Genomic DNA, 57,671 nt, shown 5'->3' with positions numbered 1-57,671 from the left:
GGGTTCACGAAGGAGGCGGCGCTGGACTCGGTGAGCCCGTACCCCTCCAGGATGTGGATGCCGGCGCCGGAGAAGAAGAAGCCGATGTCGGGGGCGAGCGCCGCCGAGCCGGAGACGCAGGCACGCAGCCGGCCGCCGAACGCCTCGCGGATCTTCGCGTACACGAGCTTGTCGGCGACCTTGTGCTTGGCGGTCAGCGCGAAGGGCGCGGAGGCGTTGCCGGTGCGGCGGTAGTTGTCCTGTGTGACCTTGGCGTACTCGCGGGCTACCTCGGCGGCCCACTGGAAGATCTTGTACTTCGCGCCGCCGCCGGCCCGCGCCTTGGCCGCGACGCCGTTGTAGACCTTCTCGAAGATGCGGGGCACGGCGGCCATGTAGGTCGGCTGGACCACCGGCAGGTTCTCGATGATCTTGTCGACCCGGCCGTCCACGGCGGTGACGTGCCCGGCCTCGATCTGCCCGGAGGTCAGCACCTTGCCGAAGACGTGCGCGAGCGGCAGCCAGAGGTACTGCACGTCCGTCGCGCTGATCAGACCGGTCGCCACCGTGGCCTTCGCCATGTACGACCAGCAGTCGTGCGGCAGCCGTACGCCCTTGGGGCGCCCGGTGGTGCCCGAGGTGTAAATGAGCGTCGCGAGCTGGTCGGCGGTGATGGCCTCCACCCGCTCGGTCACGGCTTGCGGGTGCTTGTCCAGGTACGCCGCGCCGCGTGCTTCGAGGTCGGCGAGCGTGAGCACCCAGCCCTCGGGGTCGTCCTCGGCCGGCTCGACACCCGTGGCGTCGATGACGACGACGTGAGCGAGGTTCGGCAGGTCGGCGCGCCGCTCGCGCGCCTTGGCGAGCTGCGACGCGTCCTCCGCGATCAGCACCCGGCTCTCGGAGTCGGCCAGGATGTACGCCGACTCCTCGGCGTTGGTCGAGGGGTAGACCGTCGTTGTGGCGGCGCCGGCGCACATCACGCCGAGGTCCGCGAGGATCCACTCGACACGCGTGTTGGACGCGAGCGCGACGCGCTCCTCCGGCTGTACACCGAGGTCGATCAGGCCGGCCGCGATGGCGTACACGCGCTGGGCCGCCTGTCCCCAGCTCAGCGACTTCCAGGCGTCGGCGCCCTGCCCGGAGGCGGCCGGTACGGGGTACCGGTAGGCCTCCGCATCGGGCGTGGCGGCCACGCGCTCAATGAAGAGTGCCGCCACCGACGGCGGCCGGTTCTCGATCAAGGTCTGTGTGTCGCTCACGACGTCCTCCGGGCCTGCGGCTGCTGCACGACTGGCTGGTATTTAACTGGCGAGTAACCTTCGAGTGGTGATCAGAGTAAAGCGCGAGGGGCCGGGGCGTAAGAGGCTGCGGCGCGCGGCTTCATAACGGAACGGAAGCGCCCTCCACCACAGTTTCCTCACATGCGAAAGCGCCCGTCCGTGAGTACGGAGGGCGCCTTCGCAAGCTTTTTCCGCGCTGCGGCGTGTCGTGGCTACTTCTTCTTGCCGCCGGAGTCGTCGCTGGACAGCACCGCGATGAAGGCCTCCTGCGGCACTTCCACGCTGCCGACCATCTTCATCCGCTTCTTGCCTTCCTTCTGCTTCTCCAGCAGCTTCCGCTTACGGGAGATGTCACCGCCGTAACACTTGGCGAGGACGTCCTTGCGGATGGCGCGGATGGTCTCGCGCGCGATGACGCGGGAGCCGATGGCCGCCTGGATCGGGATCTCGAAGGCCTGGCGCGGGATGAGCTCGCGCAGCTTGGCGACGAGCCGCACGCCGTACGCGTACGCCGCGTCCTTGTGCGTGACGGCCGAGAAGGCGTCGACCCGGTCGCCGTGGAGCAGGATGTCGACCTTGACGAGCGACGCGGACTGCTCGCCGGTGGGCTCGTAGTCGAGGGAGGCGTAACCGCGCGTCTTGGACTTCAGCTGGTCGAAGAAGTCGAAGACGATCTCCGCGAGCGGGAGGGTGTAGCGGATCTCGACGCGGTCCTCGGAGAGGTAGTCCATGCCCAGCAGCGTGCCGCGGCGGGTCTGGCAGAGCTCCATGATCGCGCCGATGAACTCGCTGGGGGCGAGGATCGTGGCCCGTACGACCGGCTCGTACACGTCCGAGATCTTGCCCTCGGGGAACTCGCTCGGGTTGGTGACCGTGTGCTCCTTGCCGTCCTCCATGACGACCCGGTAGACCACGTTGGGCGCGGTGGCGATCAGGTCGAGCCCGAACTCGCGCTCCAGGCGCTCGCGGATCACGTCGAGGTGCAGCAGGCCGAGGAAGCCGACGCGGAAGCCGAAGCCGAGCGCCGCGGAGGTCTCCGGCTCGTACACCAGGGCGGCGTCGTTGAGCTGGAGCTTGTCGAGGGCCTCGCGCAGGTCGGGGTACTCGGAGCCGTCCAGCGGATACAGACCCGAGAAGACCATCGGCTTCGGGTCCTTGTAGCCGCCCAGGGCCTCGGTGGCGCCCTTGTGCAGGGAGGTGATCGTGTCACCGACCTTGGACTGACGGACGTCCTTCACGCCCGTGATGATGTAGCCGACCTCGCCGACGCCGATGCCGTCGGACGGCGTCATCTCGGGAGAGGAGACGCCGATCTCCAGCAGCTCGTGGGTCGCGTTGGTGGACATCATCCGGATGCGCTCGCGCTTGTTGAGCCCGCCGTCGATGACACGTACATAGGTGACGACGCCGCGGTACGAGTCGTAGACCGAGTCGAAGATCATGGCGCGGGCGGGCGCGTCGGCGTCGCCGACCGGGTGCGGGATGTCGCGTACGACGCGGTCGAGGAGCGCGTCCACGCCGAGGCCGGTCTTCGCCGAGACCTTGAGTACGTCCTCGGGCTGGCAGCCGATGAGGTTGGCCAGCTCCTCGGAGAACTTCTCCGGCTGGGCGGCCGGCAGGTCGATCTTGTTCAGTACGGGAACGATCGTGAGGTTGTTCTCCATCGCCAGGTAGAGGTTGGCGAGGGTCTGCGCCTCGATGCCCTGGGCGGCGTCGACGAGGAGCACCGTGCCCTCGCACGCGGCGAGCGACCGCGACACCTCGTATGTGAAGTCCACGTGGCCAGGCGTGTCGATCATGTTCAGGATGTGGGTGTTTCCCACGTCCGGGCCCTCGTTGGGCGCCCAGGGCAGCCGTACCGCCTGGGACTTGATCGTGATACCGCGCTCGCGCTCGATGTCCATACGGTCGAGATACTGAGCACGCATCTGCCGCTGGTCGACCACACCGGTCAGCTGGAGCATCCGGTCGGCGAGCGTGGACTTGCCGTGGTCGATGTGCGCGATGATGCAGAAGTTGCGGATCAGCGCCGGGTCGGTACGGCTCGGCTCGGGCACGTTGGTAGGAGTCGCGGGCACGCAGGGTCTCGTCTCGGGGCGATGTTGGATCGATACGTAGCTTCCATGGTCCCACGGACGGCGGGCGGGCCTCGGTTTGGGCCGTGCGGCGGGCCGCTGGTACGCTGAGCAGCTGTGTCTCACAACCCTCGGAGCAGGTCTCCGGCCGGCGGGACACGAATCGAAGATCCAACGAACCTGTAGAGGCTCTTTCGTGGCGAACATCAAGTCCCAGATCAAGCGGAACAAGACGAACGAGAAGGCGCGCCTGCGCAACAAGGCCGTCAAGTCCTCGCTCAAGACGTCGATCCGCAAGGCCCGTGAGGCTGTCACCGCTGGTGACCTCGAGAAGGCCACCGTGGCCGTCCGCGAGGCTTCCCGCAAGCTCGACAAGGCAGTCTCCAAGGGAGTCATCCACAAGAACGCCGCCGCCAACAAGAAGTCGGCGCTGGCGCACAAGGTTGCCTCCCTCCAGGGCTGAGCACTCACCTGCTCACTTGATTGACCTGCTTGACCGCCGGTAGGGACTCAGCGGGCCCTCTCTTCCGCTCCTGATCCGGCACCTCCGCGCCGCACGCGGCCTGCGTTCGCCACGCGGGTGCGGCGCAGCAAAGCTTTGACAGGCTTCAGGGCTTCACGCGAAGGCCCCGGCCGCCCGTCCTCCCCAGGACGGCGGCCGGGGCCTTCGTCGTTCCTGTCACGCGCGGCTTGGGGGCTACCGGTGGCGGGCGGCGCGGGCGACGGTGACGACCGCCTTCTCCAGCGCGTACTCCGGGTCGTCGCCGCCGCCCTTGACGCCGGCGTCGGCCTCGGCGACGGCCCGCAGCGCGAGCGCCACACCGTCCGGTGTCCAGCCGCGCATCTGCTGCCGTACGCGGTCGATCTTCCACGGGGGCATGCCGAGCTCGCGGGCGAGGTCGGCGGGGCGGCCGCCGCGGGCTGAGGACAGCTTGCCGATGGCCCGGACCCCCTGGGCCAGGGCGCTGGTGATCAGGACAGGAGCGACGCCGGTCGACAGCGACCAGCGCAGGGCCTCCAGGGCCTCGGCCGCCCGGCCCTCCACGGCGCGGTCGGCGACCGTGAAGCTGGAGGCCTCGGCGCGGCCCGTGTAGTACCGCCCTACGACCGCCTCGTCGATGGTCCCCTCGACGTCGGCGACGAGCTGGGCCACGGCACTGGCCAGCTCGCGCAGGTCACTGCCGATGGAGTCGACGAGGGCCTGGCACGCCTCGGGTGTGGCGGAGCGCCCCAGCGCCCGGAATTCCGACCGTACGAACGACAGGCGCTCGGCGGGCTTGGTGGTCTTGGGACAGGCGACCTCGCGGGCCCCGGCCTTGCGCGCCGCGTCGAGCAGCCCCTTGCCCTTGGCACCACCCGCATGGAGCAGTACGAGAGTGATCTCCTCGGCCGGGGCTTCGAGGTAGGCCTTCACGTCCTTGATCGTGTCGGCGGAGAGGTCGTGCGCGCTGCGCACGACGACGACTTTGCGCTCGGCGAAGAGCGAAGGACTGGTCAGCTCGGCGAGGGTGCCGGGCTGCAACTGGTCGGGCGTGAGGTCGCGTACGTCGGTGTCGGCGTCGGCGGCGCGGGCGGCCGCCACCACCTGCTGCACGGCGCGGTCGAGCAGCAGGTCCTCCTGCCCCACGGCGAGGGTGAGGGGGGCGAGCGGATCGTCGGTCGAATTCTTCCTGGTGGCCATCGTGGTCCAGCATCCCATGAGCCACTGACAGCGCCGTCCGTGTTGGAGAATGGGCAGGTGAGCGATGTGAGACACGTACTCGTACTGCCCGACCGGGACGCCGCCGAGGAGGTGGCCGTGGAAGTCTGCGAGCGCTTCGGAGCCGTGGACGAGCCACAGCTCGTACGGGACGCGCTGTCCGGCGAGGACGACGCCGAGGACGCGCAGTGGCTGGTCGTGGTCGAGGACCCGAACCGACGGCTCGACGCCGACGCGCTGCACGCGCTGGCCGGCGAGTACGAGGGCTGGCTCGAACGGCCGTGACCACCGCGGTCCTAGGCCGGTCCTATGCCGGTCCTAGGCCCGTCCTGGGTGGGTCCTAGGCCGGTTGCCCGAGGCCCGCGGGGGTGAGCCGTCGATAGCGTGCGGACATGACGACCACGGAACCGGCGCGCACCCGTGAGCAGCGCAAGCAGGACGTACTCGACCGGCTGGCGAAGGACGACGACCTCTGGGTCGCCACGGCATCGCCCGACGGTGAGCCGTGCCTGGTCCCGCTGTCGTTCGTCTGGGACAGCGACACGCTCCTGGTGTGCACCCGGCGGACCAACCCCACGGCACGGAACCTGACGCCGGCCGGCGAGGCACGGGTCTCCCTCGGCCACACCAGGGACGTAGTGCTCATCGAGGGAGCCGCCGAGCCGGTGGAGGGCACGGAGCTGGCGACGGAGTCGGCCGACGCCTTCACGGCGAAGCTGGGCTGGGACCCGCGCGACCGGAAGCCCTGGGTGTATCTCCGCATCACCCCGCGAACCGTGAAGGCGTGGCGCGAGGAGAACGAACTGGCCGAGCGCGATCTGATGCGGGACGGCGCCTGGCTCGTCTAGGCCGGGTGTGCGCCGGGTCCAGGCCACGCCCAGTCCGTCTGCCTCATACGGCGTCCCGCCCCGCCGGCACCGCGCGCAGACCGGGTCCCGACCCCGTCACCGCGATCGCCCCGTCCGTGTCCGTGCGCAGCACCGTGGCCCCGCCCGTGCGGAGTGCGGTGAGCGTACGGGGCGAAGGGTGGCCGTACGGGTTGTCCCGGCCACAACTGACCAGGGCCAGCCGGGGGCGGGCGCGGGCGAGCAGGGCGGGGTCCTGGTAGGCCGATCCATGGTGGGCGACCTTCAGGACGTCCACGGGCGGAAGTATCGGATGGGCCCTCAGCAGCGCTTGCTGGGCGGGGGGTTCGAGGTCGCCCAGGAGCAACAGGGTCAGGGCACCGGAACGGACGAGGAGCGTGACGCTGGCGTCGTTCGGCCCTTCGGGGACCGTGGACGGTGGCGGTGGCGGTGGCGGCCACAGGGCCCGCCAGGAGAGCGGCCCGATCCGGCGGTGCTCCCCCGGTGCCGTCTCCAGTAACGGCACGCGCGCGGCAGCCGCGGTCCTGCGTACGAACACGCTCTGCTCCAGGGGCTCCTGAAGCGTCGTCGTCCGGATCTCGCCCACTGCCCGGCCACGCAGCACACCCGGCAGACCCGCCACGTGGTCGGCGTGGAAGTGGGTGAGCAGGACGAGCGGCACGCGGGTGACGCCGAGCGCGCGCAGGCAGCGGTCGACGCGCTGCGGGTCCGGCCCCGCGTCCACGACAACGGCCGTCCCCTCGCCCGCGGCGAGGACGGACGCGTCTCCCTGGCCGATGTCACACATGGCGAACTTCCAGCCCGGCGGCGGCCATCCGGTGACCATCCGGGTGAGCGGCGCCGGCCGCAGGATCGCGAGCACCAGGAGCAGCGCGCAGGCGGCGCTCAGCCACGGGTGGCGCAGCAGCGGGCGGGCGGCGCACACGGCCACCGCTGTCACGCCCGCCAGCAACAGTCCGCCACGCCACCCGCCCGGCCAGTCGATCTCCGCGCCGGGCAGCGCGGCCCCGGTGCGGGCAACGGAGGCGATCCATCCGGCCGGCCAACCCGCGCACCGGGCCAGCAGCTCGGCGACGGGCATCGCCACCGGAGCCGCGGCCAGGGCCGCGAACCCGAGCACGGTCGCGGGAGCCACCGCGAACTCGGCGAGCAGGTTGCAGGGGATCGCCACCAGGCTCACCCTGGCCGCCATCATCGCGACAACGGGCGCGCACACCGCCTGGGCGGCGGCCGCCGCGGCCAGCACCTCCGCGAGCCTCGGCGGCACACCGCGCCGCCGCAGCGCGGCGCTCCAGCGCGGCCCGATGGTGAGGAGGGCGCCGGTGGCCAGTACGGAGAGCAGGAAGCCGTAACTGCGGGCCAGCCACGGGTCGTACAGGACCAGCAGCAGGACGGCGGCGGCCAGGGCGGGAATGAGCTGCCTGCGGCGGCCCGTGCCGATGGCGAGCAGCGTGATGAGCCCGCAGGCCGCGGCCCGCAGCACACTCGGCTCCGGTCGGCACACAACGACGAAGGCGAGCGTGAGCGCACCGCCTAGCAGCGCCGTCGCCCGCAGGGAGATGCCGAGACGCGGGGCGAGCCCTCCCCGTTCCGCGCGCAGCGCCGTGCCTGGTGGCCCGATCAGCAGGATCAGGATGATGGTGAGGTTGCTCCCGGATACGGCAAGAAGGTGCGTGAGGTCGGTGGCCTCGAAGGCCTCCTGCAGTTCGGGCGGCACCCTTGAGGTGTCGCCGACGACCAGCCCCGGCAACAGTGCGCGCGCGTCCGGTGGGAGCCCGTCGGTCGCCTCGCGCAGGCCGGCCCTGAGACCACCGGCCGTGCGCTGCACGGCAGTCGGGGCGCGGACGGTTTCCGGGGGTTCACCGTCCGGCACCCGTACCACTGCGGCGACGCGTTCACCGCCACCGCCGTGCGCCGGCGGTGCGAGTCGCGCCGTGAGCCGCAGCCCGGTGGACGGCAGCAGCCGCTGCCACCGGGACACCGCCGGCCCACGGGCCGGTGCGATCACCAGGACCGGCGTACGGACGTGGGTCGACGCCCGGACGGGCCCGGTGTCGCGGGCGACCGGTGTGACGCGTGTGATGTCGGCGTTGAGCACGAGCGACCTCGGCAGCGTATGGTCACCGCGCACCGCCGACCGGGTGGCGCGGGCGTCCGAGGTGACCGTCAGCTCGGCTGTGACCTGCGCGTACTGGCGCGCCAGGCCCGGCACGGGGCCGCGGTGCAGATCGGCCGCGTGCAGCCCGGCCGAGGTGGCGCCCGCCGCCGCGCACAGCAACGCGGCGGCGACGGCCGTGGCGCTCAGTCCGCGCCGGACCCCAGGCCTCCGCCCCTCCCGCAACGCCCTGACCAGCAGCAGCCCGGCCGCCACGCCCACGCACACCACCGCGAACCCGGCCGCCCAGCGGCCCGAGGTGCCCACCGCCACCGCGGCCGCGACCCACGCCGCCAGCGCGGGCGGCACGAGGCGCAGGTCCGCGGCCCCCTCCTGCCAGGGGTCGGAGGCGCCCAGCCGATGTCCGGACGCGATGTGAACCGCCGGGCGCGTCATGGCCGTACGAGGGGCTGTAGATCCGCGAACCGGCGGTCGCCGATCCCCTTGACCTCGCGGAGTTCGTCGACCGAGCGGAACCCGCCGTGCGCGGTCCGGTAGTCGATGATGTGCTGTGCCAGTACGGGACCGACGCCGGGCAGCGTCTCCAACTGCTCGGCGGTGGCGGCGTTCAGGCCGACCGGGCCCGCGGGCCCACCGGCCGCCGCCGCGGCACCGCTGCCGCCGGCGGCAGCCGTTCCGGCGGTCCCGGATGGCGCGGGAACCCCCACGACCACCTGCTCGCCGTCCATGAGCAGGCGCGCCCGGTTGAGCCCGGCGGTGTCCGCGTCCGCCTTGACGCCACCCGCGGCCCGCAGCGCGTCGGCGACCCGCGAGCCCGCCGGCAGCCGGTGGATGCCGGGCTGGCGTACCTTGCCGCTCACGTCGACGACGATGCGCCCCTGGCCGGCGGGCTCACCGCCGACTGCCGTCGGAGGCGGCCCCGGTGACGGTTCCGGCGGCGTTTCGGTCAGCTCCTCGCCGACAACCTGCGGAGGCTGTACGGGCTGTGGCCGCCCGGCCCAGAAGTGCTGAGCGGCGAACGCGGCGGCCACGGCAAGGACCACGGCCAGCGCGGCCAGCGTCTTGGGTTCAAGCCCGCACCGCGACTGCACCCAGACCGGCAACCGCTCCCGCACGGCCGCCCGCAGCCGCCCCCAACCACCACCACGGCCCGCTACGCCGCCCTCAGCACCGTCCACTACCGGCCCCCGCACCGACACCTCCGGCCCGGCCTCCGGACCCACCACCGCTACCCAGGAGGCCCCAGCCCCCACAGCCGACGCCGCCTGCGGACGCCCTGCCCCCGCAGGAGCACCCGCCGATGCCAAAGCCGAGTCCGAGACCGAAGCCGGTGTTGGAGGCGCACCCGAGGCCACAGCCCGAGCCGGAGGCGAAGCCGAGGCCGGGAGTAAAGCGGGGGCGGGCACCGGAGGCGAAGCCGGAGCCAGCCCCGAAGGCGAAGCCGAGACCGGGGTCGGAGGCGAGCCCAGGAGCGGAGCCGGAACCGAGGCCGGGAGCGAAGCCGAGGCCGCGGCCGCAGCCCGAGCCAGAGCCGGAGGCGAAGGCGAAGCCGGAGCCGAGGCCGGGAGCGAAGCCGGGGTCGGCACCGGAGGCGAAGCCTCAGCCGAAGCGCGAGCCGAAGGCGAAGCCGAGACCGAGGCCGGGGCCGGAGGCGAGTCCGGGAACGAAGCCGGCGCCGGAGGCGAACCCGAGGCCGCAGCCAGAGCGGGAGCGGGAGGCGAAGCCGAAGCCGGAACCGATGCCGGAAGCGAAGCCGAAGCCGAGGCCGCGGCCGCAGCCCGAGCCGGAGCCGAAGCCGAGGCCGCAGCCGCAGCCCGAGCCGGAGCCGAAGCCGAGGCCGCAGCCGCAGCCCGAGCCAGAGCGGGAGGCGAAGCCGGGGCCGGGAGCGGAGCCGCAGTCGCAGGGGCGGCCGTGGTCGGCGGGATGGTGCTGCGTGGCGGGGGCTCGAAGAGTGCCTCCGCGCGGCGGCGTAAGGCCGCGGACGCGGCGGAGTCGTGAAGCGCGCGGCGCAGGCGGCGTCCCTTTCGGCCGTGCCCATGGCGGGCCCGGACATCAGCCGACCGGGCCTCGGAGGCCGGGGTACGGCCCGGTCCACTGGTCGCGGAACGTGAGAGTGAGCGTGCTTGTGGGCGTGGGCGTGAGTGTGATCGGAGAGCCATGTCACGAGACGGTAGGCACATCCGCCTGTTCCCGCTGATCACGGTCAATTCCCGTGGAAAAGCAGCCCGTTGTGGATATCTCCGTCACCACAACGAGGGCGTCCGCAGTGTCAGTGAGGCGCGACCACAACGCCCAGCAGCCCCGGCCCCGTATGCGCGCCGATCACCGCCCCCACCTCACTGACATGCAGCTCCGCCAGCCCGGTGACCCGGACGCGCAGCCGCTCCGCCAGCCGTTCGGCCCGCTCGGGAGCCGCCAGGTGGTGCACCGCGATGTCCACGGGGCGCGTGCCCGCCCGCTCGGCGACGATCTCCTCCAGCCGTGCGATCGCCTTGGAGGCAGTACGTACCTTCTCCAGCATCTCGATGCGGCCCCCGTCCAGCTCCAGCAGCGGCTTCACAGCGAGGGCGGAGCCCAGCAGCGCCTGTGCCGCACCGATGCGGCCGCCGCGGCGCAGATACTCCAGCGTGTCCACGTAGAAGTACGCCGACATGCTCGCCGCGCGCTTTTCCGCCGAGGCCACCGCCTCGTCCACCGTGCCTCCCGCCTCGACCACCTCGGCCGCCGACAGCGCGCAGAAGCCCAGCGCCATCGCGACCATTCCGGTGTCCACCACCCGCACCGGCACCGGGGCGCCCTGCGCGGCGAGCACGGCGGCGTCGTACGTGCCGGAGAACTCGGAGGACAGGTGCAGCGACACGATGCCGGTCGCGCCGGCTTCCGCCGCCGCGCGGTAGGCCGCCGCGAAGACCTCGGGACTCGGCCTCGACGTCGTCACGGACCGGCGTTTCTGCAGGGCCAGGGCCAGCGAGCGGGCGGAGATCTCGGTGCCCTCCTCGAGGGCCTGATCACCGATGACGACGGTCAGCGGCACCGCTGTGATGCCGTGCCGCTCCATCGTCTGCTGCGGCAGGTAGGCCGTTGAATCGGTGACGATCGCGACATGGCGGGACATGAGCGGGAGGTTACCCGCCGGGGGCGCCCGGCGGCAGCCCGGGCCCGCTCAAAGATCCAGCCGGCCCCCGGAACTTGTCGTGCATTGTCAGACCGTGCCCTCCGGGCGGGCCGTCTTCTGCCACGGGTACGTGGTCTGCCGGTGAGGGTCACGCGCCGTGATCGCTTCGGGACCGGCAGCCGCCCGGCGCCCCACGTCAGCCCCCTCCGCCCGGTCCGCCCGGTCCGCCCGGTCCGCCGCCGCCCCGGCCACCTTGCCGTCCGCCTCAGCGTTCCCCTTCGCGTCCGCCGCCGGCCAGGAGGCATCCGCACCCGGCCCCGTGGCCCAGTGCCGCAGCGCCCCCGACTCGACCTCGATCTGCGCGCTCAGCGACGCGAGGTCGTCGTTCGCGAACTGCTGCGCCCGGTCCCGCGCCGCCCACCGCAGCGAGTCCGCCGCATGCGTCACCCGCTCCGTACGCTCGCGCAGGTCCGGCAGCCGCTCCGCGACCCGCGCCCTGTCCGGCTCGCGCTCCAGCCGCTTCAGGTCGTCGTCCAGTTCGTGCCCGTGCGCGCTCAGCCGTTCGAACAACCCGAGCGACTCCGACAGGGAGGCGTCCTCCGCGACGCCCGCGTTCAGCGCCTCCTGGGTGGCCTTCATCGACGTACGCAGAGAGAGCCTCAGCTGGGCCAGCTCACCGGCGACGCCCACCTGCCCGAAGCTCTTCGCCCGCAGGGTGGTGTCCTCGACGGTGCGGCGCGCCTGCGTGATCTTGCGGTCCACGCCGCGCTTGGCCGCACCGACCGCCTTCACGCTCACGTACACCCCCGTCGCCACGAACGCCACGAAGAGCAGCGACGTCAGGATCAGGATCAGGGTAAGGGCCTCCATGAGCGCCTCTCCATTTGTCGGTCCACTCGGCTCGCGTGGTCTCTCCACCGTAAACGGAACGGGCAGGCGGAGGGTTCCTTCGGAACCCCCCAACCTGCCCGTAGGGGAAAGCACCTACACAACAACCACAACCACGAACTACGCCGGAACGATGTTGACCAGCTTCGGCGCCCGCACGATCACCTTGCGGATCCCCGCGCCGCCCAGCGCCGCGACCACGGCCGGGTCGGCCAGCGCCAGCTTCTCCAGCTCCTCGTCAGCGATCGACGGGGAGATCTCCAGCCGCGCCTTCACCTTGCCCTTGACCTGCACCACGCACGTCACCGTCTCGTCCACGACGTACGCCGGATCGGCGACCGGGAAGTCCTGGTACACCACGGAGTCCGTGTGCCCCAGCTTGCGCCACAGCTCCTCCGCGATGTGCGGCGCCAGCGGCGCGACCAGCAGCACCAGCCGTTCGGCGACCGACCGTGACAGCGGGCCGCCCGCCTTCGTCAGGTGGTTGTTCAGCTCGGTGACCTTGGCGATGGCGGTGTTGAAGCGCATCCCCGCCATGTCCTGCCCGACGCCGTCGATCGCCTTGTGCAGGGCACGCAGCGTGTCCTCGTCGGGCTCGGTGTCGACGACCGTGACCTCACCCGTCGTCTCGTCGACGACGTTGCGCCACAGCCGCTGCAGCAGCCGGTACTGGCCGACCACCGCGCGCGTGTCCCACGGCCGCGACACGTCCAGCGGGCCCATCGCCATCTCGTACAGCCGCAGCGTGTCCGCGCCGTACTCGGCGGAGATCTCGTCCGGAGTGACGGCGTTCTTCAGGGACTTGCCCATCTTGCCCAGGACACGGCTGACCTTCTCGCCCTGGTACCAGAACGCGCCGTCGCGCTCCTCGACCTCTGCCGCCGGCACCGGGATGCCGCGCGCGTCCCGGTAGACGAAGGCCTGGATCATGCCCTGGTTGTACAGCTTGTGGAACGGCTCGGACGACGAGACGTGCCCCAGGTCGAACAGCACCTTGGACCAGAACCGCGCGTACAGCAGGTGCAGTACGGCGTGCTCGGCGCCGCCGACGTACAGGTCGACGCCACCGTGCGGCATGCCCTCGCGCGGCCCCATCCAGTACTGCTCGATGGCGGGGTCGACCAGCTTCTGGCTGTTGTGCGGGTCCAGGTAGCGCAGCTCGTACCAGCAGGAGCCCGCCCAGTTGGGCATGGTGTTGGTCTCGCGCCGGTACTTCTTCGGGCCGTCGCCCAGGTCCAGCGTGACATTGACCCAGTCCTCGTTGCGCGACAGCGGCGTCTCGGGCCTGCTGTCGGCGTCGTCCGGGTCGAAGGTGCGCGGCGAGTAGTCATCGACCTCCGGCAGCTCCAGCGGCAGCATCGACTCGGGCAGCGGGTGGGCGACGCCGTCCTCGTCGTAGACGATCGGGAAGGGCTCGCCCCAGTAGCGCTGCCGGCTGAACAGCCAGTCGCGCAGCCGGTAGTTGACGGTGCCCTCGCCGATACCCCGCGCGGCCAGCCACTCGGTGATCTTCGCCTTGGCGTCGACGACACCCAGGCCGTCCAGCGAGATGTCGTCGCCGGTGGAGTTCACGATCTTCGCGTCGTACGAGGCGAACGCGTCGTCCCACTGCGCCGGGTCCGTGCCCCGCCCGTCCGACGGCTCGACGACGCAGCGCATCGGCAGCTCGAAGGCGCGCGCGAAGGCGAAGTCACGGGAGTCGTGCGCCGGTACGGCCATGATCGCGCCGGTGCCGTACCCCATCAGCACGTAGTCGGCGATGAAGACGGGGACCTGCTCGCCGCTGACCGGGTTGACCGCGTACGCACCGGTGAAGACACCGGTCTTGTCCTTGGCCTCGGCCTGCCGCTCCACGTCGGACTTCGAGGCAGCCTGCGCCCGGTACGCCGCGACAGCCTCGGCCGGAGTGGCGTGGCCGCCGGTCCACACGTCGTGCGTCCCCTCGGGCCAGGCGGCCGGGACGATCTTCTCGACCAGCTCGTGCTCGGGCGCCAGCACCATGTACGTGGCGCCGAACAGCGTGTCCTGACGGGTGGTGAAGACGGTGATCGCGTGGCCGTCTACGGGGAAGTCGACACGCGCGCCCTCGCTGCGGCCGATCCAGTTGCGCTGCTGCAGCTTGATGGCCTCGGGCCAGTCCACGCCGTCCAGGTCGTTCAGCAGACGGTCGGAGTAGGCGGTGATGCGCATGTTCCACTGGCGCAGCTTGGCCTTGAAGACGGGGAAGTTCCCGCGCTCGGAGCGGCCGTCGGCGGTGACCTCCTCGTTGGCCAGTACGGTGCCCAGTCCCGGCGCCCAGTTCACGGGCGCGTCGGAGGCGTACGCCAGGCGGTACTCGCTCAGGACGTCGGCGCGCTCGACGGCGCTCAGCTCACTCCAGGGGCGCGCGTCCGGCGTCGCACGCTCCCCGCTCTCGAACTGCGCCACCAGCTCGGCGATCGGCCGGGCGCGGTCCGCCTCCTTGTCGTACCAGGAGTTGAAGATCTGCAGGAAGATCCACTGGGTCCACTTGTAGTAGTCCGGGTCGATCGTCGCGATGGAGCGGCGCTTGTCGTGACCCAGGCCCAGCCGGCGCAGCTGCTGCTTCATGTTGTCCATGGCGGCCTCGGTCGACACACGGGGGTGCGTGCCGGTGGCGACCGCGTGCTGCTCGGCGGGCAGGCCGAAGGCGTCGAAGCCCAGGGTGTGCAGGACGTTGTGGCCGGTCATGCGCTGGTGGCGGGCGAAGATGTCGGTCGCGATGTAGCCCAGCGGGTGGCCGACGTGCAGTCCCGCACCGGAGGGGTACGGGAACATGTCCATGATGAACTTCTTGGGCTTGGCGGCCAGCTCCGCGTCGCCCGCCAGGTCGCCGCTGGGATTCGGCGCCTCGTACGTGCCCTCGGCGTCCCAGAAGTCCTGCCAGCGTGCCTCGATGTCAGCGGCCATCGCGGCCGTGTAGCGGTGCGGCGCTGCCACCTCGGCAGCGGAATTCGTCTCGCTCATGATCCTCAAAGCTCCATCGATCGTCTCTGCCAGCGGCTGCGACATTCAGGCTGTGACGTTCAGCGAATGAACTGTGACGTTCAGCGAATGAAAAATCCCCTCGCACAGGAGGGGACGCCGCGCCGATTCCGACCGGATCTTCCATCCGTCGGGAGTGATCAGCGCGGCTCGCTAAGCAGAAGGCGTACGGCACGCATGGCGTCAGGGTACCGCAGCGCCCGAGAGCGCCGCGTCGCGTATCCGTCCCACGGACCGGTCGCCCCTTGCCCAAGGGGTTACCCCGCGTATCGACCCTATCCGGGGCAACGACCGTACAAGTTTTCCCGCTTCCTGAACGCTAAACCTCCAAACCTCGTACTGCCTGGTATGGGGCGACTTAGCATGCGGCAACGGGACCACTTTGCCGAACCATTCGGAGTCGCCCCCATGAACCCTCATCGAAAAAATTCGACCTCCCTGGCTTTCCCCCCATTGAGCCGCCCCGCACAAGGAGGCCTGACAGCCGTCGCGTTGCTCCTCATACCGCTGTTCGCCGTCCTCGGCAGCGACAGTCTGCGCGCCGCGCTCGACTTCACCACCGGCGTCCTTTCCCTGGTCTCGCTGACCGCCGCCGTCGCCTGGGGCCTGATCGCGACGGACCGGCTGCTGCTGCGGCCGCGCCACCGTCTCATCGCGCAGGGTGTCCACCGCGCCACCGCGGTCGCCTCCCTCGGCTTCCTGCTGCTGCACGTGACGGTCAAGGTCTCCCTGGGACACGTGGCACTCCTGGGAGCCCTGGTCCCCTTCGGCCTCGGAATCAGCGGTACGTCCGGACTCATCGGGTTCGGTTCCCTCGCCGGGTTCCTCATGGTCGTCGCCGCCTCGACCGGCGCCATGCGCAGCGCGTTCGCCACGCCGGGCCGCATCGCGGGCCGCTGGCGGTCGCTGCACATGGTCGCCTACCCCGCCTGGGGGTCGGCACTGGTGCACGGCCTGTTCGCGGGCCGGCCCGCCGCGGGCTGGGTCGTCACGATGTACGTCCTGTGCCTCACGGCGGTCGTCGCGGCCCTTTCGCTGCGCCTGCTCCCTGAGCCGCTCAAGCGGACCATCGCCGACCGGGTGGTCGCCCTGGTCACGTCCGGCTCCCTGGGCCCGGCGCCCGAACCGGCGCCCCGCGACGCCACCGTCTCCCCGCTGCCGGGCGGCGGGTTCCCACCGCCGCAGGAGCCGCCACGGCCGGCCCGGCCGCAGCGGCAGCCGGAGGAGCTGTTCCGCGACGCCCCGGCGCCGCAGGCCCCGCCGCAGCGCCTCGCGGCGCCCGCCCCGCCGCTGTACGAGGCGGGCCGCTCCCCGGAAGGTCTACGCGCGGGGACAGACACCGGTATATCCGCCGCGTACCGCGCCGTATCGGCTTCGGCCGCGTCGGCCGCCTCCGCTCCCACCGAACGGATCCCCCTGGCAGAACAGATCCCCATGACGGAGGAGATCCCCGCCCAGGCGGCGCCTCAGCCGCCCCGCTGGCCCACCCCGTCACCCCCGCCCCCCGCCCAGGCCGTACGCCCGCCGTACGACCCGGACCGCGCGGCGTACGGTCCGGGAGCCGCCCCCGCACCCGACCTACCCGGATACGGCCCCGCACCCGACCTCCCCGGCTACGCCCCCGACGCCGTACCGGACGTTCCCGGCTACGCGCCCGGCCGCCCCGCGTACGCCCCGGACGCGCCCACCGGACCGCTCCCCCACCCCCACACCCTCGACGAAACCGAGCCCGCGCCGGGTCCGCTCTACCGGCCCGCCGTCGGAGAGCCCTGGCACGCACCCGCAGGAGACCGAAGTTGAACGTCCCCCTTCCCGACGTCCCCGAAGTACGCGTAGTCGGCCTTCCCCAGCTGACCACCGGCTTCGACCTGGTCGAGCGTCTCGACCTCGGCATGCACCTGAAGGTGCACGGCCCGCTGGAGCCGATGGGCGGGGAGCGCCTGGCCGAACTCGCCGACTACATCTCGCTGCGCGGCCGCGGCGGTGCCGGCTTCCCCTTCGGCAAGAAACTGCGGGCGGTCGCACAGGCCTCCATCCGGCGCGGGGTGCGGCCCGTCGTCGTCATCAACGGCAGTGAGGGCGAGCCCGCCTGCCGCAAGGACACCGTCCTGCTCAACCGCGCCCCGCACCTGGCGCTCGACGGCGCCCTGCTCGCGGCCGAGGCACTCGGCGCCCGCACCCTGATCGTCGGCGTGACCCGGAACTCGACGGAGGCGTCCATACGCGCCGCCTTCGCCGAGCGGGGCCTGTCCGACCGGCGCGGACAGCAACTGCGCGCCCGGATCGTACGTACCCCGGAACGCATGGTTTCCGGCGAAGCGTCCGCCCTGATCCGCGCCGCGAACGGCGGCCCCGCGCTCCCGCCCGGCCGCCGTGAGCGCGCCTCGGAGACAGGCGTAGGGGGCGCCCCGACGCTGCTGTCCAACACCGAGACATTCGCGCAGCTCGCCGTCGCCGCCCGCATAGGCGCCCGCCGCTACGGCCACACCGGCCTGGAGAACGAGCCGGGCACGGTCATGCTCACCATCTCCGGCGCGGTCGCGCGCCCCATGGTCGTGGAGGTGCCCACCGGAGTGCCGCTGCGTTACGTCCTCCAGATGGCCGGCGCCCCGCCGCTGCCCCAGGGCGTGCTCACGGGCGGCTATCACGGCAACTGGATCGACGCGGTCGCCGCGCACGACGCCGTGATCTCCCGCGAGTCCCTCGCCTCGTTCGGCGGGGCGCTGGGCGCGGGCGCCATCCTCCCGATCGGCCCCGAGACCTGCCCGCTGGGCGAGTCGCTGCGCGTCGCGAACTGGCTGGCCGCGGAGACGGCGGGCCAGTGCGGCCCCTGCCGGCTGGGCCTGCCCGCCGCCGCCGGCGGCCTCTCCGACGTACTCAACGGAGGAGGTCAGGCCGCCCTGGAGGCACTGCGCGAAGTGACGCAGGCCGTCAAGGGCCGGGGCGCGTGCAAGCACCCCGACGGCTCCGTGCGCTTCTTCGTCTCGACCCTCAACGCGTTCACCGACGACCTGGCGGCGCACGTCCTGGGCGGCGGCTGCGGCCGCGAGACGATGGGCGTACTGCCGCTGCCGGGCCCCGGCTACGAGGAAGAGGGCATCCCGAGCGGCGAGAAGTTCGCCGTGGACTGGACGCTGTGCAAGGGCCACGGACTGTGCGCGGACATCGTTCCCGAGCTGATCCGGCTCGGCCCCGACGGCTACCCGGCGCTCGCGGACGCGTCCGTACCGGTGCACCTGCGCGGACGCGCCCAGCGTGCCGTACGCCGCTGCCCCGCCCTGGCGCTGCGCATCGAGGAGGAGGCCCCCGAGCGCCGCCCGGCCCGGCCCGCACTGCCGCCCAGCGGCAGGAAGGCCCTCGGCAGCGGCAGAGGCTGACCCCGGAAACGAGAAGGTCCCCCGGTCAATTCGACCGGGGGACCTTCATTCTGTGGAGCTAAGGAGAATTGAACTCCTGACCTCCTGCATGCCATGCAGGCGCTCTACCAACTGAGCTATAGCCCCTTGCGTTCCGCCGTTCCCAGGGTTTCCCCCGGCGGCTCCGCCAACATTACACGGTCCCCCCGGCCCTCCACCAAATCGTTTACCCGCACACCCGTTCTGTCCCTATACGCCCGGTACTGTCAGCCCGCGTGACCGTCACCGCGCAGACCACCGCCGCCCGCCCCCCCCTCGCCCGGTGGCCGGTACTCGTCGCCGCCTCGGTCTGTCTGCTCTCCTTCGCGGCCTTCTGGGCCGCCCAGCGTGCCGCCGGCGTCTCGATGATCGACCTCATGGTCTACCGGGCCGAGGGCGAGACCGTACGAGCAGGCCAGGACCTCTACGCGATGCGTGCCACCGAGGCCAACCTGCCGACCACCTACCCCCCTTTCGCCGCCCTGCTGTTCACCCCGCTGACGCTGCTCGGCGTCCCCGAGATGCGCACCCTCGCCACTGCCGGGAACCTCCTTCTCCTCGTCGCGCTGGTCCGCCTCTCCCTGCGGCTGGTGGGCCGCGAAAGCACCACCGCCGTTCTGCTGACCGCCGCCGTCGCCGTGTGGTGCGAGCCGGTGTGGACGACGCTGCGGTACGGGCAGATCAACCTGCTGATCGCGGCGGCCGTCCTCTGGGACCTCACCCGCCGCGACGGCCACCGGTGGGCGGGCGCGGGCATCGGCCTCGCCGCCGCGGTGAAGCTCACACCCGCGCTCTTCGGCGTCTTTCTCCTGATCACGGGAGTCGTACGAGCACGGGGCGCCGTACGCCCGAGCCGCAACCCCTGGCTCCGGCAGGCCGGGAAGGCCGCCGCCGTCTTCCTCGCGGCCACCGTGACGGCCGCGGCCGTCCTGCCGTACGACTCGCACCGCTACTGGACCCGGATGGTCTTCGAGGCAGGCCGGGTGGGCCACGTCGAGGACACCGCCAACCAGTCCCTGCGCGGCGTACTGGCCCGGCTGCTGCACACCGGCGACCCGGGCCCGTGGTGGGCCGTGGCCGCCGCCCTGGCGGCCGGCACGGGCCTCGCCGTCGCGGTGGCGGCCGAACTGCGCGGCGAGCGGGCCGGGGCGGTGGTCGCGTGCGCGGTGACCGCACTGCTCGTCAGCCCGGTGTCCTGGTCGCACCACTGGGTGTGGTGCGTGCCCGTGGTGCTGTTCCTGGCCGCGCGAGTCAGCGCGGGAGGGGCACTGGCGACGGCGGCGGTGTTCTGTTCGTACGCGCTGTGGTGGGTGCCGCACGGACCGGGCCGGCTCGAACTCGCCCAGCACCCCGGCCAGATGGCACTGTCGGCGCTCTACCCGCTCACGGCTCTCGCCGCGCTGCTCACGCTGTGGCGAACGAATAGAAGCGCTTGAGCGTGCAGTGCTCGTCGAGCAGCCGGCCGTAGATCGGCTCCCCTTCGAGTTCGCGGTACGTCTCGATGGGGTCGCCTTTTATGATCAGCGCCCGGGCGCATTCCTCGCACCAGTACTGGTAGTCGGCGTTGACCGGTTCCATGTCCCTGACGATGGGCGTGCCACTGCCGCACCAGTCGCATTTCCGCCTGTGTGCGCCCATCACTCAGTTCCAGCTGTGGCGGCAGGCCGTGCACACGTACGCGATACCTCCGTTGTCGCTGCCGGGCAGACCACGGACCGCATCGAGGATGCTCGCGGGCATCGCGCTCTCCCTCCCCATCAGACCGTCGTCCCCCTCCGGCGGGTCCGATTCTGCCATGGCTCCGCAAGGGGGGTCAGTGGCGTGTGCGCAGAAGGCCGGCCGCAGTGCCGAAGATCGACGCGGGGGCCGGTGCAAGGTCGCATACCCACAGCACATTCCCGTACGCGTGCAACTGGCCCTGAACAGCGCCACGGAGGCCGCAACGGCGGCCAACTGGCCGGTGTGCAACGAGAAATCCCGGTCCCTCCTGGAGGAGGAACCGGGATCCGATTGTGGAGCTAAGGAGAATTGAACTCCTGACCTCCTGCATGCCATGCAGGCGCTCTACCAACTGAGCTATAGCCCCGCTGTTCTGTGCGCTGTGCGCTGCGAACAAGAAGAACTTTAGCCTGCGACCTGCCAGAAAGTGAAATCCGTCAGTCGTCGTCGCCGAGCACCGGTTCCGGGAGCGTCCCGGCGTTGTGCTCCAGCAGCCGCCAGCCGCGGGCGCCTTCGCCCAGCACCGACCAGCAGCAGTTGGAAAGCCCGCCGAGGCCCTCCCAGTGGTACGACTCCAGACCCAGGAGCCGGCCGATGGTGGTGCGGATGGTGCCTCCGTGGCTGACGACGACCAGCGTGCCGTTGTCGGCCAGCTTGTCGGCGTGCGCGAGCACGACAGGAGCCGCCCGGTCGGCGACCTCGGTCTCCAGCTCGCCCCCACCGCGCCGCACCGGCTCACCGCGCTTCCACGCCGCGTACTGCTCGCCGAACTGCCCGATGATCTCGTCGTGGGTCAGCCCCTGCCAGGCACCCGCGTACGTCTCGCGCAGCGCGGCGTCGTGCGTCACATCGAGGCCGGTCAGGGCAGCCAGCTCGCCGGCCGTGGCCGCCGCCCGCTTCAGGTCGGACGCGATCATCGCGTCCGGCTTCAGGGAGGCGAGCAGCCTGGCGGCCCGGCGCGCCTGGGCGACGCCGGTCTCGGTCAGCTCGATGTCGGTGCTGCCCTGGAAGCGGCGCTCCAGGTTCCAGGACGTCTGGCCGTGCCGCCACAGGACGATGCGGCGGCCCCGGCTCCTCTTGACGGTGCCGGTGCCGGTGTCGCTGCCGTTCAGCTCAGGTCTCCGTCCACTTCACCGGCCGCACGCAGCTTGGCGTGCTCCTCGGCCGCGCCCCGCGTCTTGACGGCGTCCTCGGGCAGCTTGATCTCGGGGCAGTCCTTCCACAGGCGCTCCAGCGCGTAGAAGACACGCTCCTCGCTGTGCTGGACGTGGACCACGATGTCGACGTAGTCGAGGAGCACCCAGCGGGCCTCGCGGTCGCCCTCGCGACGCACGGGCTTCACGCCGAGGTCCTTGTTCAGCCGCTCCTCGATCTCGTCGACGATCGACTTGACCTGGCGGTCGTTGGGCGCCGAGGCGACCAGGAAGGCGTCGGTGATGGACAGCACATCGCTGACGTCGTAAGCGATGATGTCGTGCGCGAGCCGGTCGGCGGCCGCCTGAGCGGCGGCGTTGATGAGCTCGATGGAACGGTCAGTGGCGGTCACTAGCAGGCTTTCGTCGGCGGTCAGAGATACCTCCAGGGTCTCACGGACCGCCGACAGCCCCGACGGGATTACCGCACGTCGAAGTCCTGGCCCAGTACGACCGTCACATCGGCGTTCGCGGCCGCCTTGCCCTTGCGGACCGCGTCCGCCGGCAGGCCCAGCGTTTTCGCGACCTCTTCGGCCGTGGCCTTCTGAGCCGCGTCGCCATAGCTGACCTGCGACGACGTAAGGACCGCGGGTGCGGCGCCGGAGTCCACGAACGTGTAGCCACCGTTGACCAGGGCGATCCTGGCGGCCTCGTTGGCGTCCGTGTTCCCGTTCGCGTTGCGGACGCCGACCCGCACGGCCGCGCCCTGCTCCGGGCTGCTCGCCGAGCCGCCGAGGATGTCCTTCACCACACTGTCGGCGGCGGAATCACTCAGCTTGCCGTCGGGCTGCACCGGCAGCAGCGCCGTCTTGTACGCGCCGCGCTTGGCGTGGCCGGCGAGCTTGGCGAGCGAGGCGCCGAGGTCCTTCTCCCGCAGCGAGGGGTCGAGGATCTGCGCCAGGGTGCGGACGGTCGTGGTCGCGGCCTGCGGGTCGTCCGAGATCTTCTTCAGTACGCCCTGCATGACCTGCCCGAACCGCTGGAGCTGCTCGTCCTCGTCCTCGCCCGGCGCCCGGTAGGTGGCGTACGCGACGGCCATCCGGCCGCTCAGCGTCTGCTGCTTGCCCTGCCTCACCACGGGCGTCGCGCCCTTCTTGGTGTCGGGTACATCGGTGTCGGTGTCGATGTCGATGTTGCCGACCAGCTCGACGAGGTTCTCCAGGTAGGGAGTGTCGAGCCGCCAGGTGCCGCCGATCTTCGTCCCGAGTACGGAACCGATCGCCTCGCGCGTGCCCGCCGAGCCGTCGTCGTCGACCGACTTGGCGAGCGTGGTCGTGGTGCCGTCGTCGTTCGCGACGGAGAGCGAGTTCGGGAGCAGAACGGTGGTGCCCTGCCGGGTGGTGGTGTTGTCCACGAGCAGCACGGTCGAGGTGGCGCCCTTGGTGGTGTGCAGGTGCACCGCGATCACGTCGCGCTTCTGCGGACCCGACGCCGTGCCCGGAGCGTCCTTCTTGCCGGAGAGGCCGGGCAACAGGCCCGCGTACCAGAGGTAGCCGACACCACCCGCGAGGACGAGGGCGACGGCGACGACCAGGGCGACGACGCGGTTGCGTCCGCGGCGCCTGGCTTCCTCGCGGCGCTCGGTGCGGCTCTCGGTGAACTTCAGCCAGTCGATGACGTCTTCGGAGTTCTCGTCCGGCTCTTCGACGAAGGAGAACTGCTCGGTCGCGTACTCGTTCTTGGGGCGGCGCTGCTCGGGCACGACAGCGGGCTCGGGGGCCGGCTCCGGCTCCGGCTCGGCGACAGGGGCGGGAGCGGCCTGCTGCTGCGGAATCCACTGCTGCTGAGCGGTGTCGACGTACCCGTACTGCTGCTGTTGCTGGTGCTGTTGCTCCTGCTGGGGCTGCTGCGCGTACGGGTCGTACGACGGCTGCTGCTGGGCGTACGGGTCGTAGCCGTACGCCTGCTGCTGCGGCGCGTCGTACTGCTGCCGGTCCTGCGGCCGGCCCTGCTGCTGCGCCTGCTGGTACACCGGCTGCCCGTACGCGTCGTAGCCGATGATCTCCGGCTGCTGGGCATACGGATCCTGCGCGTACGGGTCGTACGGGTACTGTCGGTCGTTCACCGGTGCCCTCTCCCTGCTTGTCTGTGCTCCCCGTACGGCCGGGCCGACCGCTCAGTCGCGGTACAGCGCGCGCTTGTCGATGTAGCGGACCACACCGTCCGGAACGAGATACCAGACAGGCTCACCCGCCGCGACCCTCGCCCGGCAGTCGGTCGACGAGATAGCCAGCGCCGGCACCTCGACCAGGGAGACACCGCCCTTGGGCAGCCCGTCGTCCGTGAGGTCGTGGCCGGGCCTGGTCACACCGATGAAGTGGGAGAGCGAGAACAGCTCCTCCGCGTCCCGCCAGGTGAGGATCTGGGCGAGCGCGTCGGCGCCGGTGATGAAGAAGAGGTCCGAGTCGCTGTTCAGCTCGCGCAGGTCCCGCAGCGTGTCGATGGTGTACGTCGGACCGCCGCGGTCGATGTCGATCCGGCTCACCGAGAACTGCGGGTTGGACGCCGTCGCGATGACCGTCATCAGATAGCGGTCCTCGGCCGGGGAGACATGCTTGTGGCTCTTCTGCCACGGCTGCCCGGTCGGTACGAACACCACCTCGTCGAGGTGGAACTGGGCGGCCACCTCACTGGCGGCCACCAGGTGTCCGTGATGGATCGGATCGAACGTCCCGCCCATCACGCCGAGCCGGCGCTTCCCGGTACGGCCCGGCCTTTGCTGCTCTCCCATGCGTGCAGAGCCTACTGGCCCCGTCCAGCGGCCCCGCCTCAGCGGTCGCGGTTGAAACGCGTGGTGATCCACAGCAGGATCAGGAGCGCGAGGAGCGCGCCGCCGCCGGTGAGGTACGGGTTGAGGGATTCGTGGTTCCCGCCGTGCTCGCCGCCCTCACCGGAGGCGAGGGACACAAGGGAGACAGCGGTGCTGTGGAGGCTCATCTGCGGCAGGACCTATCCGGGAGTCGGAGCGGAGACTTCGCGGACATCGTATGCGGGCGGTACGGGCACGCTCACGCCGACTCAGTCGTTCACGCAGTGTCCGGCTCCAGGAACCGGCCGAGCGCGCCGCACGCGAGCGGATTCGAGCACATACGCTGAGGCCAGTCCGGGGGACGGGAAACACTCGTAGACAGGGGGCCATCCATGACCGACGGCAAGCACGAGAACGTACCGAGCCGCAATCGCCGGCGCTTCCCGGACATCTCGTCCCGCGCGTACGAGCATCCGGCGGACCGCTCGGCCCTGGTGGCCCTGCGCAAGCTGACCGGGTTCGACACGGTGTTCAAGGCGATGAGCGGGCTGCTTCCCGAGCGCAGTCTGCGGCTGCTCTTCCTGTCCGACTCGGTGCGGGTGGGCGAGGCCCAGTTCGCCCATCTGCACGCGATGCTGCTGGACGCCTGCTACATCCTGGACCTGAAGAAGGTCCCTCCGATGTACGTGACGCAGGACCCGAAGCCCAATGCCATGTGCATCGGTCTCGACGAGCCGATCATCGTGGTCACCACGGGCCTGGTCGAGCTGCTCGACGAGGAGGAGATGCGGGCGGTCGTCGGTCACGAGGTGGGCCACGCCCTGTCCGGCCACTCCGTCTACCGCACGATCCTCCTCTTCCTCACGAACCTGGCGCTCAAGGTCGCCTGGATCCCGCTGGGCAACATCGCGATCATGGCGATCGTGACGGCGCTGCGCGAGTGGTTCCGCAAGTCGGAGCTCTCCGCCGACCGCGCCGGTCTGCTGGTCGGCCAGGACCTCCAGGCGTCGATGCGCGGCTTGATGAAGATTGCCGGTGGTAACCACCTGCACGAGATGAACGTGGACGCGTTCCTGGAGCAGGCCGAGGAGTACGAGGCGGGCGGCGACCTGCGCGACTCCGTGCTGAAGATCCTCAACGTGCTGCCGCGCTCGCACCCGTTCACCACGGTGCGGGCCGCCGAGCTGAAGAAGTGGGCGGAGAGCCGCGACTACCAGCGGATCATGGACGGCCACTACCCGAAGCGCGACGAGGACGGCGACACCTCCGTGACGGACTCCTTCCGCGAGTCCGCGTCGCACTACGCCGACACGGTACGCACGAGCAAGGACCCGCTGATGAAGCTCGTCGGCGACATCGCGGGCGGTGCGGGCGACCTGGGCGGCAAGCTGCGGGACCGGTTCACCGGCGGCGGCAGCGGCAGCACCAGCAACGGCAGCGCCGACGACACGGGCAAGAGCTAGCCGCCGCCCCTCGGGCTGGGCAGCGCGCCCGGCGCGAGCGTGCCGCACAGGGCCGCCGTGGCAGGACCCGTCGCGTACGGGTCGGTCGCGGCGGGCCCGTCGGCCTTGGCCCGCTGCCCGGCGAGCACCGGCCGCAGGTGACTCACCGCGTCGGCCGAGCAGGCCTGGGGCCCGGCCTGGACGTACGAGACGAGCAGCTCGGCCCGGTGCATCCGCAGGTCGTCGCGGTCGAAGCGGAAGTGCAGCTCTCTGCGGACCGTGAACAGCGACGCGCCGTCCGCCCGCGCGTCACCGGCAGCGGCTTCGGCGGGACGCAGCGCGTACACGAAGGTGTGGTCCGAGGTCACCGCGAGACGGCCGGACTCGGTCTCCTCGACGTGCAGGACCCCCTGCACGCGGGGCTGGGAGCCGCGCGCGAGCGTGACCTTGGCCGGGTCGAAGCGGACCAGCCAGCCCGTGGCCGCGTGCCGTCCGTCGCCGGCCGGTGCGTCGAAGCTGCGGTCGAACTGCGTCAGCTGGTCGGGGTCGAGGAGCGAGCGCACCGGGCGGGCCGTGGAGCCGTTCAGTACGCCCGGATCGAGGGACGACTCGACGAGGTAGTCCTTCGCGATGGTCAGCGCGGCCATCACCTGTCCCTCCGAGAAGTGGGCGGTGCGCCGCGCGGGCGGCAGGGTGATGCCCTCGGCGCCCGTGCGGAACTGCGCGGCCGGACTGTGCTCGAAGAGGTCGGCGGGCGCGCCGCCCGGCACCGTGCCCTCCGGAGCCAGCGGTATCACCGTGGTCCGCAGCAGCCCCGCCCGCGTGGCCGCCGGCGGCTGGTAGGGGTGGCGTACGCCCATGTAGATCGCCGTACCGAAGGCGATCGCGACCAGCAGGACGAGCACCAGCGCCTGCATCGGCCCGGCTCCCCTGCGGCGGCCGCCGCGCCCGTCACGGACCGCCCACGCGGGCCGGCTGCGCACGGCCTTCTCGTGGTCGTCCATCCGCTCCTGTGCGGAGTACTCCTGGAGGCGGGCAGCCCGCACGAACGATTCGTCGAAGACGACGGACCGGTACTCGTCGTCGCTGCCACCAGGGAGGCCCTCGGGTGCCCCCTCAGGTGGCTCTCCGTGCCCTGCCATACCTTCAGGGTAGGTCGGCGGAGGGGATCGTAAACGCCCTGGTGCGCGACAAGTTGTGACGACTTCCCCCACGGAGCGTGGCTCTGGGAGACCCGGACCCGGCGGCCCCTCAGGGCGCGGTGCGCGGAACGGCGGACGCGGCGGGCGCGGTGTACTCCGCGGAGGCGGAGGGGCCGCCCGGACCGCCCGGCCGGGAGTTGCCGCCCGGCCTGGAGTTGTCGCTCGTCGCGGGCAGCGGCACCTGGTCGTGCCGTCCCCCGGAGGCCGCCCCCCGGTAGACCGCCGTGAAGGCGAGCGCCACCATCCCGATGCCCATCAGCAGGGCCAGCAACCAGGCCACGGGCCGGTGCCAGCGCGCATGGCCCCGGTACGGGCGCAGAGCGCCGCCGTGCCGCCCGTACGGGCCCGCGCCGTCGTCGTACTCGTCGTCGCCGTCCAGCGGGCCGTACGCGCCGTCGTGGCCGGGTTCCCGGGCGCCGTACCCGTCGCCGTACCCCTCGTCGCAGAGGTCGTCGTCCGGGGAGAGCTTGCCGGCCCTCGCCCTGGTCGCCTCCGCCTCGGCCCGCGCCTGGGCGGCGGCCAACAGCCGCTCGACCGCGGTCGGTTCATGGACCTCGGCGGCCCGTACGAAGTCCTCGTCGAACACCACGGAAGCGAAGTCCTCGTCCGCGCCTCCGCGGTCGACAGGGTCCTCAGGGTCCCAGCCGTCCTGGAACGGCCTGCCCCCCACGTCGTCCGGCACTCGTTCAGCGTAGACCTGGACGGTCGTTTTGGGCAGAGAACGTGCAAACGATGCGCTCTCCGAACCCGCCGCGCCCGCTACCGGGTGTGACCGTCGCCCGTCACGATGTACTTCGTCGAGGTCAGCTCGGGCAGGCCCATCGGACCGCGCGCGTGCAGCTTCTGCGTCGAGATTCCGATCTCGGCGCCGAAACCGAACTGACCACCGTCCGTGAAGCGTGTGGACGCGTTCACCGCGACCGTCGTCGAGTCCACCAGCTGGGTGAACCGGCGGGCCGCGGCCTGCGACGTCGTGACGATCGCCTCGGTGTGCCCGGAGGTCCAGCGGCGGATGTGGGTCACGGCCCCGTCCAGCGAGTCGACGACCGCGGCGGCGATGTCGTACGACAGGTACTCGGCCTCCCAGTCGTCCTCCGTGGCCGCCACGAAGGCCGCCTTGGACCCCTCGGCGTACGGGAGCACCCGCTCGTCACCGTGGACCGTGACGCCCGCCTCGGCGAGCGCGTCCAGCGCGCGCGGCAGGAAGGCGTCCGCGATGTCCTGGTGGACGAGGAGCGTCTCGGCGGCGTTGCAGACGCTGGGCCGCTGCGCCTTGGAGTTCACGAGGATGTCGACGGCCATGTCGAGGTCGGCCTCGGCGTCGACGTAGACGTGGCAGTTGCCGGTGCCCGTCTCGATGACGGGGACGGTGGACTCCTCGACGACCGTACGGATCAGGGACGCGCCGCCGCGCGGGATCAGGACGTCGACCAGGCCGCGGGCGCGCATCAGCTCGCGCACCGAGTCGCGGGACTCCCCCGGCACGAGCTGCACGGCGTCGGCGGGCAGGTCCGCCCCGGCGATCGCGTCGCGCAGGACGCCGACGAGCGCGGTGTTGGAGGCGTACGCCGACGACGAGCCGCGCAGCAGCACCGCGTTGCCGGACTTGAGGCAGAGCGCGGCGGCGTCCACGGTCACGTTCGGCCGGGCCTCGTAGATGATGCCGACGACGCCGAGGGGCACGCGCACCTGCCGCAGGTCGATGCCGTTGGGCAGGGTGGAGCCGCGTACGACCTCGCCGACCGGGTCGGGCAGCCCCGCCACGTCCCGTACGTCGGACGCGATGGCGGCGACCCGCTCGGCGGTCAGCGTCAGCCGGTCGATGACCGTCTCGCTCGTGCCGGCGGCGCGGGCCTTGGCCACGTCCTTGGCGTTGGCCTCGACGATCTCGTCCGTACGGGCCTCCAGCGCGTCGGCGACGGCCAGCAGCGCGGCGTCCTTGACGGAGCGCGGGAGTGGCGCGATCGCGTCGGCGGCGGCGCGGGCCCGCCGGGCGGTCAGGACGACCGGGGACCCGGACGCGGTCGTGTCGGCGTCAGTCGTGTCGGCGAGAGGAGAGTGCGAGGTCATACCCGCAGGGTAATGCGCGCTCTGCGGGCGTTCACCGGTTTTCCCGCTCCGCGAGACAGCAGTCACAGCGGCCGGTACGGAGGTACGCCGCGGTCAGTACGGATGCACCCCGACCGGCGCCGCCGGCGGCGGACCGTACCCCTCGGCGACCCGCTGGTGGTAGGTGTCGCGGTCGATGACCTCCAGGCCCACGATCTCCCACGGCGGCAGCCTCGACGTCGACCGGTGCTCGCCCCACAGGCGCAGCGCGACGGCCGCGGCGTCGTGCAGGTCCCGTGCCTCTTCCCAGTACCGGATCTCCGCGTGATCGTTGGCGTATCTGCTGGTCAGCAGGAAGGGATGGTCGTGGGCGAGCTGTTCGAGGCCTCGCCTGACCTCCTGCAGCGGTACCTCGGCGCCCGAGACGCACAGGGTGATGTGCCAGAGCCTCGACACCTCCCGCGGGCAGTGCACCTCCTGGCATGGAGCCGGTTGCTGGTCCGGCTCCGGGGCGTCGCCGAAGTCCGCCCCCGCCCCGACACTGGTCAGGGCGCGTTCGGCGGTCCCTCGGGGCAGCGCCCCCGGACGCGCTCGTCTCACCGGCGGCCTCCTGTAATGCGTTGCTGTGCTGTACCCCGCGCTGCTGTGTCCCCGTAAACAAGTCCCCGCAACAAAGTTGACCAGTCCTGGGCCCGGCGCGGGGTGGTTTTCCTGAAGGTCTCTGCCGCGAGGCCGCTCTTTCAGCCGTTTCAGGGGTGGAGAACGACCAGATCGTCCCTGTGTACGACTTCTCGCTCGTACGCCGGCCCGAGCTCCTTCGCGAGGTCGCGGGTGGAGCGGCCGAGTAGCTGCGGGATCTCCTTGGCGTCGTAGTTGACGAGCCCCCGGGCGACGGCCACGCCCGACGTGTTCCGCAGCTCCACCGGATCACCCGCGCTGAACTCGCCCTCGACCCGGGCGATCCCGGCGGGCAGCAGCGACGTACGCCGCTCGACCACGGCCCGTACGGCCCCGTCGTCGAGCACGAGCGCGCCCTGCGGGGTCGAGGCGTGGGCGAGCCACAGCAGCCGGTCGGCGCTGCGGCGGCCGGTGCGGTGGAAGAGCGTGCCCGTTGCCCGGCCGGCGAGGGCGTCGGCGGCGTGGCTGGCGGAGGTGAGGACGACGGGGATGCCGGCGGCCGCTGCGATACGGGCGGCCTCGACCTTGGTCACCATGCCGCCGGTGCCGACGCCGGCCTTGCCGGCGCTGCCGATGGAGACGTGGGCGATGTCCTCGGGGCCGCGCACCTCGTCGATGAGGGAGGTGCCGGGGAGGCTGGGGTCGCCGTCGTAGAGGCCGTCCACGTCCGACAGGAGCACCAGCAGGTCGGCCCGTACGAGGTGGGCGACGAGGGCGGCGAGCCGGTCGTTGTCGCCGAAGCGGATCTCGTCCGTGGCGACGGTGTCGTTCTCGTTGACGACCGGAACCGCGCCCATGGCCAGGAGCTGGTCCAGCGTCCGGTAGGCGTTGCGGTAGTGGGCGCGACGGCTGGTGTCGTCGGTCGTCAGCAGCACCTGGCCGACGCGTACGCCGTAGCGCGCGAAGGAAGCGGTGTAGCGGGCCACGAGCAGGCCCTGGCCGACGCTGGCGGCGGCCTGCTGCCTGGCCAGGTCCTTGGGGCGGCGGGCGAGACCCAGGGGCGCCAGGCCGGCGGCGATGGCGCCGCTGGACACGAGCACGATCTCCTTCTCGCCGCCGCTGCGCGTCTTGGCCAGTACGTCGACGAGCGCGTCGACCCGGTCGGCGTCGAGCCCTCCCGACGCGGTGGTGAGTGAGGAGGAGCCGACCTTGACCACGATCCTGCGGGCCTCTGCTACGCCCTGCCTTGCCCCTGACACGTACAGTCCCCACTCTTGCTCGCCCGGTTCCCCCCCGCAATGTACGCGAGCCGCTCCGGACGCCGCCTCCGCATTTCGCCCCCTGGACGGCCGGGGCGTGCGGGCGGACACCGGCCTCTGGTTCATGTCCGTTGATTCCAGGAGGACTCGGGACACGAACCAGAGGCCGGGAGACCGTCCGTCAGGAACGGGCCATGCCGCGCGCCATCCGGCGCAGCTTGCGCACCACGCGCCGCGCGAAGGACGGCGTCGGCCTGATGGGGGCCTTGGGGGCGGTCACCCGCACCCCGCCGACCATCTCCGAGACCGTGACCGCGAACATCTCGTCGGGTACGCCGGCCTTCTTGTCCCTGAAGTGCGGGTACGCGAGGTACGGCTGAGCCGCGGGACTCTTGCGGATCACCTCGGGCACCTGCTTCGCCTGGAGGAACGTGAGGTGGTCCGCAAGGAGATCGGCCCGCCTCTCGGTGACGTAGTACATCCGCAGCCGCTCGGGCACCTTCAGCCGGCGGGCCACGCCCGGCGTCCAGTACTTCTCCATGAGCGGCCGCGCGAGGTCCAGCTTGTCCTCGCGCGTTTCGGCCTTCGCCTTCAGCCAGCGGTGGTCGAACTGCGGCAGCAGCGTGATCACGAAGGGCCGGATCATCAGCTCGTCGCGCTTCTCGCCGGGCGGGAAGAGCTCGGCGATCAGGTCCATCAGGGCCTTCGCCGAGTCGAACCGCATCGCGTAACTGCCGCTCTGCGTGATGTGCTTGCCGTCGTCGCGGCGCACGATGTAGAGGCAGACGTAGTCGGCGACGACCGAAACCCCGGCACTTCGCACATACGCCTCAAGGGTGAAGCGTGCGTCCTCACCGGTGTACAGCTGCTGATCGAAGCGCATCTTGTGCTTCTCCAGCAGCTCCCGCCGGAAGAGCTTCTCCGCGCTGAGCGTCATCTTGATGTTGGACGAGAAGACGTCCGTACGCTCCAGAGTGCGGCCGAACATCGACTTCGGCGCACCGCGTCCGATGCCCTCGATCTTGCCCAGGACGACGTCCGTGCCGTTGCGGTCGGCCATCGCGACCATGCGCTCCAGCGCCTCTTCGCCGAGGTAGTCGTCAGCGTCGAGGAAGAAGACATAACGGCCGCGGGCCATGTCGAGGCCTACGTTGCGGGGCTTGCTCGGTCCACCGGAATTCTCCTGGTGAACGACGCGCGTGGCGACCTTGCTCCTGGCCGCGAACTCGTCGAGATACTCACCGGTCCCGTCGGTCGAGCCGTCGTTGACGGCCACGATCTCTATGCGGTCGGCGCCCAGTGTCTGCGCCTCGACCGACTCCAGGCAGGGGATCAGGTACGGCATCGCTTCGTAGGCGCCAATGATCACCGTCACGTCGGGAATCCCGGTTGCTGCCATGCCCATCTCATTCTCGTTCATCGACATCCAAGACAGTCGACACATGGTGGAGGGTTGTTCACCATCGTTACTTTTCCACGTGATGCTCACCACACCGCACACGCGCGGCCCGGCAGAACGTCTCAAAAGACGCCCTACCGGGCCGATTTCGTACCTTTGCCCAAGTATCGACCGCCGTGCCGGGGTCAGCCCACCACGGTCGTGTCGGCCCCGGTGGACTCCGGCGCGGAGTCGCTCGGGTCGGCCGCGGCGAGGGCGGCCTCGACACCGGTGCGCTGAGCCACCCCCTGGTTGCGGGCCTCGGACTTGGCCGCCAGGGCCCGTACGGCGTCGTTGAACTGCACGATGGACGCGGGCTCGTCGGGACCCAGCAGGTACGCCTTCAGCTCGCGCCGCGCCTCCGCCAGCGGGTCGGCGCTCTCGCCGCCCCGGATGGCGGCGAGCAGCTCACCGAGCTGCTCCGCCCGGTTGTTGAGGATCACGGCGGCGCGTACGGCGGTGTTCTGCTGCTTGAACTCCTCGACGCCCAGCTCCGCGGAGTCGGTCACGGCGTACGGCTTGCCGCTCGCGATGAAGTCCGACACCACGCTGGAGATGTCGGAGACCATGCCGTCCGACTCGTTGAAGCAGTCGTACAGGCGCGGCTCGGCGCCGGCGATGACCCGGTGCTCCCACCACCCGAACGAGCGCCAGTACGCGTCGTTCCACTCGTCCCTGAGCTGCGCCAGCTCGGCCTCGCGCGCCGGATCGGGCAGGGCGTCACGGGACATCTCCGCCTCGTCCTTGCCGCTCTTGGGCGCGCCCTTGGCCGAGGCGCCCAGCTCGCCGAGACGCTCCTCGATGCGGGCCAGCTCGGCCTCCGCCGCGGCCTGCTCGGCCCGGAGCGCGGCGGCGTCCTTCGCCCAGCGGGGGTCGGTGGCGCGCTCGGCGGCCGCCGCCTCCACCATGGCGGTGATACGGGCGTGGACGGCCTTGGCCCTGGTGCTGCGCGTCCCGGTGAAGGGGTGCGGCTTGTAGAGCACCCGGACCGGCTCCTCGGCCTCCAGCAGGCGCCTGACGATGTTCTCGCCGGCCAGCAGGATCGAGGTGTTGCCCGGGTTGTCGTCCCAGCCCTCCCAGGTGGGGGCGTACAGGACGGTGGGAACGGGGTTCTTCGGCGTACCGCTCCAGGTCCGGATCGGGGCGAGCTGCGGGCGGCCCACTTCGACGATGTCCTCGTCGCGGACACCGACGTCGGCGAGCGCGTAACGGTCGCGGCCGGCCCGGCCCGCGCTCCACACCTCGTCGTACACCTTGCTGAACGGGTTGATGCTCGCGACCTTGTCGCTGTCGCCGTGCCCGATGAAGACGTGCTTCATGGTGGGGATGCGCAGCATGTGGATGTTCTTGCCGACGTTGGCGGCGTAGAGCGCGACGCGGACCGTGGACAGGTCCATGTTCATCAGGTGGGTGGCGCTCGGGACGCAGATCACCGGCACCGACGTCGGGCCGAGCTGCGGCACGATGTGGCGCTCGCGCAGGATGATCAGCGGCCTGCCGTCGAGCTGCTTCATCGTCTCCAGCCACATGTTGACCTGGTACGCCGACTCGCGGGAGCCGGAGAAGTACAGGACCGTGGTGGGGCGGTAGTCGCGCAGCCAGGTGTCGATGCCCTCCAGGACGGTGTCCGCCGGCGGCACGCGGCGGCCGCGGCGCGTGTACGGCAGCAGTACCGCGACGTAGGCGACGGCCAGGACCAGCGTGATCGCGAGGCCCGCGTAACCGACCGCGTGCGCTCCGCTCTGGACCGCGATCAGCACGCCTGCCACGGCGAAGACGTCGAGGTGCAGCATCTTCTCGGCGGACCGGTTCAGCAGCCGCTTGGGCGGGGCCGGCGGGATGTTCAGCATGCCGAGGTCGATGTTGCGGGTGACCACCGGCATCCTGCGGCGCAGGCGGATCAGCGTGACGAGCGCGCCGTGCGGGGCCTGGAGCGCGTAGAAGAGCAGGAGGGACGCGATCGTCACGTAGAAGATCGTCTGCTCGGCGAGCTGCATCCGGGCCAGCAGCAGGATCAGCAGCAACTGGCGCACCAGGAAGCGGATCGGAAGACCGGCCCGGACCTTGCTGAGACGGTTGATCAGGTAGCTGTTGCGCCGGTGCAGATGCCGGTCCGCGAGGTACGTCGCGGCGACAGCGGCCGCGAAGAACCAGAGGTTCGGGATCAGCGCGGCCAGCATGACGCACGGATACCCGAGGCCGATGACAGCGGCGGCGGCCAGTTCGGACCCGCTGCCCACGCGGGCCAGGCGGATGGCGGTCGAAATCACGAAGAACCTGCTCCAGAGGGGTGCCGGTTATGTACGGTGCAATGGATTGTGAAGTCGGGTTTCACGAAGTCGGGCCTCTGCAAATCGCTGTTGGCGACTACAGAGGCCCGAATCGTTAATTGTCAAGCAGTATTACACATCTTCCTGACGGTCCAGGACGGCCGCCAGCGCCTGCTCGAAGCCCGACGCCTCGGACGCGCCACGGGTCGGGTCCACCTGCCGTACGTCGATGACGTGACCGGTGAGCTCCGAGAGCAGCACGTCCAGCGACGTACGGGCCACGGCCTCGGAGGACAGCAGCGAGCCCGCCGGCTCGTCACCGAACGCCTTGGTGCGCATCGGGGTCGCCGTGCGCTCCGGATTGACGCAGTTGACGCGCACGCCGTCGGCCGCCCACTCGTCGGCGAGGGCCTGGGTGAGGTTCACCATGGCGGCCTTCGTGGAGGAGTAGAGGCTGTACTCGGCGCGGCCGCGGGTGTAACTGCTGGAGGTGTAGAGCAGCAGCTGGCCCTTGGTCTCCGCGAGGTACTTGTGCGAGGCGCGGGCGATCTGCACGGGGGCCAGGTAGTTGACGTTCAGCGCTTCCTGGATGGTCGTGTTGTCCGTCTCGGCGAGCTTGCCGATGCGGAGCACGCCCGCCGTGTTGATCACGTAGTCGACGCGGCCGGTCTCCGCGTACGCCTTCGACAGGGCCTCGTCGACGTGCTCGGGGTTCTCGACGTGCGTACCGGTGGTGGAGCGGCCGAGTGCGTACACCTTGGCGCCGTAACTCTCGGCGAGGGTCGCGATGTCCGCGCCGATGCCGTACGAACCACCGAAGACGACCAGCGTCTTGCCGGCGAGGAGCTCGCGGTACGCGGCCTCGTCGGCCTGCTGCGGGGCCGCGGTGGAGGCGAGCTGGAACAGCTTGTCGGCGATGAAGACGTCGACCGGCTGCGTCACCTTCATGTTGTACTCGTCGCCCGCGACGACGTAGATCGGCACGTCCGGCAGGTACTTCAGCACGACCGAACAGTCGTCGGTGGCCTGGAAGTTCGGGTCACTGGACGCGACCTCGTACGCCTTGCGGATCGTCGACAGCTTGAAGGCCTGCGGGGTCTGGCCGCGGCGCAGCCGGGACCGGTCCGGGACCTCGGTGATGAACTCGCCGTCGCCGCCGTGCGTACGCGTCACGATGATCGTGTCCGCGGACGGGATGGCCACGTCGACCGCCTCGTAGCGCTCCAGCGCGTCGACGCAGTCCTGGATCACACGCTGTGACAGGAGGGGGCGTACCGCGTCGTGGAAGAGGACGTTGCGGTCCTCGCCCTCGGCGAGACCCTCGCCGAGCGCCGAGATGGCGCGCTCGGTGGTCTCGTTGCGGGTCGAACCGCCCTCGATGACCTTGGTGACCTTGGTGAGGCCGGCCTTGGCGACGATCTTCTCGACGTCGGGCACGTAACCCGGCGCCATCAGAACGATGATGTCGTCGATGCCTTCAGCCTGCTCGAAGATCGACAGCGTGTGCTCGATGACCGCCTTGCCCGCGATCTTCAGCAACTGCTTGGGGATCGACAGACCCACACGCTGACCGGTACCACCGGCGAGCACGACTGCTGTGGTTCGGGGCTTGGCTATGGGCTGCACAGACACAGACGACCTACCTTGCGAGGGCTGGGAGACAGGGTGATGGTCGCACTCTCCGTGACCGTCTCGCAAGGTGGACTTCCTTCTGCCGACACCTGTACGAAACCTGCACCGCGCTCAATCGCCGTGCGGGCCCACACACTTGGGCCCGCACGGCGACCGGCGGCACGCCCCGGAGGGAGTGCGGGTTCACACGTCCGGGGTGAGCGATGCCACAGGGAGTGGTGCCACAGGGAGTGGTGCCGGCCTAGAAGGGGTGGAACTCGTCGTACTCGCGCTGCGAGTCGTCGCGCTGGGCCTCGCGGTCCTTGCGGCGGGTCGCCGCCGGACGCGGGGCGTCCAGGCGGTGGTCCTCGCCACGGCGGCCGAGCATCTCCGCGCCCGCCATCACCGTCGGCTCCCAGTCGAAGACGACCGCGTTCTCCTCGGGGCCGATCGCGACCGCGTCACCCGCACGGGCGCCGGCCTTCATCAGCTTCTCCTCGACACCGAGGCGGCTGAGACGGTCCGCGAGGTAACCCACGGCCTCGTCGTTGCTGAAGTCGGTCTGCCGCACCCAGCGCTCCGGCTTCTCGCCGCGCACGCGGTAGACGCCGTCCTCCTCGGTGATCGTGAAGCCCGCGTCGTCGACGGCCTTCGGACGGATGACGACACGGGTCGACTCCTCCTTGGGCTTCGCGGCGCGCGCCTTGGAGACGACCTCGGCCAGCGCGAACGACAGCTCCTTGAGGCCGAGATGCGCGACCGCCGACACCTCGAAGACGCGGTAGCCGCGCGCCTCCAGGTCCGGGCGGATCATGTCCGCGAGCTCCTTGCCGTCCGGAATGTCGATCTTGTTGAGGACGACGACGCGCGGCCGGTCGCCCAGACCGCCGTACTGCGCCAGCTCCTCCTCGATCACGTCGAGGTCGGTGAGCGGGTCACGGTCGGACTCCAGCGTCGCCGTGTCCAGCACGTGCACGAGCACCGAGCAGCGCTCGACGTGCCGCAGGAACTCCAGGCCCAGGCCACGGCCCTGGCTCGCGCCGGGGATCAGGCCGGGGACGTCGGCGATCGTGTAGACGGTCGAACCCGCCGTGACGACACCGAGGTTGGGGACGAGCGTGGTGAACGGGTAGTCCGCGATCTTCGGCTTGGCCGCGCTCAGCACCGAGATCAGCGAGGACTTGCCGGCGCTCGGGTAGCCGACCAGCGCCACATCGGCGACGGTCTTGAGCTCCAGGACGATGTCGCCGCCCTTGCCCGGCTCACCGAGCAGCGCGAAGCCCGGCGCCTTGCGGCGGGCCGAGGCCAGCGCCGCGTTGCCGAGGCCGCCGCGGCCGCCCTCACCGGCGACGTACGTCGTGCCGTGGCCGACCATGTCGGCCAGGACGTTGCCGTCCTTGTCCATGACGACCGTGCCGTCGGGAACGGGCAGGATCAGGTCCTGGCCGTCCTTGCCGGAGCGGTTGTCGCCCGCGCCGGGCTGGCCGTTGGTGGCCTTGCGGTGGGGGCTGTGGTGGTAGTCGAGCAGCGTGGTCACGGACTGGTCGACGACGAGGGTGACGTCGCCGCCACGCCCGCCGTTGCCGCCGTCCGGACCGCCGAGCGGCTTGAACTTCTCACGGTGTACGGAGGCGCAGCCGTGGCCTCCGTTACCCGCGGCGACATGCAGTTCGACGCGGTCCACGAAGGTGGTCATGGGTGGGTCCTCCAGTACATACGGAAATGTCTACATACGTAACACGCCAAGGGCGGCCGCGCTTCCCCGTTCCCCGGGAAAGAGCGTCCGCCCTCGGAAAGTGCTGTGTGTACCGCTCGACGAAAGCCGGAATTACTCGGCGATCGGAACGATGTTCACAACCTTGCGGCCACGGTGCGTGCCGAACTCGACCGCACCGGCGGCGAGCGCGAACAGCGTGTCGTCGCCGCCACGGCCGACGCCCGTGCCCGGGTGGAAGTGGGTGCCGCGCTGACGGACCAGGATCTCACCGGCGTTGACGGCCTGACCGCCGAAGCGCTTCACGCCGAGCCGCTGGGCATTGGAATCGCGACCGTTCCGAGTGGACGATGCGCCCTTCTTGTGTGCCATGTCTCAGTCCCTTACTTCGCAGCCGTGGGGATACCGGTGACCTTGATCGCCGTGTACTGCTGGCGGTGACCCTGGCGACGGCGGTAGCCGGTCTTGTTCTTGTACCGAAGGATGTCGATCTTGGCACCCTTGTGGTGGTCCACGACCTCGGCGGTGACCTTGATGCCGGCCAGGACCCACGGGTCGCTGGTGACGGAGTCGCCGTCGACAACGAGCAGGGTCGAGAGCTCGACCGTGTCGCCAACCTTGGCCGTGGGAATCTTGTCAACCTCAACGATGTCGTCGACAGCAACCTTGTGCTGGCGACCACCGCTGCGCACGATGGCGTACACGCTGATCTCTCTTTCGCTCGGGACGGGACCCCTGATGCCAGCCGCTCGCACGGGCCGTGAGGCCCGCGACGAATCCGAATGGACGAGCGGCCTCTAACGGCTCTCCGAAGGAGTGCCGGAAGGGAGGTGCTCAGGAGATGGCGTGCACAGAAACACGCCGACGGTCAAGAGTACGGTCCCTGACTTGAGGGGTCAAACCGGCCCCGGCGCACCCCACCCGCCCCGCGATGCCGCGAGATCGCCACGGCGCGGGGTCTGCGGCGCCGGCGAGACACGCCACCACCGAAGGCCAGTACTGTCGTTCACTTCTCGCACACGTGCAGTACCTTCACGTACAGCACGCCTCGCATCCACAGCTCCCGCAAGAGCCGACCACGGCGGCCGACGCTTCCCGCGATCGCGGCAGAGCTCACCGAGCCGCACGAAACGGGAACAACGAGTGACCACCCCAGACATATCCGTGATCATCGGTGCGTACAACGCCATGCCCTATCTGTCGCGGACCCTCGCGTCGGTCGTCGGGCAGACGATCGGACACGACCGCATGGAGATCATCACGGTCAACGACGGCTCCACCGACACCACGGGCAAGGAGCTGGAGCGGTTCGCCGCCGACTATCCGGGACTCTTCCAGGTCGTTCACCAGGAGAACTCCGGCGGCCCCTCCGCCCCGCGCAATGTGGGACTCGACCGCGCGAAGGGCCGGTACGTCTTCTTCCTCGACGCGGACGACTACCTCGGCGAAGAGACGCTGGAGCGGATGCTCGCGGCTGCCGAGACCAACCGGACAGATGTCGTGCTCGGCAAGATGGTCGGTGTCAACGGACGCGGCGCGCCCGCCTCGATGTTCGTACGCAACCAGCCGCGCACCGATGTCTTCAACTCCCGCGTGTACTGGGCGCTCAACCCGCTCAAGCTGTTCCGCCGCGACTTCGTCGAGCGTCACGGACTGCGCTTCCCCACCGGCTACAAGGTGTGCGAGGACCAGCTCTTCACCGCCCTCGCCTACCTGCGCGCCGACGGCATCTCGGTCGTCGCCGACTACGAGTGCCTCTTCATCGTCAGGCGCGACGACGGCCAGAACATCACCGTCACCACGCACGGCGCGGGCCAGCGCATCCGCGCACTGCGGATGATGATCGACTTCGTCGAGGAGAACGTCCCGCCGGGACCGGACCGCGACGTACTGATGCACCGCCACCTGACGATCGACATGTACCACGCGCTGCTGCACCTCGAGCGCGAGACCGACCGGGCGGTGCAGGAGAAGCACCTCGGCGAACTGCGCGAGATGCTGTCGGGCTCGTACCCCGACTCGCTCAGGACCCGCGTCAACGCCATCACCCGGCTGCGCTCGGAGCTGGTCCTGCGCGGCCTGCTCGACGAACTGCTCGTGCTGGAGCGCGCGGACAAGGCCCACCGGGCCGCCGGCACCTCCCCCGAGATCCTGGTGGAGGACGGCCGGGCGTACGCCCGTCTGCCGTTCTTCCGCGACCCCGAGGCCGGCATCCCCGACGACTGCTACGACATCACCCGCGAGCTACAGGCGCGGCACCGGCTCGACTCCGTGTCCCTCGAAGGCACCCGGCTGACCCTGACCGGCCACGCCTATCTGCGCCGCGTGCCGGGCCTGCGCACCGGCGCCGAGCTGGTGCTGCGCGAGCGGGACAGCAAGGCCGAGCACCGCGTACCGGCACAGCCCGTGGCGGTGGACGGGCTGGGCGCGGACGAGGACGGCGGGGCGTACTCCTACACCGGCGCGGGCTTCTGCGTGACCGCCGACCTCAGCACCGTCGCCGGTGGTGAGCGGCTGCCGCGCGGGCTGTGGGACGTCTTCGTCGCACTCGACACCGACGGCGTCACCCGCGAGATCCGGTTCGGCCACCGGCGTCTCCCCGAGGTCGACGCCAGACCGGCCACGCATGTCGTGGGCCGGGGCGACGACACCATGGCCGTCGCTCTCTACTTCACCAAGCCGTACAGCAACCTGACCGTCGACGTCGGCGAGAACAAGCACCTCGTCAGCGACAAGCTCCGCGTCGACGGTGTCGCCTGGTCGAAGACCGACGCCGCGACACTGGAGATCACCGGCTCCTGGAAGCTGGCCACGCTGCCGCTCGACGCGCTGAGCGTGCGCCTGGGCAACGAGGAGGGCGGGTTCACCGACTTCCCCGTGACCCGCCGCGGCGACAAGGGTTTCACCGCGTACGTTCCCCTCTCCGGCCTCGCGGCAGGCACCTGGACGGCGTCCCTGCGGCTGGCGGGGGCGGGCGGCGCCTCGTGGCTCGTGGCCGTACCGGCACGCCGGGGCATGGCGGCCGGCCGGTGGCGACGGTTCGGCCTGCCCTGGTACGCCGTGCCGACCGCGGGCAGTGAGCGGTTCGCCGTGCGCGTCGACCGGGTCCGGGTGGGCAAGGCCCTGGCGGGGCGTCTGAAGCGCTGACGCCGGCGCCAACGCCCGAGGGCCGCCCCCCCAATGACGGGGGGCGGCCCTCGGGCGTTGTGCGGCGCGTCCCTGAGGTCAGTCCTCGGTGGGAGCCGAGACCGCCGACTGCGGCTGCTGCTCCGCGGCCGAGGTCTTCTTCGAAGCCGACGCCTTCTTGGCCGTCGTCTTCTTCGCCGTCGTCTTCTTCGCCGTCGTCTTCTTGGCTGCCGTCTTCTTGGCCGCCGTCTTCTTCGCGGGTGCCTTCTTGGCGGCCGTCTTGCGAGCCGCCTTCTTGGCGGGAGCCGCGACCTCGGCCTCGGCCTCGGTACCGGCTTCAGCACCGGACTCGGCCCCGGCGCCCTTTTCGGTCACCGGTGCCTCGACGACCAGCACGGCCGCCTCTTCGGCGCCCTTGGGCGATCCCGCCGGTGCGGACGCCTTGCGCGTCGCACGACGGCGCGCACGCGGCGGAGCCGCCGCTGCGGGCTCCTCGGCCGGGGCCTCGGCCACCGGGGCCCCGGCCACCGGCTCAGCGGCCTTGGGCTCTGCCACCACGGGGGCCGGAGCGACGACCAGGACTTCCCCGGCCACGGGGGCCTCGGCGGTCTTCGGCGCACCGGCCGGAGCCGTCGCCTTACGCGTCGCACGGCGCCGCGTACGGGCCGGGGCAGCCTCCTGCACGACGGGCTCGGGCGCGGGCTCGACCACCGGCTCCGCCGCGGGCTCGGGCTCCGCGACGGCGGCCGGCTCCGGAACGGACACCGGCTCCGGTACGGATACCGGCTCCGCCGCCTTCGGCGCACCGGCCGGGGCCGTAGCCTTGCGCGACGCACGACGGCGCGAACGCCCACGGCCGGCAGCCGCCTCCGCCTCGGCGGCGCTGCTGTACAGCTCCTCGTCAGGCACGAACTCGGGCTCGGGAAGCGCCACCGGCGCTGCCACCTCGGCGGCGAGCTCAGCCTCGGTCTCCACCTCGGCTTCGGCCTCGATCTCGACCGGCTCCACGTGCTCGTGCTCGGCCTCGGCACCACGGCCGCGCTTCTTCGCGCGCTTGCCGCCGCCACCGCCGCCCACGGCGGTCGGCTGCTCCATGTGCACGATCACACCACGGCCGTTGCAGTGGACGCAGGTCTCGGAGAAGGACTCCAGGAGACCCTGGCCCACACGCTTCCTGGTCATCTGGACCAGGCCCAGCGACGTGACCTCGGCGACCTGGTGCTTCGTACGGTCGCGTCCCAGGCACTCCAGCAGACGCCGCAGCACCAGATCGCGGTTCGACTCCAGGACCATGTCGATGAAGTCGATGACGACGATGCCGCCCAGGTCGCGCAGCCGAAGCTGACGCACGATCTCCTCGGCCGCCTCCAGGTTGTTCCTGGTCACGGTCTCTTCGAGGTTGCCGCCCTGACCGGTGAACTTGCCGGTGTTGACGTCGACGACGATCATCGCCTCGGTCTTGTCGATGACCAGCGAACCGCCGCTCGGCAGGTAGACCTTGCGGTCCAGCGCCTTCATCAGCTGCTCGTCGATCCGGTACGTCGCGAAGACGTCGACCTCCGACGTCCAGCGCGACAGCCGGTCCGTCAGGTCCGGGGCGACGTGGTTGACGTAGCCGTGGATGGTCTGCCACGCGTCGTCACCGCTGACGATGACCTTCGAGAAGTCCTCGTTGAAGATGTCGCGCACGACGCGGACGGTCATGTCCGGCTCGCCGTAGAGCAGCGTCGGACCACTGGTCGCGCCGGTGCTCTTCGACTTCTTCTGGATGTCCTCCCACTGCTGCTGCAGACGCTCGACGTCGCGGCGCAGCTCGTCCTCGCTCGCGCCCTCGGCGGCGGTGCGCACGATGACGCCCGCGTCCTCGGGAACGATCTTCTTGAGGATCGTCTTCAGACGCGCGCGCTCGGTGTCGGGCAGCTTGCGGCTGATGCCGGTCATCGAGCCCTCGGGCACGTACACCAGGTAGCGGCCGGGCAGCGACACCTGGCTGGTGAGGCGGGCGCCCTTGTGGCCGATCGGGTCCTTCGTGACCTGCACGAGGACCGACTGGCCGGACTTGAGGGCGCTCTCGATGCGGCGGGGGCCGTGGCCCATGCCCAGCGCGTCGAAGTTCACTTCACCGGCGTACAGGACGGCGTTGCGGCCCTTGCCGATGTCGACGAAGGCGGCCTCCATCGACGGCAGTACGTTCTGGACCTTGCCCAGGTAGACGTTGCCGACGTACGAGGTCGACTGCTCCTTGTTGACGTAGTGCTCGACGAGGATGTTGTCCTCGAGCACGCCGATCTGGGTGCGGTCGCCGTTCTGGCGTACGACCATCACGCGCTCGACGGCCTCGCGGCGCGCCAGGAACTCGGCCTCGGTGATGATCGGGACGCGACGGCGGCCCTGCTCACGGCCCTCACGGCGGCGCTGCTTCTTCGCCTCCATACGGGTCGAGCCCTTGATGGACTGGACCTCGTCGAAGCCGGTGCCCGGCTCGCGCTCCGCTGCTTCCTTCCCGCGCCGTTCCCGTGGCTCGCGGACCTTGACGACCGTACGCTCCGGGTCGTCGACGCCGTTCGCCTCGGCCTCGGCGGCCGCGTCACCGCTGCGACGGCGACGACGGCGGCGGCGACGGCTGGACGCCGAACCCGCACCCGCCTGGTCGTCCTCGTCCTCCTCGGCGCGCTCTTCCTCCTCCTCTGCCCGCTCGGCGGCGGCCTCCTCGGAGGTCTCCTGCTCCTCGGCCTCCTCCGTGTCGGCGAGCTCGCCACGGCGGCGGCGACGGCCACCGCGGCGACGGCGGCGCGCCCTGCGGTCCTCGGCCTCCTCGGACTCGTCGTGCGCCTCTTCCTCGGGCTCTTCCTCAAGGGCCTCGGCCGGCTCCTCGGGCTGCGGCGCCGGCTCGACGGCGCGCTCGGGCCGCTCGGCACGCTCCGCGCGCTCGTCCTCGGCGGGCTCACCGCGGCGACGGCGACGGCGGCCGCGCGGTGCGGCCTGGGGCGCGGGAGGGGCCTCGATGGTGACGGTCTCCTCCGCCTCCTCTTCCTCTTCCACGTCCTCGATGAAGTCCGGCTCGTTCACCCGGGCGGCGGCGGCAGCGGCAGCCGTCTCGGGGGTCTGGAACATCGGCTCGGTGAAGACCGGGGCCTGGAACACGGCCACGGCGGGCCGCGTCGCACGGCGGCGCGAACGCGTCGGCTCCTCGGCGGCAGCGGCGGCGGGCTTCGGGGCAGCCACCTCAGCGGCAGCGGCCTCGTCGGCGGCCTTACGACCTGTGCGACGGCGCGGCGTACGGCCACGGGGCGCCTCTTCGGCCTGCTCGGCGACGGGCTCCACGGGGGCGGGCTCGGCGGCAGGCGCCTCCTCGGCCACGGCTTCGGCCTCGGCGGGCTTCGGCGCACCGGCGGGCGCGGTCGCCTTACGGGTCGCACGGCGACGGCCACGCCCACGCGGCGCCTCTTCGGCAGCCTCATCGGCCACCGGGGCGGCCGGGGCAGGGGCTTCGGCGGCGGGAGCCGCAGGGGCCTGTGCCTCCACGGCGGCCTCGGCCTCGGCGGGTTTCGGCGCACCGGCGGGCGCGGTCGCCTTACGGGTGGCACGGCGACGCGTACGGGCCGGCGCAGCGGCCTCCTCCGCGACCTCGGCGGCAGCCGCGGGCTCGGCGGCCGGCTCCGGCGCGGCAGCGGGCTCAACCTCGGCCGCGGCCGTCTCCTCACCCTTCGGCGCACCGGCCGGAGCCGTCGCCTTGCGTGTCGCACGGCGGCGCGTACGGGCCGGCGCAGCGGCCTCGTCCGCGGCGGGCGTCCCGGCGGGAGCCTCGGCGGCGGCGGGGGCCGCGGGCGCCTCCTCCACCTCGGCGGGCTTCGGCGCACCGGCGGGCGCGGTCGCCTTGCGGGTGGCACGGCGGCGCGTACGGGCCGGCGGAGCGGCCTCGGCGCTCTCCGCGGGCTGTGCGGACGCTGTGTTCTGTGTGGACTCTGTGCTCTGTGCGGGCTCGCTCACGGCGGCACCCTCTCCGGCCGGTATGGCCGGAGCCGCGGCCTCTACAGTCTCGGCGGTCACTACGGCCTTGGCGTCACCGGCCGGCGGACCGGCAGGGCGCGAGGCGGCGCGGCGCCGGCGGCGCGGCGGCAGCGTGTCGCTGGGCGAGTTGTTGTCGTTGTCCCCGGTGGTACGCGCGGTACCTGCCGAGGGCTCAGTGGAATCGTTCGGCTCAAGCATGCGGGCGGTTCTCCCGTCACGCTCCCGGGCGCCACACCTGATTCCGGTCCGGTCCGGTCCGCGCGATGAGCGCGGTACCGCCGTCCGGGGCGCGGGCGCCGCACGGGAGCTGTTGTCTAGCTCGCCGGTTCCGTATGCGGTATGCGTACGGCCTGGCGAAAGTCTTCTGGTCAGTGCGCGGCCCGACCCAGGTGGCTCCCGAGTACCAGGGCTGCGCTACGACGACCGCCCTACGCGGAACCTGCACCTTCCGGCGCCTTCGCGGCGGTCAGTCCGGCGGCCGTGGGTGGGGCGGCCGTGACTGCCTCGCGGTCGGGCGCGAGCGGGTCGGTCACCGTGCCGGACTCCTCGTCGAAGAGCCCCTGCGCCAGCCTGGTCACCGCTGCGGGGACCGGCGGCGCCAGGTCGGCCACAGCTCGGAGACCGGACAGGACGTCGTCGGGTCGTACGGCGGGTGTCAAATGCCGAACAACCAGCCGCAGTATCGCACAGGGCTTGTCGTCCGGCCTATCGGACGGTGGACGAACGGCCTGGAGATCCGCAACGGCGCTGCGTGCGTCGAAGGACCGCATGCCGTTCTTGGTACGGCGCTGGACCTCGACGCTCTCAGCGGCGAGGAAGGCTTCGACGGCCTTCTCCGCGTCTTCGGGAGCGACACCGTCGAGGCGCATCTCCCATACGGAAGCCTGCAGCCGGTCGGCGAGACCCGACGTACGGGCTTCGACCGCGTCCGTGATGTCGAGCCCGTCCGGGAGCGACTCGTCGAGCAGCTCGCGCAGCTCGTCGGCGTCGCGCGTGGCGGTCAGTGCGATCTCCAGGTACTCGGCCTCGCTGCCCGTACCGGTGGGTGCGGCATTGGCGTACGAGACCTTCGGGTGCGGGGTGAAGCCGGCCGAGTACGCCATGGGCACGTCGGCGCGTCGCAGCGCCCGCTCGAACGCGCGCTGGAAGTCACGGTGGCTGGTGAACCGGAGGCGGCCGCGCTTGGTGTAGCGCAGTCGGATGCGCTGCACCGCCGGTGCGGGCGGCGGGCCTTCGGGCTGTCGCTTGCCCAGTGGTTCTTCTCCTCGTGCGGGGCGGCGCGCTGTCCGCGCGTCGCCCTTCCGGCGTGGGGGTCGCCCCCTGGCGTCCCGGCGGCCGGCTCACCCCTGGCTGGCTGTGCTTCCGCCAAGCAGGGAGATCTCGGACGCGGGTGCCGCGCTGGGGGCAGTGGTCTTACTACCCAGAGTACGCGCAGGAGTCCGCACCGGTTTCACGGCCTCGGCGGGGCCCGCACCGGGGTCCGCCGCCGGCCGGGTGTCCGCGGGGCCCCCGACGAGGGCGCGCCACGCGTCGCGCCGGGCCTGGCGCACCGTTTCACGTGCGCTGCGCAGCGCCCCGCGCGCCGCCCGGCCGGCTTCGAGGCCCGCCCGCTTCACCGGCGCCCAGAGGGTGTCGCGCACCCAGTGCCCCACCGGCGTGCACACACCGAGCCACACCCAGCGCACCGGCCGGCCCACCAGATTCCACCCGAGCCACTTCAGCGCGCGCCCGACGGCCCGCGAGATGTACCCGGCGATGCGCCAGGCGTGCCCGAACGCGGCAGCGGTCTCGCGCCCGGCCGGCACCAGCACCGCGCGCCAGAGCCACGCGACGGGCCGCACCAGGACCGTCATGACGCACCAGGCCAGCCCGCGCCCGAGACCGGCGCCCAGCCAGGCGATGCCCCGGCCCAGCGGCGCGAGAACGTACCGCCACAGCGCCACCCACGGCCACACGAACACCGCCTTGCCCACCCACGCGAGCACGCGCCCGACCGGGGTGAGGACGTTCTCGTACAGCCACACCACCGGCACCACGACGAGCACCCTGACCAACCGGGCCACTGCCGTGCCCACGGCACGCGCGGCGGCCGCGAGCGCGTGCCCGACGGTGCGCCCGAGCCAGGCGATTCCGTGCCCGGCCGGGGTCAGCACCTGCCGGTACAGCCACACCGCCGGTGCCACGATGCCGTACCGGACGACGGGCACCACGACGTACTTCCACAGCAGCACCCAGGGCATGACGAGCAGGGCGTGCGCGACGTGTCCGAGCACCTTGGCGACGGGGACGACGACCTTCCGGTACCACCACACCAGCGGTGTCACGACCAGCAGTTGGAGGACCGCGCCGAGCGCGCGGCCGACCGCTTTCCCGCAGACGGCGAGCAGGTCCCACACCATCCGCACGGGAACCACCAGGACCAGCACGACGATGCGCACCGGAACCCTGATGACGGCGGTCAGACAGCCCTCGGCCTGCGGCACCTCACGCCGCGGCGCGGGCGGCTGCGGCCGCGGCGGCTGCTTTTCGAAGTCCATGCCCGGATAGACGCGTCAGCCCGCCGTCCGGATCCGGATTCGGAGCCCGATGCTGATCCGTAACACACGAAGGCCCAGCCGAGGGGCTTTCCCCGGCCGGGCCTTCGACGTGCGTCACCGCTACTTGACCACCGTCAGCGGCAGCAGCTTCTTGCCCGTCGGGCCGATCTGGATCTGCGTGTCCATCTGCGGGCAGACACCGCAGTCGAAGCACGGGGTCCAGCGGCAGTCCTCGACCTCGGTCTCGTCGAGCGAGTCCTGCCAGTCCTCCCAGAGCCAGTCCTTGTCGAGACCGGAGTCCAGGTGGTCCCAGGGCAGGACCTCCTCGTACGTACGCTCACGCGTGGTGTACCAGTCGACGTCCACACCGAAGTCCGGCAGCGTCTTCGCAGCGGCGTCCATCCAGCGGTCGTACGAGAAATACTCGCGCCAGCCGTCGAAGCGGCCGCCGCCCTCGTAGACCGCGCGGATGACGGAGCCGATGCGCCGGTCGCCGCGCGAGAGGAGTCCCTCGACGATGCCGGGCTTGCCGTCGTGGTAGCGGAAGCCGATGGAACGGCCGTACTTCTTGTCGCCGCGGATCTTGTCCCGCAGCTTCTCCAGGCGGGCGTCCGTCTCCTCGGCGGAGAGCTGCGGGGCCCACTGGAAGGGGGTGTGCGGCTTGGGTACGAAGCCGCCGATGGAGACGGTGCAGCGGATGTCGTTCTGACCGGAGACCTTGCGGCCCTCGGCGATGACCTTGACGGCCATGTCGCCGATCTGGAGCACGTCCTCGTCGGTCTCGGTGGGCAGGCCGCACATGAAGTACAGCTTCACCTGGCGCCAGCCGTTGCCGTACGCCGTCGAGACCGTCCGGATGAGGTCCTCTTCGGAGACCATCTTGTTGATGACCTTGCGGATACGCTCCGAACCGCCCTCGGGAGCGAAGGTCAGGCCGGACCTGCGGCCGTTCCTGGTCAGCTCGTTGGCGAGGTCGATGTTGAAGGCGTCCACGCGGGTCGACGGCAGCGAGAGGCCGATCTTGTCTTCCTCGTACCGGTCCGCAAGGCCCTTGGCGACGTCCGCGATCTCGGTGTGGTCGGCCGAGGACAGCGACAGCAGGCCGACCTCCTCGAAGCCGGTCGCCTTGAGGCCCTTCTCCACCATGTCGCCGATGCCGGTGATGCTTCGCTCCCGCACGGGGCGCGTGATCATGCCGGCCTGGCAGAAACGGCAGCCGCGGGTGCAGCCGCGGAAGATCTCGACGGACATCCGCTCGTGGACGGTCTCGGCGAGGGGGACGAGGGGCTGCTTGGGGTAGGGCCACTCGTCGAGGTCCATGACGGTGTGCTTGGACACGCGCCACGGCACGCCGGAGCGGTTCGGTACGACGCGGGCGATGCGGCCGTCGGGCAGGTACTCGACGTCGTAGAACCGGGGCACGTACACGCCGCCGGTCTTGCTCAGCCGGAAGAGCACCTCGTCACGCCCGCCGGGGCGGCCCTCGGCCTTCCAGGCGCGGATGATCTCGGTGATCTCCAGGACGGCCTGCTCGCCGTCACCGATCACCGCGCAGTCGATGAAGTCCGCGATCGGCTCGGGGTTGAACGCGGCGTGCCCGCCCGCGAGGACGATCGGGTCGTCGAGCGTACGGTCCTTGGACTCCAGCGGGATGCCCGCCAGGTCCAGGGCGGTGAGCATGTTGGTGTAGCCGAGCTCGGTGGAGAAGCTGAGCCCGAAGACGTCGAACGCCTTGACGGGCCGGTGCGCGTCCACCGTGAACTGCGGGACCTCGTGCTCGCGCATGAGCGCTTCGAGGTCCGGCCACACGCTGTACGTGCGCTCGGCCAGGACCCCTTCGCGCTCGTTGAGCACCTCGTAAAGGATCATGACGCCCTGGTTGGGCAGCCCGACCTCGTACGCGTCGGGGTACATGAGCGCCCACCGGACGTCCGTGGCGTCCCAGTCCTTGACGGTGGAGTTGAGTTCGCCGCCGACGTACTGGATCGGCTTCTGGACATGCGGGAGAAGCGCTTCCAGGCGTGGGAAGACCGACTCGACAGGCATCGTGTGTCTCTCATGAGCTGGCAGGGGTGACCATCAAGCGTACCCCGGCCCTCAGCCGCCCAGATCCGCCCGCGATTTCCCGGCCGTGGCCCGCTTCCACACCTGCGGCAGCTCCTTTTGCCCGGCCTCGGCGGCGGCTTCCTCCCGCCCGTACAGCAGGCCCCAGGTGAACGCCGTCTCGTCCGCCGCGTGGGCCTGGGCGCCCAGCGTCCGCAGGGTCTCCCGCGCCACCACGCTGTCCTGGTGCGCGCCCAGTACGGACTGGACGGCCTTCATCCGCTTCGAGAACCGTTTGGCGGGCTTCCCGAGGGCGGGCCGGGCGGCGTCGGCGGCGTAACGGGTGCGCTTGGCGGCCTTGCGGGCGCCGTGCAGGGCCCGGTCGCGTTCTTCCCCGTGGGGCAGGGACAGGGCCGCCTCCATGCGGCGGGCCAGCCGGCCGTAGTCCTTGCGGACCGCCTTGGGCAGGACCTTGGCGGCGGGCCTCGACGCGGCGGGGCGCAGCGGCGGATCGGCCAGCAGGGCGTGCAGCGCGGTGAGGAGGTCCAGGTACCGCCGGCTGTCCAGCGCCGCGAGGGTCTTGGTACGCGAGCTCTCCCGGCCGACCACGGACCAGATCCGCAGCCGACCTCGCACCGGGCCCATGAGGAGCGTCTGGGGCACGTCGTCGATCCGGGCGCGGAGCCGGGCGTCCAGCACCTCCTGGTCGCGGTCCACGCCCAGTTCCTGTGCCAGCCACTTGAGTTCCGCTGCGACCGGGTCGGTGACCGTCCGGTCCAGGACCTTCCGGCAGGTGCGGAAGGCGCTGCGCAGCCGGCGGGTGGCGACGCGCATCTGGTGCACGGAGTCGGGCAGGTCCCGCCGCACGGCCGGGTCGTACGCCACCAGCGATTCGTACTGCTCACGCAGGTACGCGAGGACATGATCGCCGGCGGTCGCGCCCGGCTTCTCCTTCCCCGGCCTCTTCCACGACGGCGCCGTGTCCGCGAGCGCCCTGGCCAGCTTGGATTCCGAGGTGGCAGGGCGCAGGCCGGCCTTGCGGAGTTTTTTCCCGACCGCGTCGAGGAAGGCCGGGTCGCCCTTGTCGGCGAGCTCGACCTCGATCTCGGTCCAGTGGGTGGTGGCGCCGGAGGCCGGGACGCCGAGCCGCTGGGCGGTGACGGTGTCGACGCTGACCTCGGCGAGCAGTTCGCGGCGTGCGTCCAGGAGGTGGCGTACGTCGCGCACACTGCGCAGCCGGACGACCGGAGCAACCGGCTCCGCGCGGGTCCGGGACCGGATCAGGGCGGCCAGGGCGGGTGGCAGGCCGTCCGCCAGCGGCGCCCGGATCTCGTCGCGTACGTCCGGCGAGACCGGGAGCTTGAGGTGCCAGCCGGCGTCGTCGCCGCCGGTGCGGCGGCGCAGCGTGATGGAGTCGGCGGCGAGCCGCAGGTCGTCCGTGTCGTAGTAGACGGCGTCGAGTTCCGCGACGCCCAGGTGGACGACGGACGAGACGCCGGCCACCTTGGTCAGGTCGGGCAGCCGGATCTCGCCGTGGGCTTCCGCCGAGGCTTCGTACTTCCGCTCTGTCTCGCGCTTCGTATCCGCCATGCACCGAATCTAGACGCGATCGCGGCTCCTGGGGAGGTGCACTGGCACTGGCTACGCCGACATCGGCCGCTGCACCCTGATCGACTGGAGCAGCCCGATCGCGACCCAGACCGCGAACATCGACGACCCGCCGTACGACACGAACGGCAGCGGCAGTCCCGCCACCGGCATGATGCCGAGCGTCATCCCGATGTTCTCGAACGACTGGAACGCGAACCAGGCGATGATGCCGCCGGCCACGATCGTGCCGTACAGCTCGGTCGTCTCACGGGCGATGCGGCAGGCCCGCCACAGGACCACGCCGAGCAGCAGCAGGACCAGTCCGGCGCCGAGGAAGCCGAGTTCCTCGCCCGCGACGGTGAAGACGAAGTCGGTCTGCTGCTCGGGTACGAACTGCCCGGTGGTCTGGCTGCCCTTGAAGAGGCCGGTGCCGGTGAGGCCGCCGGAGCCGATCGCGATGCGCGCCTGGTTGGTGTTGTAGCCGACGCCGGCCGGGTCGAGTTCGGGGTTGGCGAACGCGGCGAAGCGGTTGATCTGGTACTCGTCGAGCAGACCGATCTGCCAGACGACGACGGCGCCGATGGCTCCGGTGCCGATGAGGCCGAAGACCCAGCGGTTGGACGCCCCGGAGGTGAGCAGCACCCCGAGGATGATCACCGCTATGACCATGACCGAGCCGAGGTCGGGCATCAGCATGATGACGACGATCGGTACGACGGCGAGGCACAGGGCCTTGACGACGGTGGGGTGGTCGGGATGCTCCTGATCGCCCGCGTCGACGCGGGCGGCGAGCAGCATCGCCATGATCAGAATGATGGTGATCTTGGTGAACTCGGAGGGCTGGAGGGAGAACCCGCCGCCGAGCACGATCCACGCGTGCGCGCCGTTGATGGTCGCGCCGAGCGGGGTGAGCACGGCCAGGACGAGCACGACGGACAGTCCGTAGAGGACCGGGACCGCGCCGCGCAGGGTGCGGTGACCGAGCCAGATCGTGCCGATCATCAGCACGAGGCCGATACCGGTGTTCACGATGTGGCGCCAGAGGAAGTACTCCGGATCGCCCTGGTTGAGCTGGTCGCGCGTACGGGTCGCGGACCAGACCAGCAGCGCCCCGATGACCGACAGCGCGAGCGACGCCCAGAGCAGCGGCCAGTCGAGCCGGCGCAGCACCGAGTCGCGGGCGGTGAGCTTGGCGAGGGTGCCGCGCTCGGGGGCGTACCGCTGGACGGAGAAACCGTGCGGGCCGGCCATCAGTCGCCACTCCTGCCGATCGCGATCTGCTGGTCCGCAGCCGGGTCCTTGGGCTTCTCGGGTACGTACGGCCGGATCTCCGGGGCGTCGATGGAGCCGTCCGTACCGATCTTCGGAAGCTCCTTCTGCGGCTTGGGGAGCAGGGCCTTCTTCGGGTTGATGTCGCCCTCGTCGCTGACGCCGTAGAGGGCGTCGTAGATGTTGCGTACGGCGGGCCCTGAGGCACCGGAGCCCGTACCACCCTGAGAGATCGTCATGACGATCGTGTAGTCGTCGGTGTAGGTGGCGAACCACGAGGTGGTCTGCTTGCCGTAGACCTGGGCGGTGCCGGTCTTGGCGCGCATCGGGATCTTGTCCTGCGGCCAGCCGCCGAACCGCCAGGCGGCGGTGCCGCCGGGCTCGACGACGGAGCGCAGACCCTTGTCGAGGTCACTGATGGTCTGGGCGTCGACCGGCAGCTTGCCGCGGGGCTTGGGCTTGATCTCCTGGATCTTCTTGCCGTCGGGGCTGATCACGGCCTTGCCGAGGGTGGGGTTGTAGAGGGTGCCGCCGTTGCTGATGGCGGCGTAGGCGGTGGCCAGCTGGATGGGGGTGATGAGGACGTCACCCTGGCCGATGGCGAAGTTGATGCTGTCGAACGCCTTGAGCTGGTTGCCTTCGAGGCAGCTCTCGTACGCGATCTGCTCGACGTAGCTGCCGCCCTTCTTGCCCTGCTTGCACCAGACGTCCTTGTTGGCCGCCCAGAAGTCCTGCTTCCACTGGCGGTCGGGGATGCGGCCCTTGACCTCGTTCGGCAGGTCGATGCCGGTCTCGGCGCCGAACCCGAAGTCATGGGCGGTCCGGTAGAACCAGTCGTGGGCGTTCTTCTTCGGCTTTATTCCGCCGTCACGCTGCCACTCCTGGTGGCCGAGACGGTAGAAGACGGTGTTGCAGGAGAACTTGAGGGCGTCCCCGAGGGAGATGGGACCGTGCCCCTTGGACTCGAAGTTCGCGAAGCTCCGGTTGCCCATGCTGTAGGAACTGCTGCAGTTGTAGCGGCCGTCGAAGGGGTAGCCGGCCCGCACGGCGGCGCTCGCCGACACCACCTTGAAGACCGAGCCGGCGGGCGCCTGGCCCTGGATGGCCCGGTTGAGCAGCGGGTAGTTGGATTTCTTGTCGGTGAGCTTGGCGTACTCCTTGCCGGAGATGCCGCCGATCCAGGCGTTGGGGTCGTAGTCGGGCTGGGAGGCCATCGCGACGACTCGGCCGGTCTTGGACTCCATGACGACGACGGCGCCCGCGTCGGCCTCGTACGGGCGGCCGGTGATCTTGTCGGTCTCCTTCCGGACGGTTTTCATCGCCTGGTGGAGCTCATACTCGGCGACGCCCTGGACCCGGGCGTCGATGCTGGTGACGACGGAGGAGCCGGGCACCGTCGGGTCGTTCTCCGCCTCGCCCATGACACGGCCGAGGTTGTCGACCTCGTAGCGGGTGACGCCGGCCTTGCCGCGCAGTTCCTTGTCGTACGTACGCTCAAGTCCGGAGCGGCCGACCATGTCGGAGCGCAGGTACGGCGACGGGCCGTCCTTCGCCTTCTCGATCTCCTCGTCGGTGACCGGCGAGAGGTAGCCGAGAACCTGGGCGGTCCTGGCCTTGCCGGGCGCGGTGTAGCGGCGTACGGCCGTCGGTTCGGCGGTGATGCCGGGGAAGTCCTCGGCGCGCTCGCGGATCTGGAGGGCCTGCTTGGTGGTGGCCTCGTCGGTGACGGGGATCGGCTGGTAGGGCGAGCCGTTCCAGCAGGGCTGGGGGGTCTCGTTGTCGCAGAGCCTGACCTTGTCGGCGACTTCCTTGGGCTTCATGCCCAGTACGCCGGCGAGGCGGGCCAGTACGCCCTTGCCGTCGTCCTTCATCTTCATCAGCTCGGTGCGGCTGGCGGAGACGACGAGGCGGGTCTCGTTGTCGGCGAGCGGCACGCCGCGGGCGTCGAGGATCGAGCCGCGGACGGCGGGCTGGACGACTTGCTGTACGCCGTTGCCTGCGGCTTCGGCGGTGTACTCGTCGCCGTTGCGGATCTGGAGGTACCAGAGGCGGCCGCCGAGGGTGAGCAGGAGGGAGAAGACGAGGACCTGGATGATGATGAGCCGGATCTGGACCCTGGGGGTCCGCCCGGTCTCGGGAATGTTGCTCAAGCCGTCCCCTCCGCGGAGTCCCTGGTGTCCCTGATGCGATCGGTGGTCACAGTCGCTTGACCCCCTTGATGCGTCCCGCCCGCGCCGCCCGTGAGCGGGCGGCCTTGACCCTCAGGCCCGCGCGCTGGCTGCCGATGCGCAGGCCGGTGCCGGAGGCGAGCCAGCCGCTGGCCACGTCGGCCCCGTTGGTGCCGCTCTGGCTGTCGGCGAGCGGATCGTTGTCGGCGCGTCTGGCCAGCGCCATGACCACCGGCACGACGAACGGGGCGAGCAGCAGGTCGTACAGCGCGGAGGTGAGCAGCAGGTTCACGATGCCGACATGGCGGGCGGCGGTGTCGCCGACCAGGGCGCCCACTCCGGCGTACAGCAGGGTGGAGCCGATCGCGGCGACGACGACCGCGACCATCGGGGCGGTCGCGGACCTGAGCTGGCCGCTCTCCGGCTTGGCGAGTCCGGCGAGGTAGCCGATGACGCACAGGACCAGCGCGTAGCGGCCCGCCGCGTGGTCCGCGGGCGGGGCGAGGTCGGCGAGGAGGCCCGCGCCGAACCCGATGAGGGCGCCGCTGGTGTTGCCGTACACGAAGGCGAGTCCGAGGACGGTCAGGAGCATCAGGTCCGGTACGGCGCCGGGGAGTTGGAGCCTGGCGAGCACGGTGACCTGGACGACCAGGGCGACGATCACCAGGGTGGTGGAGAGCAGCATCCGGTTGAAGCGCATGGGGTTCAGCTCCTACTCGGTGCCGTCGGCGGGATCGGCGCCGTCGGCGGGAGGCCCCGAGGGCGTGACCGTGACGGTGACCGTGGGGGTGGGCCTGGGGCCCGCGGGCTTCGGCGGCAGGACCATGTCGCGCGGGTCCTTGCGCGGCGCCTGGACGACGACGCCGACGATGTCGAGCTTGGTGAAGCCGACGTACGGGCGGACGTACACGGTACGGGTGAGGTCGCCGCCGGACGGGTCGACGCGGACCACCGTGCCGACCGGGACGCCGGGCACGAACGGCTTCGCGGCGTGCGAGCCGAAGGTCACGAGCCGGTCACCCGCCTTGACCTTGGCCTTGCCGTTGAGCATCTGCACGCGCAGCGGACGGTCACCCTGGCCGGTGGCGAAGCCGAGTTCGTCGGTCTTCTCCAGGCGAGTGCCGACGGTGAAGTCCGGGTCGTTGGCGAGCAGTACGGTCGCGGTGTCCGGGCCGACGGTGGTGACGCGGCCGACGAGTCCGTCGCCGTTGAGCACGGTCATGTCGCGCTTGATGCCGTCGTTGCCGCCGGCGTCGATGGTGACGGTCCAGGAGAACCCCTGGGCCGCTCCTATCGCGATGACTTCGGCGCCCTTGATGCCGTACTGGCCGGCGCCGGCTCTCTTGAGCATCTTGTCGAGCTGGCGTACGCCGCTGCGGTTGCGGTCGTCGCTGCCGAGTTTGTGCTTGAGTGCGGCGTTCTCCCGCTCCAGGACGGCGAGGCGGTCGTGCCGCTCACCGGAGTCCCGAACAGCGCCGATGGCGTTGCCGATCGGGTCGACAGCTTGGGCGACCCCGTTCTCCACCGGTCCGAAGACGGTGGCGGCGGCCCGCCTGGCGCCGTCGACCGGCGACTCCTCGCCACCGCGGATATCCACCGTAATCAACGCGAATGCGATGGCGATCAGCAGCACCAGGAGCAGCCGGCTCTCTCGTGTGTCCCTCACGTGCGGCGGCCGTGCCTTCCTCGTCGGAATTCTTGTGTCTGTATATCAACGATCCGCCGCACGAGAAGGAAGGCCTCGTACGGCGGATTCGTCGCGGCGGCTCATCTGCGGGGCTGGGCGTCCAGTACCTGCTGGAGCGCCTCGAACTCCTCGACGCACTTGCCCGCTCCGAGCGCGACGGAGTCGAGCGGGTCCTCGGCGATGTGGATCGGCATGCCCGTCTCGCGGCGCAGGCGCTCGTCGAGACCGCGCAGCAGGGCGCCGCCGCCGGTCAGGACGATGCCGCGGTCCATGACGTCACCGGAGAGCTCGGGCGGGCACTTGTCGAGCGTCGTCTTCACGGCGTCGACGATGGCGTTGACCGGCTCCTCGATGGCCTTGCGGACCTCGGCCGCCGAGATGACGACGGTCTTGGGGAGACCGGAGACGAGGTCGCGGCCGCGGATCTCGGTGTGCTCGTCCTTCTCCAGGTCGAACGCCGAGCCGATCGTGATCTTGATCTGTTCGGCGGTGCGCTCGCCGAGCAGGAGCGAGTACTCCTTCTTGATGTGCTGGATGATCGAGCTGTCCAGCTCGTCGCCGGCCACCCGGATCGACTGTGCTGTGACGATTCCTCCAAGCGAGATGACGGCGACCTCGGTGGTGCCGCCACCGATGTCCACGACCATGTTTCCGGTGGCCTCGTGGACGGGCAGGCCCGAACCGATGGCCGCGGCCATGGGCTCTTCGATGATGTGCACCTGGCGGGCGCCGGCCTGGGTGGACGCCTCGATGACGGCGCGGCGCTCGACGCCGGTGATGCCGGAGGGCACGCAGACGACCACGCGGGGGCGGGCCAGGTAGCGGCGCTTGTGGATCTTCAGGATGAAGTAGCGGAGCATCCGCTCGGTGATCTCGAAGTCGGCGATGACGCCGTCCTTCAGCGGCCGGACGGCAACGATGTTGCCCGGCGTCCGGCCGATCATCTTCTTGGCCTCGGCACCCACGGCGAGGATGCCGCCGGTGTTGGTGTTGATGGCGACGACGGAGGGCTCGTTGAGCACGATCCCTTTGCCCCTGACGTACACCAGCGTGTTGGCGGTCCCGAGGTCGACAGCCATGTCACGGCCGATGAACGACATTGAGTTCCCCTTGTTCCCCATGAGGATGCGTCGGGCCTTCCCAAGTGGAGCGGTTGGCTTTTTTAGGACGGCGAAGTGGGTGGTGCGGCGTGGAGGTTTCCATCGTAGTGCCGCCTGCACGGATGCGGCGCGAGGGTCCTTCGCCATTGTGAGCGGAACACGTACCCGTCCCAGTAATGGTGACGTCGTGTCGGGGGGATGCGTTCCCCGCATCTTCCCGCATATGCCGGGGGGCGGCCGAATTACTTCGGTCGCCCCAGGCCATGACCCCTATTTGGCTGACGTTATGTCAGGAAATGCCGGGGAAGAAAAGCTTCAGCTCCCGCTCTGCGGACTCCTCGGAGTCCGAGGCGTGGATGAGGTTCTCCCGGACGATGGTGCCGAAGTCCCCACGGATGGAGCCGGGAGCCGCCGCGATCGGGTCAGTCGGACCCGCCAACTGGCGTACACCCTCGATGAC

General features: G+C 70.9%; 44 protein-coding genes and 2 tRNA genes (2 of these 46 cut by a window edge). 8 read left to right on the top strand and 38 right to left on the bottom strand.

Translation table 11 applies throughout. The features are described 5' to 3' along the window. A protein-coding gene (locus tag G412_RS0119220) for an AMP-dependent synthetase/ligase (protein WP_028813491.1) crosses the window boundary here: on the bottom strand, nucleotides 1–1,238 show its 5' portion. The gene continues 652 nt to the left of window position 1, outside the view; 1,238 of the gene's 1,890 nt are visible here — the first part of the coding sequence; its start codon is at nucleotides 1,236–1,238; the stop codon falls past the left edge of the window. A gap of 233 nt (nucleotides 1,239–1,471) precedes the next feature. Then, nucleotides 1,472–3,337 (bottom strand): translation elongation factor 4, encoded by a 1,866-nt coding sequence (lepA, locus tag G412_RS0119215; protein ID WP_028813490.1) that lies wholly within the window; start codon nucleotides 3,335–3,337, stop codon nucleotides 1,472–1,474. Nucleotides 3,338–3,530: 193 nt separating this feature from the next. On the opposite strand from lepA, the gene rpsT reads away from it, so the two are divergent. After that, a complete protein-coding gene (rpsT, locus tag G412_RS0119210; protein ID WP_028813489.1) occupies nucleotides 3,531–3,797 on the top strand; it encodes a 30S ribosomal protein S20 in 267 nt (88 codons plus the stop codon). 234 nt (nucleotides 3,798–4,031) lie between these two features. On the opposite strand, the gene holA is transcribed toward rpsT, so the two are convergent. Further along, complete coding sequence (holA, locus tag G412_RS0119205; protein WP_028813488.1) at nucleotides 4,032–5,015, bottom strand: DNA polymerase III subunit delta; 984 nt, start codon at nucleotides 5,013–5,015, stop codon at nucleotides 4,032–4,034. A 57-nt stretch (nucleotides 5,016–5,072) separates the two neighbouring features. On the opposite strand from holA, the gene G412_RS0119200 reads away from it, so the two are divergent. Next, nucleotides 5,073–5,318 carry a hypothetical protein gene (locus G412_RS0119200; RefSeq protein ID WP_028813487.1) on the top strand — a complete coding sequence of 82 codons (246 nt, stop codon included), beginning with the start codon at nucleotides 5,073–5,075 and terminating at the stop codon, nucleotides 5,316–5,318. Between the two features lie 107 nt (nucleotides 5,319–5,425). Continuing rightward, complete coding sequence (locus G412_RS0119195) at nucleotides 5,426–5,881, top strand: pyridoxamine 5'-phosphate oxidase family protein (protein WP_028813486.1); 456 nt, start codon at nucleotides 5,426–5,428, stop codon at nucleotides 5,879–5,881. A gap of 43 nt (nucleotides 5,882–5,924) precedes the next feature. On the opposite strand, the gene G412_RS0119190 is transcribed toward G412_RS0119195, so the two are convergent. The 5 genes from G412_RS0119190 to leuS all read right to left on the bottom strand — a co-directional run bounded on the left by G412_RS0119190 (nucleotide 5,925) and on the right by leuS (nucleotide 15,003). Next, complete coding sequence (locus G412_RS0119190) at nucleotides 5,925–8,450, bottom strand: ComEC/Rec2 family competence protein (protein WP_028813485.1); 2,526 nt, start codon at nucleotides 8,448–8,450, stop codon at nucleotides 5,925–5,927. Then, nucleotides 8,447–9,193 carry a ComEA family DNA-binding protein gene (locus G412_RS40535; protein WP_425274489.1) on the bottom strand — a complete coding sequence of 249 codons (747 nt, stop codon included), beginning with the start codon at nucleotides 9,191–9,193 and terminating at the stop codon, nucleotides 8,447–8,449. Before G412_RS40535 ends, G412_RS0119190 begins: the two co-directional genes overlap by 4 nt. A gap of 1,091 nt (nucleotides 9,194–10,284) precedes the next feature. Beyond that, nucleotides 10,285–11,130, bottom strand: coding sequence for a DegV family protein (locus tag G412_RS0119180; RefSeq protein ID WP_028813483.1), 846 nt, complete (start codon nucleotides 11,128–11,130; stop codon nucleotides 10,285–10,287). Between the two features lie 87 nt (nucleotides 11,131–11,217). Beyond that, nucleotides 11,218–12,000, bottom strand: a complete 783-nt coding sequence (locus G412_RS0119175) for a hypothetical protein (protein ID WP_028813482.1) — start codon at nucleotides 11,998–12,000, stop codon at nucleotides 11,218–11,220. A gap of 138 nt (nucleotides 12,001–12,138) precedes the next feature. After that, a complete protein-coding gene (leuS, locus tag G412_RS0119170; RefSeq protein ID WP_028813481.1) occupies nucleotides 12,139–15,003 on the bottom strand; it encodes a leucine--tRNA ligase in 2,865 nt (954 codons plus the stop codon). Between the two features lie 426 nt (nucleotides 15,004–15,429). Between leuS and G412_RS0119165 the strand changes: the two genes are divergently transcribed. Both G412_RS0119165 and G412_RS0119160 read left to right on the top strand, forming a co-directional pair. Continuing rightward, on the top strand, nucleotides 15,430–16,821 hold the full coding sequence (locus G412_RS0119165; protein WP_425274488.1) for a hypothetical protein: 1,392 nt from the start codon (nucleotides 15,430–15,432) through the stop codon (nucleotides 16,819–16,821). After that, complete coding sequence (locus tag G412_RS0119160; protein ID WP_028813479.1) at nucleotides 16,818–18,398, top strand: NADH-quinone oxidoreductase subunit NuoF family protein; 1,581 nt, start codon at nucleotides 16,818–16,820, stop codon at nucleotides 18,396–18,398. Before G412_RS0119165 ends, G412_RS0119160 begins: the two co-directional genes overlap by 4 nt. A 53-nt stretch (nucleotides 18,399–18,451) precedes the next feature. Here G412_RS0119160 and G412_RS0119155 read toward each other — a convergent pair. Then, nucleotides 18,452–18,524 (bottom strand) — tRNA-Ala (locus G412_RS0119155). A gap of 128 nt (nucleotides 18,525–18,652) precedes the next feature. On the opposite strand from G412_RS0119155, the gene G412_RS35195 reads away from it, so the two are divergent. Further along, nucleotides 18,653–19,852, top strand: a complete 1,200-nt coding sequence (locus G412_RS35195; protein WP_037649255.1) for a glycosyltransferase 87 family protein — start codon at nucleotides 18,653–18,655, stop codon at nucleotides 19,850–19,852. Here the strand turns inward: G412_RS35195 and G412_RS0119145 are convergent. The 7 genes from G412_RS0119145 to G412_RS40230 form a co-directional block, all read right to left on the bottom strand. Continuing rightward, on the bottom strand, nucleotides 19,821–20,054 hold the full coding sequence (locus G412_RS0119145) for a hypothetical protein (RefSeq protein WP_028813478.1): 234 nt from the start codon (nucleotides 20,052–20,054) through the stop codon (nucleotides 19,821–19,823). The two genes, G412_RS35195 and G412_RS0119145, sit on opposite strands and share 32 nt — an antisense overlap. A gap of 375 nt (nucleotides 20,055–20,429) precedes the next feature. Continuing rightward, nucleotides 20,430–20,502, bottom strand: a tRNA-Ala gene (locus G412_RS0119135). A gap of 70 nt (nucleotides 20,503–20,572) precedes the next feature. Next, a complete protein-coding gene (locus G412_RS0119130; RefSeq protein ID WP_028813477.1) occupies nucleotides 20,573–21,247 on the bottom strand; it encodes a histidine phosphatase family protein in 675 nt (224 codons plus the stop codon). Continuing rightward, nucleotides 21,244–21,681: a ribosome silencing factor gene (gene rsfS, locus G412_RS0119125; RefSeq protein ID WP_028813476.1), complete on the bottom strand. Its 438-nt coding sequence runs from the start codon at nucleotides 21,679–21,681 to the stop codon at nucleotides 21,244–21,246. The genes G412_RS0119130 and rsfS overlap by 4 nt, the downstream gene beginning before the upstream one ends. A gap of 68 nt (nucleotides 21,682–21,749) precedes the next feature. Continuing rightward, nucleotides 21,750–23,393 carry an LCP family protein gene (locus G412_RS0119120; protein ID WP_028813475.1) on the bottom strand — a complete coding sequence of 548 codons (1,644 nt, stop codon included), beginning with the start codon at nucleotides 23,391–23,393 and terminating at the stop codon, nucleotides 21,750–21,752. Between the two features lie 51 nt (nucleotides 23,394–23,444). Next, the gene (gene nadD / locus G412_RS0119115; protein ID WP_028813474.1) at nucleotides 23,445–24,059 is read right to left on the bottom strand and encodes a nicotinate-nucleotide adenylyltransferase; all 615 of its coding nucleotides are present in this window, start codon (nucleotides 24,057–24,059) and stop codon (nucleotides 23,445–23,447) included. A 38-nt stretch (nucleotides 24,060–24,097) separates the two neighbouring features. Next, complete coding sequence (locus G412_RS40230; RefSeq protein ID WP_028813473.1) at nucleotides 24,098–24,265, bottom strand: hypothetical protein; 168 nt, start codon at nucleotides 24,263–24,265, stop codon at nucleotides 24,098–24,100. Between the two features lie 204 nt (nucleotides 24,266–24,469). Between G412_RS40230 and G412_RS0119105 the strand changes: the two genes are divergently transcribed. Further along, a complete protein-coding gene (locus G412_RS0119105; RefSeq protein ID WP_028813472.1) occupies nucleotides 24,470–25,540 on the top strand; it encodes a M48 family metallopeptidase in 1,071 nt (356 codons plus the stop codon). Here G412_RS0119105 and G412_RS0119100 read toward each other — a convergent pair. The 11 genes from G412_RS0119100 to rplU all read right to left on the bottom strand — a co-directional run bounded on the left by G412_RS0119100 (nucleotide 25,537) and on the right by rplU (nucleotide 38,384). Beyond that, a complete protein-coding gene (locus G412_RS0119100; protein ID WP_028813471.1) occupies nucleotides 25,537–26,661 on the bottom strand; it encodes an SCO2583 family membrane protein in 1,125 nt (374 codons plus the stop codon). The two genes, G412_RS0119105 and G412_RS0119100, sit on opposite strands and share 4 nt — an antisense overlap. 109 nt (nucleotides 26,662–26,770) lie before the next feature. Next, on the bottom strand, nucleotides 26,771–27,403 hold the full coding sequence (locus G412_RS0119095) for an SCO2584 family spore wall biosynthesis protein (RefSeq protein WP_028813470.1): 633 nt from the start codon (nucleotides 27,401–27,403) through the stop codon (nucleotides 26,771–26,773). Between the two features lie 77 nt (nucleotides 27,404–27,480). Then, on the bottom strand, nucleotides 27,481–28,791 hold the full coding sequence (locus G412_RS0119090) for a glutamate-5-semialdehyde dehydrogenase (protein ID WP_028813469.1): 1,311 nt from the start codon (nucleotides 28,789–28,791) through the stop codon (nucleotides 27,481–27,483). Between the two features lie 93 nt (nucleotides 28,792–28,884). Next, nucleotides 28,885–29,370, bottom strand: coding sequence for a hypothetical protein (locus G412_RS0119085; protein ID WP_028813468.1), 486 nt, complete (start codon nucleotides 29,368–29,370; stop codon nucleotides 28,885–28,887). A gap of 149 nt (nucleotides 29,371–29,519) precedes the next feature. Further along, a complete protein-coding gene (gene proB, locus G412_RS0119080) occupies nucleotides 29,520–30,647 on the bottom strand; it encodes a glutamate 5-kinase (RefSeq protein ID WP_078607148.1) in 1,128 nt (375 codons plus the stop codon). Between the two features lie 181 nt (nucleotides 30,648–30,828). Next, nucleotides 30,829–32,046: a glycosyltransferase family 2 protein gene (locus tag G412_RS0119075; RefSeq protein WP_028813466.1), complete on the bottom strand. Its 1,218-nt coding sequence runs from the start codon at nucleotides 32,044–32,046 to the stop codon at nucleotides 30,829–30,831. Nucleotides 32,047–32,231: 185 nt separating this feature from the next. After that, nucleotides 32,232–34,355: a hypothetical protein gene (locus G412_RS0119070; RefSeq protein WP_028813465.1), complete on the bottom strand. Its 2,124-nt coding sequence runs from the start codon at nucleotides 34,353–34,355 to the stop codon at nucleotides 32,232–32,234. Nucleotides 34,356–34,487: 132 nt separating this feature from the next. Continuing rightward, nucleotides 34,488–35,987: a bifunctional cytidylyltransferase/SDR family oxidoreductase gene (locus G412_RS0119065; RefSeq protein ID WP_028813464.1), complete on the bottom strand. Its 1,500-nt coding sequence runs from the start codon at nucleotides 35,985–35,987 to the stop codon at nucleotides 34,488–34,490. A gap of 241 nt (nucleotides 35,988–36,228) precedes the next feature. Beyond that, on the bottom strand, nucleotides 36,229–37,662 hold the full coding sequence (gene obgE, locus G412_RS0119060; RefSeq protein WP_028813463.1) for a GTPase ObgE: 1,434 nt from the start codon (nucleotides 37,660–37,662) through the stop codon (nucleotides 36,229–36,231). Between the two features lie 132 nt (nucleotides 37,663–37,794). Then, the gene (gene rpmA, locus G412_RS0119055) at nucleotides 37,795–38,052 is read right to left on the bottom strand and encodes a 50S ribosomal protein L27 (protein WP_028813462.1); all 258 of its coding nucleotides are present in this window, start codon (nucleotides 38,050–38,052) and stop codon (nucleotides 37,795–37,797) included. 11 nt (nucleotides 38,053–38,063) lie between these two features. Next, nucleotides 38,064–38,384, bottom strand: a complete 321-nt coding sequence (rplU, locus tag G412_RS0119050; protein ID WP_028813461.1) for a 50S ribosomal protein L21 — start codon at nucleotides 38,382–38,384, stop codon at nucleotides 38,064–38,066. Between the two features lie 439 nt (nucleotides 38,385–38,823). Here rplU and G412_RS37265 point away from each other — a divergent pair, with 439 nt between their 5' ends. Further along, nucleotides 38,824–40,827: a glycosyltransferase gene (locus G412_RS37265; protein ID WP_244283122.1), complete on the top strand. Its 2,004-nt coding sequence runs from the start codon at nucleotides 38,824–38,826 to the stop codon at nucleotides 40,825–40,827. Nucleotides 40,828–40,905: 78 nt separating this feature from the next. Here G412_RS37265 and G412_RS0119040 read toward each other — a convergent pair whose 3' ends face one another. The 11 genes from G412_RS0119040 to ndk all read right to left on the bottom strand — a co-directional run. Then, nucleotides 40,906–45,015, bottom strand: coding sequence for an Rne/Rng family ribonuclease (locus tag G412_RS0119040; protein ID WP_028813460.1), 4,110 nt, complete (start codon nucleotides 45,013–45,015; stop codon nucleotides 40,906–40,908). A gap of 230 nt (nucleotides 45,016–45,245) precedes the next feature. Further along, nucleotides 45,246–46,028 (bottom strand): TIGR03936 family radical SAM-associated protein, encoded by a 783-nt coding sequence (locus G412_RS0119035; protein WP_028813459.1) that lies wholly within the window; start codon nucleotides 46,026–46,028, stop codon nucleotides 45,246–45,248. A 129-nt stretch (nucleotides 46,029–46,157) separates the two neighbouring features. Continuing rightward, on the bottom strand, nucleotides 46,158–47,354 hold the full coding sequence (locus tag G412_RS0119030; RefSeq protein WP_028813458.1) for a hypothetical protein: 1,197 nt from the start codon (nucleotides 47,352–47,354) through the stop codon (nucleotides 46,158–46,160). 120 nt (nucleotides 47,355–47,474) lie between these two features. Next, nucleotides 47,475–49,400: a TIGR03960 family B12-binding radical SAM protein gene (locus G412_RS0119025; protein ID WP_028813457.1), complete on the bottom strand. Its 1,926-nt coding sequence runs from the start codon at nucleotides 49,398–49,400 to the stop codon at nucleotides 47,475–47,477. A gap of 51 nt (nucleotides 49,401–49,451) precedes the next feature. Continuing rightward, the gene (locus G412_RS0119020; RefSeq protein WP_028813456.1) at nucleotides 49,452–50,987 is read right to left on the bottom strand and encodes a CYTH and CHAD domain-containing protein; all 1,536 of its coding nucleotides are present in this window, start codon (nucleotides 50,985–50,987) and stop codon (nucleotides 49,452–49,454) included. A gap of 51 nt (nucleotides 50,988–51,038) precedes the next feature. Further along, nucleotides 51,039–52,238 (bottom strand): rod shape-determining protein RodA, encoded by a 1,200-nt coding sequence (rodA, locus tag G412_RS0119015; protein ID WP_028813455.1) that lies wholly within the window; start codon nucleotides 52,236–52,238, stop codon nucleotides 51,039–51,041. Continuing rightward, complete coding sequence (mrdA, locus tag G412_RS0119010) at nucleotides 52,238–54,406, bottom strand: penicillin-binding protein 2 (RefSeq protein ID WP_028813454.1); 2,169 nt, start codon at nucleotides 54,404–54,406, stop codon at nucleotides 52,238–52,240. The genes rodA and mrdA overlap by 1 nt, the downstream gene beginning before the upstream one ends. A gap of 46 nt (nucleotides 54,407–54,452) precedes the next feature. After that, the gene (gene mreD, locus G412_RS0119005) at nucleotides 54,453–55,124 is read right to left on the bottom strand and encodes a rod shape-determining protein MreD (protein ID WP_028813453.1); all 672 of its coding nucleotides are present in this window, start codon (nucleotides 55,122–55,124) and stop codon (nucleotides 54,453–54,455) included. Between the two features lie 12 nt (nucleotides 55,125–55,136). Continuing rightward, nucleotides 55,137–56,090: a rod shape-determining protein MreC gene (mreC, locus tag G412_RS35185; protein WP_051338476.1), complete on the bottom strand. Its 954-nt coding sequence runs from the start codon at nucleotides 56,088–56,090 to the stop codon at nucleotides 55,137–55,139. Between the two features lie 101 nt (nucleotides 56,091–56,191). Further along, on the bottom strand, nucleotides 56,192–57,211 hold the full coding sequence (locus G412_RS0118995; protein WP_028813452.1) for a rod shape-determining protein: 1,020 nt from the start codon (nucleotides 57,209–57,211) through the stop codon (nucleotides 56,192–56,194). A 289-nt stretch (nucleotides 57,212–57,500) separates the two neighbouring features. Further along, nucleotides 57,501–57,671: the 3' portion of a nucleoside-diphosphate kinase gene (gene ndk / locus G412_RS0118990; protein ID WP_028813451.1), read on the bottom strand. The gene runs 243 nt beyond the window's last position; only the last 171 of its 414 coding nucleotides appear in the window; the start codon falls outside the window, past its right edge; it ends in the stop codon at nucleotides 57,501–57,503.

Origin of the sequence: Streptomyces flavidovirens DSM 40150 (assembly GCF_000429085.1) — a bacterium.
In the GTDB taxonomy this organism is placed as follows: domain Bacteria; phylum Actinomycetota; class Actinomycetes; order Streptomycetales; family Streptomycetaceae; genus Streptomyces; species Streptomyces flavidovirens.
This window is presented reverse-complemented; position numbering and strand designations above follow the sequence as displayed.

Bases quoted from the DNA above. Each gene is read 5' to 3' on its own strand.
- G412_RS0119075 (WP_028813466.1), bottom strand. From the start codon at position 32,046: ATGGCAGCAACCGGGATTCCCGACGTGACGGTGATCATTGGCGCCTAC.
- G412_RS0119020 (WP_028813456.1), bottom strand. From the start codon at position 50,987: ATGGCGGATACGAAGCGCGAGACAGAGCGGAAGTACGAAGCCTCGGCG.
- G412_RS0119100 (WP_028813471.1), bottom strand. From the start codon at position 26,661: ATGGCAGGGCACGGAGAGCCACCTGAGGGGGCACCCGAGGGCCTCCCT.
- rpmA (WP_028813462.1), bottom strand. From the start codon at position 38,052: ATGGCACACAAGAAGGGCGCATCGTCCACTCGGAACGGTCGCGATTCC.
- G412_RS0119180 (WP_028813483.1), bottom strand. From the start codon at position 11,130: ATGTCCCGCCATGTCGCGATCGTCACCGATTCAACGGCCTACCTGCCG.
- nadD (WP_028813474.1), bottom strand. From the start codon at position 24,059: ATGGGAGAGCAGCAAAGGCCGGGCCGTACCGGGAAGCGCCGGCTCGGC.
- G412_RS0119145 (WP_028813478.1), bottom strand. From the start codon at position 20,054: ATGGGCGCACACAGGCGGAAATGCGACTGGTGCGGCAGTGGCACGCCC.
- G412_RS0119165 (WP_425274488.1), top strand. From the start codon at position 15,430: ATGAACCCTCATCGAAAAAATTCGACCTCCCTGGCTTTCCCCCCATTG.
- rodA (WP_028813455.1), bottom strand. From the start codon at position 52,238: ATGGCCGGCCCGCACGGTTTCTCCGTCCAGCGGTACGCCCCCGAGCGC.
- obgE (WP_028813463.1), bottom strand. From the start codon at position 37,662: ATGACCACCTTCGTGGACCGCGTCGAACTGCATGTCGCCGCGGGTAAC.
- G412_RS0119105 (WP_028813472.1), top strand. From the start codon at position 24,470: ATGACCGACGGCAAGCACGAGAACGTACCGAGCCGCAATCGCCGGCGC.
- holA (WP_028813488.1), bottom strand. From the start codon at position 5,015: ATGGCCACCAGGAAGAATTCGACCGACGATCCGCTCGCCCCCCTCACC.
- G412_RS0119030 (WP_028813458.1), bottom strand. From the start codon at position 47,354: ATGGACTTCGAAAAGCAGCCGCCGCGGCCGCAGCCGCCCGCGCCGCGG.
- G412_RS0119190 (WP_028813485.1), bottom strand. From the start codon at position 8,450: ATGACGCGCCCGGCGGTTCACATCGCGTCCGGACATCGGCTGGGCGCC.
- G412_RS0119175 (WP_028813482.1), bottom strand. From the start codon at position 12,000: ATGGAGGCCCTTACCCTGATCCTGATCCTGACGTCGCTGCTCTTCGTG.
- G412_RS0119090 (WP_028813469.1), bottom strand. From the start codon at position 28,791: ATGACCTCGCACTCTCCTCTCGCCGACACGACTGACGCCGACACGACC.
- G412_RS0119025 (WP_028813457.1), bottom strand. From the start codon at position 49,400: ATGCCTGTCGAGTCGGTCTTCCCACGCCTGGAAGCGCTTCTCCCGCAT.
- G412_RS40230 (WP_028813473.1), bottom strand. From the start codon at position 24,265: ATGAGCCTCCACAGCACCGCTGTCTCCCTTGTGTCCCTCGCCTCCGGT.
- G412_RS0119040 (WP_028813460.1), bottom strand. From the start codon at position 45,015: ATGCTTGAGCCGAACGATTCCACTGAGCCCTCGGCAGGTACCGCGCGT.
- mreD (WP_028813453.1), bottom strand. From the start codon at position 55,124: ATGCGCTTCAACCGGATGCTGCTCTCCACCACCCTGGTGATCGTCGCC.
- leuS (WP_028813481.1), bottom strand. From the start codon at position 15,003: ATGAGCGAGACGAATTCCGCTGCCGAGGTGGCAGCGCCGCACCGCTAC.
- G412_RS0118995 (WP_028813452.1), bottom strand. From the start codon at position 57,211: ATGTCGTTCATCGGCCGTGACATGGCTGTCGACCTCGGGACCGCCAAC.
- G412_RS0119195 (WP_028813486.1), top strand. From the start codon at position 5,426: ATGACGACCACGGAACCGGCGCGCACCCGTGAGCAGCGCAAGCAGGAC.